Source organism: Pseudovibrio sp. W64 (assembly GCF_001623145.1).
GTDB lineage: Bacteria > Pseudomonadota > Alphaproteobacteria > Rhizobiales > Stappiaceae > Pseudovibrio.
The window spans coordinates 84,508-142,178 of the sequence record NZ_LMCI01000018.1 but is presented as its reverse complement, the minus strand read 5'-3'; the positions used below and the strand labels follow the sequence as shown (position 1 = coordinate 142,178).

Genomic DNA, 57,671 nt, shown 5'->3' with positions numbered 1-57,671 from the left:
ATGTTTGAGCTTTCTGGAAAGATATGCGAGTAGCCAAAATCAACTTCCAGCCAATCCTCGTAGAAGTAACTCACCCCAGCACTCAGCCAGAACCGGTTTGAATCAGGCAGTCGCGGTGTCCGGTTCGCTTCGTCAATTGGAGACCACTCATAAGCCAGCCCAAACCGACCAGTGATGTTCTGAGTGAAATCATACTCCGTACCAAGCGAGATGAAGTAGCCGTCGTTGTATTGGAATGGTAACTCGGAAACCACCTGATCCTGCAGATTGAACACCGGGAAGGTGCTAAACCGTGACCAATGCGTCCATTCAAACGTACCCATCCCGCGCCAGCGCTCATTCAATACCTGCTGGAAGGAAACTGTCACAGTCTCTGGCATAATGATGTTGGAACGAATTGGAGTTGGCGTGCCACCACCGACCACAAGCCGCCCCTTAAGGTTGTGCTCAATGGGCGAGCGATACCCAATACCAAGCTGAGTGCCTTCCCACGGCTTAAAAAGAGCTCCAAGGGTTGCCCCAAATCCGAGATTGTAGTCTTCGCCGCGCAGTTCCGCAGTTGGTGAATTCGCAGCAATTGGCGGAACACCCGTCGCAGACTTCAGCCTCACTTGCAAATATTGAAGCTGCCACCCAACCCCAACAGAGAATTTTTCGGTGACTTCATAAGCCGCCATCGGCGTAACATTGACAGAAAGCACACGGGAAGACCGCGCATAGACCTGCCCCGCCCATTCAATTTGAGGTTTGGTTTCAAAGCCATAAGGTGCATTGGAACTGACGCCAAGAGTAAGGCGGTCATTAATCTTCCAAGTGCCATATCCTGCTGGCACCCAGGCATCCACCCCAATATCACCTGAGGAGTAAGGAACTCCAGTAATTGGACCAAATCCATCAATTGTCGCCGTATCCAGATCAATCGTTGCGCGTGGAAACACAAATGTCTGCGAAGTTTCCACCTGGACACCGTCATGACCAGTCATGGTCGCCGGGTTCCAGTACATACTGGAGAGGCTTTTGGAGACAGTTGCATTTCCCGCAAAGGAGAGCCCCTGATACCACGCAGATTGCTCACGAACAGCAAAAGCACCGGCAAATGCATCAGACGCAATCAGCAAGGAAGAAAGGCTAGCGATCGTAATGGGTAAATATCTGGACATGCACGGTACTTTCTGTTCTCAAGAAAACATTCAAGTAGTGCCATGATCAACCTACGAGTTACTTATTGATTCGGCTCTCTTCCTCATGATTGAAAATATTAAAGAGTAATTGCACTGGCATATTTAAAGGTATGAGACGTCGACTTCATAAAACAACAATGCCCAGCTCACTTACAATCACTTGGTTATTCGCATTTCAGGCAGGTACACTGAAACATTTTCTGTGACAAAACTTCCGCATAACAAAAGGCCCTCCAAATGGAGGGCCCTTCAAACGCGATTTGATCTGCCAGTTAACTTCTTGCAGAGATGTTTTTGCCCAGTGAAAGAGCGCTCCACCCCGCCAGAAGCTCCTGCGCTTCTATGTAACTCTCATAAATCTTACGAGCTGTTTTGTCTTTCTGGGTATAGATATCCAGCACCTCAACACTGGTTTCCTTCAATGCTGCAAGAACCTCTTCCGGGAATTCGCGAATCTCTACCCCATGCTCTTCCTGCAGCACCTTAAGGCTCGCTGCATTCTGCGCATTGGCCTCAGAAAGCGCCAAGTCAGCTTCCACACGGCAAGCCTCTTCAACCACCGCCTGAAGCTCAGCTGGCAAACCTTCCAAAGCAACCGCATTCACAATTGCCTCACCGGTGCCGTTTGGCTTATTAAAGCCCGGACCGTAGTAGTATTTGACCAGTTTATGGAAGCCCAGCGCACTGTCTGTCCATGGACCGAGAAACTCTACACCATCCACCACACGCGTTTGCAGACTGGTGAAAATCTCGGAAGCTGGAATGTTGACCGGAGTAACACCAAGCTTGCGCATGATTTCACCACCAAGACCTACCATGCGCAGTTTGCGCCCTTTCAGGTCATCCAGCGTCTCAACAGGCTCACGATACCAGCCCGCCATGGTAGGGCCAGCATTACCAGCCATAAACGGCTTCACACCAAACGGCGCATAAAGCTCATCCCAAAGTTCCTGTCCACCCATCTGGTCCACCCAGGCAGTGTGCTCCTGAGGCAGCAGACCGAAAGGAACAGTCGTAAAAAACACCGAACCCGGCATCTTGCCAGCCCAGTACAAAGCAACTGAATGGCCCATCTGTGCAGTGCCGCTTGAAACAGCGTCAAACACCTCAAAAGCCGGAACCAGCTCACCTGCAGCAAACAGGCGCACACGCATCCGACCATTACTCATAATGTTGATGCGATCACAAATGCGTTGCGCAGACATGCCTGGGCCCGGCAGGTTCTTGGGCCAGCTGGTCACCATGCGCCATTCGATCACCGGATCAGCATCCTGAGCCAGTGCAGGTGCAGCAAGTGCAGCGCTACCGGCAACCGCCCCAGCAGTTAGCCCCAGCGCCTGACGGCGGGTCAGATTGTTTTCTTTGTTCTTGGTCATTATCTCCGCCTTTTATTCAGACCAGAATTCATGGAAATGGTGCACAGGCCCATGTCCCTCGCCTACGTCAAGCGTATCCGCAGCTTTAATCGCCTGACTAATATATTCTTTCGCTTCGCCAATGGCATCTTGCAGCGCCAACCCCTTGGCCAGTTCCGCCGCAATCGCAGAAGACAGGGTACAGCCAGTCCCATGTGTATTCTGCGTTTTATGTCTTGGCGCCGTATACCACCTCTCCACATCACGGGAGAGGAAGAGATCATCACAGGTATCATCAGATCCGTGTCCGCCTTTCAGCAGAACCCCGTTAGCACCCATGTCCAGCAGCAGTAACGCTTGTCTGTGCATGTCTTCACGGGATTCAGCTACCGGCTGGTCCAGCAAAAAGGCCGCTTCCTGCATGTTCGGCGTAATCAACGCCGCCATGGGAAACAGCTTCTGCTTCAGGACCGAAACGGCGGAGTTTTGCAACAAAACATCACCAGAAGTTGCAACCATCACCGGATCAAGGATGACGCGCTTAACATTATATTCCGCCAGCTTTGTGGCAATAACAGCGATAATCTCTGGCTGTGAAAGCATGCCGATTTTCACGGCATCCACCTTCAGGTCAGAAAAAACAGCATCCATCTGCTCTGCCACAAATGCTGGCGGCACATCATGAATACCTGTCACACCTTTGGTATTTTGGGCCGTCAGTGCAGTGATGACACTAGCCCCATAGACCCCACGAGCCGAAAAGGCCTTCAGGTCTGCTTGAATTCCGGCACCACCACCGGAATCCGACCCTGCAATTGTGACTGCAATCGCACTCATTAGGCCAATACCCCACCTTTATTATTCATTGTTTCGAGCTTGAGACGCTCGTTGAACTGGTCAGCCTTCAAGCCATAAAGGGTATCGATGAAAGCTGGAGTGAAGCTTCCCGGTCCGTTCGCCTGCTCTGCGGCAATCTCGCCGCATACACCATAGACAGCAAGCGCAGCAAGCACGGCAAGTTCCTTATCTGGCTCGGTAGCGGCAAAACCAGCCAGCACACCGCCCAGCGCACAGCCAATGCCAGTCACCTTGTCCATATAAGCATGCCCATTGCCCACGGTATAGGTCGTCTCCCGGCCAAACACAGCGTCTTCAATACCGGTGCGCACAATCAGTGCGTTCTCGGTGACAGCTCCACTCAGCCCAGCGCTCTCAGTCATGTTTGCTTTAAGGATCGAAACATTCTCTTTCAGAATATCTTTCGCAAACTCCATGCGAATGTCTGACCGATCTACTTTAACCGGGTCCAGAACCACGGGCATAGATTTTTTGGCAGCCCCTTCAAGCCCAAGCCGAATACCATGTCGCCTCTTTCCATCCAGCGTACCAAGATTGAGGAGCAACCCGTCAACACTCTCGACAAATGCAGGAATTTCATCATGGGCCGCTGTCATGGAAGGCACAATGTTACAAGCCAACATGATGTTCGCGGTAAGGCTCTGCGCAACAGAGTTCGTCAGGCAATGAACCCGAACACCACGCTCACGCACGCTCTCAAAGACTTCCCAGAGATTTTCACTTGTGTAGGACATTTGTTTTCGCTCCCCTATAGATTACGGCGGGAACGATTACCTTGGTACTCATCCCAATTCCCTCCGCCGGCACAATCCGGATCAGGTTCTAGGAGTTGGCTTTGCGCCTCTCAGCCCGTCAGTCACTTCCGAGCACCCCCATTGGTTAGAATTTTTTGCTAGCAAACAAGAGAGCGAACTGCAAGCGGAAACGAGAGGCAGCGACAAAAGGCAACTGGGGGTAGATTTCGCATAAAAAACGCAAAAGCTTGCAAAAAAACGCAGCTTCAACGCAAAATGCTCACAAAACAACGCAAACTCAAATTTGAGCGCATCCCTGAAAGACAAATCAGCCTTTCGGGACAGAAGGATAGCAGATTTATGATTCCGTTCTTTGTACAGATCAAATGCCAGCTCGGAAAAACCTATCAGGTTGCCAACGCCATCGCAGACGCGGAAGTCGCCTCCGAGATCTACTCCACCTCCGGGGATTTCGACCTGCTGGCCAAGTTCTACATCGATGATAACGAAGACATCGGACACTTCGTTGCAAACAAAGTTCAGGTCTTCGAAGGCATCCAGGACACCAGAACCATCATCACTTTCAAAGCGTTCTGATACCTACGAAAACAGGCGGGACACCAGCCCGCCTGCACAATCTTATTTCAAGCTTTACGATCTTGATAGCTTAACTCTGAGCGTCCTGAATAGCGCTCCAGACAGCAACCGGCGTCGCGGGCATATCTATATGCTCAACACCTGCATTCTTGCGCAGTGCATACTGCACAGCATTCATCACCGCCGGCGCCGCTCCAATAGAACCAGCCTCACCAGCCCCTTTGATGCCCATCGCATTTGTCGTGGAAGGAACATTGCTCGTCGAGAAGTCGAAATTCGGCAAATCATCAGCACGTGCAACATGATAGTCCATGAAGGACGCTGACAGCAGCTGCCCGGTTTCATCATAAACCGTGTTCTCACAAAGCGCCTGCGAGATCGCCTGCCCCGCACCACCATGCACCTGACCAGCCAAAAGCATCGGATTCACCGTCACGCCAAAATCATCCACGATCACATAACTGACCACGTCCGTCTTGCCCGTTTCCGGATCAATCTCCACCTCACACACATGCGTGCCATTGGGATAAGTACATTCATCCTGCATGACTTTTTCCGCTGCATTCAAGGTCTCCGGTTGCGAACCAGCCACATCAACAAGGCTGACTTGCTGGTCGGTACCAACCACGCGCACCTGCCCGTCTTCCAACGTCAGATCCCCAACACCAACCTCAAGCTTTTCACTGGCGATCTCTTTGATCTTCTTAACCAGCGTTTCAGAAGCCGCTTTCACAGATGGCATTCCAATCGGAATGGACCGCGATCCACCGGTACCACCGCCAGTCGCAACACGGTCCGTATCTCCCTGAACCATCTCAACCTGGTCAAGCTGCAAACCAAGATGTTCTGCAATGACTTGGCCATAAGCGGTGGCGTGCCCCTGACCGTTGCTCTGCGTTCCAATCAGCAAAGTAACGCTGCCGTTCGTGTTCAGCTCAAGCTTAGCTTCCTCACCACCGGCAAAGGCACAGGCCTCCACATAGGTCGATAGCCCAACACCGCGATACAAACCTTTTGCCTTGCTCTCCGCTTCACGCTCCGCAAACGTCGAATAATGAATCTCGTCCAGCGCCTTGGTCAGGTGAGTTCCAAAGGAACCCGTATCATACATGCGGCCAAGCGCTGTCGTATAAGGCAGAGCAGCGTCGGGGATAAAGCTCTGACGGCGGAACTCCGCCGGATCCATACCCATCTCATGCGCAGCTTTGTCTGCCAGACGTTCCATCAGATAAAGCGCTTCCGGACGCCCTGCCCCTCGGAACGCATCCACCGGCACTGTATTGGTATAAACGCCTGTCGCTTCCACCCATGTTGCGGGGATATCGTAAAGACCGGGGGTCATGGTGATGCCGATCTGCGGAATACCTGGGCCAAATTCGTGCAGGTAAGCCCCCATATTTGCAAGCACATGCACCTTGAGGCCGATCATCTTGCCGTTTTCATCAAGCGCTAGCTCAGCCGTGGATACATTATCCCGGCCATGCGCATCAGACATGAAGTGCTCAGTACGCTCTTGAAGCCATTTCACGGGATGACCAAGACGTTTTGCGGCAATCAGGCAAAGCGGATATTCAAGATAGGTGAACATCTTGGTTCCAAAACCACCACCCACATCAGGTGTCACAACGCGGATATCTTTAGGGTCGACGTTGAGTATGTTCTTGGCAATCAGATCACGCATCCCATGACCGCCCTGCGTTCCAGTGGTCAGCGTATACCTGCCGCTCTCACCATCAAACTCGCCAATACAAGCTCGCGGCTCAATCGCATTGGACACCAGACGGTTGTTGATCACCTTGATCTTGGTAACATGATGCGCATTCTGGAAGGCCTCTTCCATCGCCTCCTTGTTACCCATGCCAATGTGAAAGGCCTCATTAGACCCATGCTCAGGCCACACAAGCGGAGCGCCGTCTTCTAAAGCTGCTTCAGTTCCGATTGCCGGATCAACATCCTCGTAGTCAACCTCAATCGCCTCCATCGCAGCCCGCGCTTGCTCCACCGTATCGGCAACAACAAACGCAAGAGCATCACCAACAAACCGGGCTGTATCAGAGCAAAGAACTTCACGATGAGGCACCCAGTGCTTCGTCCCATCCAGCTGCCGAAGCACGGCTTTACACGGGATAGAGTTCGTCCCTTCAATATCCGCAGCAGTCAGAATAAGCTGCACACCATCCATAGCCCGTGCTTCATCCACTCCCTCTAAGGTGAACTTGGCAAACGCGAGAGGAGACCGCAAAACAACGGCATGTGCTGCACCAGCCACCTTCAGGTCATCCGTGTAATGGCCCTTGCCAGAAATAAAGGCAGCATCTTCTTTTCGGCGAACGGGAGCACCAATTCCAAACTTCGGTGTAGCAACCTGATTCATGAAAACCTCAAAAATCTGGAGAGCGACCCAACACCGCACCTCCCAATACAGCTTTTTACGTATCAGCAGAGAACGTACAGTGCTTTTCTCAGGCTGCAAGTGTTTTCTGGTTCACCGCAGAGGTGTACTTTCCAGAGTAACTTAAGGTCATTATCGCATTATTTAGAGCAAATTACGGAAGGGTACTTAGAGCTCTAAGTTGTCGGCAGCTTCGTGCTTACTGTCGAAACTCTCAAGCTAAAATTTGTTTTAGAATTTGACCAAACCGCAAACATTAGGTTATTTAAGCCATACACCCATCTGATCTTTGTTACGTTGTCCGCCCCCTGGCGCACACCATTTTGCACCAGACATCGGGTCTGGTCGTTTTGATCGTATCAAGGCAGCTTCGAAAGCAGTTACATGCCTGTTCCTTCAGCAGAGCCTGAAGGCAGCTCATCATCTGCTGCGTTAAAAACAAGGTTTTCCGCAAAATGGCAAAGCCTGTCTAATAACACACGCGGCATCTGCTGGGCCCTTCTGGCAACATTCCTTATGGCCGTCATGAGCACCATCATCAAGCTGCTCGGCGATCGCTTACACGTTACTCAAATCCTTATGCTACGCCAGTTTTTCATGCTGGTGATCTCAGCACCGATCATTATCAAAGGATTTCCGGGTTCGCTCAAAACACAGGCTCCACTGCTTCACCTGGGCCGCATCCTGCTTGCGTCCTCTGCAATGTATTTCGGCTTCACCGCAGTCATTCACCTGCCGCTTGCTGAAAGCACAGTGATTGGTTTTGCACGCACGTTTTTCATCACGATCTTTGCAGTTTTCTTTCTGAAAGAAGTTATCGGCATTCACAGAATTTCGGCAACTATCCTTGGCTTCATCGGTGTGATGGTCATCGTCCAGCCCGGCACCGGCGCGGAAATGAGCATCTACAGCTTCATGGCGATCTTGGCCTCAGCCTGTGCCGCACTCGTAGGCATCATCCTGCGCAAGGTCACTCAGGTTGATCAGCCCATCACGATCTTGACCTTTCAAGCAACATTTGTGGGTCTGATCATGGCCCCCTTCGGCATCTATTATTGGGTATCAATCAACCTAAATGATGCGATCCTCCTGCTCTTGCTGGCAGGTGTCAGCTGGAGCGCTCAGATGAGCAACATTCAGGCCCTCAAGTTTGGTGAGGCCTCTGTGATTGCACCGTTTGATTATATCCGCCTTGTCTACGCGGCAATCATTTCTGTCGTAATCTTCGGCATCTGGCCGCTCTGGACCACATACCTTGGTGGCGCAATTATTGTCGCAGCTTCCCTTTACACCCTGCACCGCGAGACTGTGCTGGGCAAGAAGGTGGCAACTGGAACAGCGCCCACGAAAACGCACTAGAGCAAACGCTAAGCTCAAGCAAAAAGCCCTCGCAAATGCGAGGGCTTTTCTTTTTTCACGAAGTAGCTATCAGCTGGCGTTTTCAGTGCTGCGTGTCTTGGCAGCCTCTTCCTCAACCAGCTCTTTCTTGGAGAGTTTACCAACCATGGTCTTTGGCAGCTCCTCACGGAATTCAATCGCCTTCGGCATCTCAATCTTGGAGATGTGCCCCTTCAGGAAGTCTTTCAACTCTTCTGCAGTCGCGCTCTGACCATCTTTCAGCTTCACAAAGGCCTTCGGTGCCTGACCGCGATACCCGTCTGGAATAGCAATCACGATAACCTCAGCAACGGACGGATGCTGATAAAGCGCCTCCTCGATCACACGCGGATACACGTTGTAGCCAGAACAGATGATGAGGTCCTTGATGCGATCAACGAGGAAGATGAACCCCTCATCGTCCATGTAGCCCACATCACCAGTATGCAAGACACGGCCACCTTCCAAAGTCTTGGCGGTCTCATCAGGACGGTTCCAGTAGCCCTTCATGACCTGCGGGCCGATGATGCAAAGCTCACCTTTTTCGCCTTGTGCAACGATCTTCTCAGGCTCATCCAGATCACGAAACTCAACAGTCGTCCCCGGCATTACAACACCGATAGAACCGTCTTTGCCAGTTCCGTCCATAGGGTTAGCTGAAGCAACCGGAGAGCTCTCTGTCAGACCGTAGCCTTCCACCAGAACGCAGCCTGTCAGGGCTTCAAACTTTTGCTTCACTTCAACAGGCAGCGGCGCTCCACCAGACATACAATAGCGGATTGATGTCAGATCGTAGTTCTTCGTCAGCTCACTGTTGTTGATCGCGGTGTAAAGCGTTGGTACAGCCGCAAACAAAGTTGGCTTCTTCTTCGCAGCCAGATCAAGCAGTTCTTTCAGATCAAACCGCGGCATAAGCAGCATCTCAGCAGCGCCCAGAATGGAAAGGTTCTGCAGAACAGTCATCGCAAACACATGGAAGAATGGCAGCACACAAAGTGTCTTCTCGTAGCCGCGCTTCAAGCCACCGTAATGGCTTTCCAGCATCTCCATGTTTGACGTGATGTTGTAATGCGTCAGCATCGCACCCTTAGGCACACCAGTAGTACCACCGGTATACTGCAGGATCGCCACATCTTCCTTCGGCTCAATCTCAACCGGAGTAATGCCTTTGGACTTTGCAAGAAAATCTTTGAAGCGGATGTGAGCTTTATCAGCTGGAATGTTGGAAACATCCTTCCGCTTGAACAGCTGGAACAACAGCTTCTTAGGCTGAGGCAGAATGTCAGCCATCGGACATACAATGATGTTGTCCAGAGCACCTTCTTGACGAACAGCTTCCACACGATCATAGATCACAGAAAGATCCATGGTCACCATGATGCGTGCGCCAGAATCCCGCGCCTGAAACGCGATTTCGCGCTCAACATAAAGCGGGTTGAAGTTGACGACGACACCGCCAATTTTCATGATCGCAAAATAGAAAATGGTGTAGTACGGCGTATTAGGCAGACAAAGGCCGATCTTGTCGCCCTTCTTCACACCCATCGCCTGCAGGGCACCTGCAGCACGCTCAACGAAATCTCCCAATTCGCCGTAGCTTGTTGATTTGCCCATGAAGTAGATAGCCGGACGGTGCGCATAATTTTTGACCGTATCATCCAGATAGCTATCGATAGTACGAATTGGAAATTCCACTTGTCCCTCACGACCTGTCGCCATGCGCAGATCTCCTCCCCGAATTATTATAGTTCTTCAGACGAAGTTGACAGGAAACCGAAGCTGAGCGCCAAGGTTCATGTGCGCAACATATCAGAAAAACCTTATATCATCATGCTTTGCGTGGAATTTGCGGCAGGTTTACCATTGCGTCAACCCAGACATACGGTTGACCTTCAATGCGACACATTACTCAATTCCACTGATTTTTTCTCGAGAACCCAAGAGATATCAAAGCTCTGCTCTATTGAATGAGCTGAAAACTCGACACGTCAAAAAGCCCAAAATCAGTAATTTTAAGGTGGGGAATAACCGGAAGAGGCAAGAATGCGACCTGCAAAAACGGCTCTGGTAAAACACAATTGAGAGATTTTGCAGCTTTGCGCAGCACTTCCAAACGCTCTTTGACCACCTCAAATCGCTCCAAACTCATCAATCCGGCAAGTGGCAGTTCCATCTCAGCCAGCACTTCTTCACCTTCAGCAACCACAAATCCACCGCGCAACGCAATGCATCGGTTCACAGCAATTGCCATGGCCTCTTCATCAGCGCCAACCACACAGATGTTGTGACTGTCATGTCCAACAGAGGAGGCAATCGCACCCGATGTCATTCCAAACCCGTTTACGAACCCTGTCGCAATATTCCCTGTCTTTCCATGACGCTCCACAACAGCCACCTTGATAGCATCCTGCCCCAAATCGATCTGGGAATAATTATGATCAACGGGCAAATCCCGCTTCAGATGCTCGGTGATAATCAGCCCCGGTTTCACACCAATCACTGATGTTTCGCGCTGCGCAGGCACACGGAAGCTCTCTGCATGCACTGGTTCGGCATGGCAACTGTCCAGCAATCCTTCCGGCTCAATCAACTTGCGGCTGGCAAACAACTCATCCGAAACCACACGCCCAGCACTGATCACCTGATCCACATCACAGCTTTCTAAGTCATTGAGCAGCACAATATCTGCACGCCAACCCGGCGCAATCAATCCGCGATCTCGCAGACCAAACGCAGTGGCTGCTGACCAGCTTGCCGCACGGTAGACATCACGAGGTGCACATCCATGAGCAATCAGGCGCTTGATGAGACAATCAAGATGTCCCTCCTCCGCAATATCAAGTGGATTCCTGTCATCCGTACAAAGCGCAACAAAACTGGCCCGTTCAGGCGTCAGGACAGGCGCTAAAGCATCCAGATCTTTGGAGACAGATCCTTCTCGGATCAGGATCGTCATGCCCTTAGAGATCTTCTCCAATGCTTCTTCTGCGGTGGTCGCTTCATGATCAGTCCGAATGCCCGCAGCAAGGTAGCCATTCAAGGCTTTGCCACGTACCAAAGGCGCATGACCATCAATATGCTCCCCTTCAAACTCAGCAATCTTAGCCAAAGCATCCGGATCACCGGCCAACACACCGGGGAAGTTCATAAACTCCGCCAAACCAATAACGCTTGGATGATCCTTGAATGGCAAAAGGTCATCAATCTCCAACTGAGCACCAGCTGTCTCAAATTTAGTGGCAGGCACACAGGAAGACAGGTTCACCCGTAAATCCAGAATGGTCTCAACAGAGCTGTCGAGGAAGTACTTAATGCCAGCAGCACCGGTCACATTGGCAATCTCATGCGGATCACAAATCGCAGTCGTCACACCATGAGGCAACACACAACGATCGAACTCAAACGGTGTCACCAACGATGATTCCACATGAAGATGTGTATCGATAAAACCCGGCACGGCAATCTTGCCGCTGCAGTCGATCTCGTTCACACCGCTATAGTCATCATAAATTCCAACAATCTTCTCGCCGGAGATCGCAATGTCGGTCTTCGTCAGACTGCCGTCGATCACATTGAACAGCTCAACATTCTTCAACACCAGATCAGCAGGTACATTGCCCTGCCCCTGATCGATGAGTGTTTTTAAACCGGCAACCTTTTGCTGACGAGATCCCATGCCATTTCCTCCCAGAGGAAGCATAGGGCATGCTTCCTCATTTATATTTCCCTTGGGGCAAGCCTAGCAAAAGATCGCAAGCTCCCCAATGCCGCCATTACAAATGCTTGTTGGAATTGTACAAATCATGACAGTCAGAAAACAAAACCCACAGAAACTGTATTTTTTGAATGGCGACTTCCCCTTTCAGCACACCGAACTGCCTAGTTTCTAGGCACATTCGTATTTTTGCTTGCATTTTGATGAAACCCGCATCAAACAGAGGTGCAATTTCATAAATGCAACCTTTGTATGAGTTTTGATGCAGATAAGAGCAGTCTAACTGCCAAGCTTGCGGCTCACGTCCGCGCCTCTCACAACTCTACAATCAAATTTAATTCAGTTGGCCTGCTGGCTTGCTCCTGCAAATTCTCCAACTGATACCGCATGCCAAGCAATTGAAGCCGGATATCCGATACCGGCTCACGACTAAGGGAACTCCATGGCGAACCGTCCAGCTCAATCTGACCCATTTGATCTCGTTGTATTTGGAGGCACCGGCGATCTTGCACACCGCAAGCTGCTCCCAGCTCTCTATCATCGCGAACCAGTCGGTCATCTGGGCGAAGACGCGCGCATCATCGCAGTTTCCCGCCGCGAGCTCAGCGATACAGAGTACCGCGACTGGGCCCGCACTGCCATTTGTGAGCACGTCGCTGAAGTCAATCAGGAAGCTCTCGAACGCTTCCTCGCTCGTATCCAATATGTGTCCGTTGACGTTGCTCAGAACACCGGTTGGGAAGCTCTGGAGCAAAAACTGGCAGGCCGCGAAGACGTTGTCCGCGCTTTCTATCTCTCTGTTTCTCCAGATTTCTTCGGCCCAATCTGCTCCGCGCTCGGCGAACATAACCTCGTGACAGAAACGTCCCGCGTGACCATCGAAAAGCCGATCGGCAAGAACGGCAGATCTGCTCACGATGTCAACGAGACCATCGGTTCCGTCTTCAAAGAACACCAGATCTTCCGTATCGATCACTACCTCGGCAAAGAAACCGTTCAGAACCTTATGGCTCTGCGCTTTGCCAACGTACTGTTTGAACCACTCTGGAACGCGGCTCACATCGACCACGTACAGATCACCGTGGCAGAAACACTCGGCGTTGAAAGCCGCGCTGGTTACTACGACACCGCAGGCGCTCTGCGCGACATGGTCCAGAACCACCTGCTTCAGCTGCTTTGCCTCGTTGCTATGGAACCACCTGAGTCCATGGCACCAGACAGTGTGCGCGACGAGAAACTGAAGGTACTCAAAGCCCTTCGTCCAATGAGCAGCGAAATGGTCGAGCGCAACACAGTTCGCGGTCAGTACCGTGCCGGCGCATCTGCTGGTGGTGCTGTGAAGGGTTATCTGGAAGAGCTAGGTCGCAACGATTCCAACACTGAAACCTTCGTAGCTGCCAAGGTAGACATCGAAAACTGGCGTTGGGCCAACGTTCCGTTCTACCTGCGCACCGGCAAACGCCTTGCCGCTCGTGTTTCCGAAATCACCATCCAATTCAAAGACCTGCCTCACTCCATCTTCCTGCCAGATGCTGGACGGATTGCTGCAAACAAGCTGGTCATCCGCCTGCAGCCAGATGAAGGCGTGAAAATGCAGGTGATGATTAAGGACCCGGGCCCAGGCTCCATGCGGCTGCGTGAAGTTCCGCTGGACATGACCTTTGCTGAAGCCTTCAGCTCCCGTCATCCGGATGCTTATGAGCGCCTCATCATGGATATGATCCGTGGCAACCAGACCCTGTTCATGCGCCGTGACGAAGTCGAAGCGGCATGGACATGGATCGATCCGATCCTTGAACAATGGTCCCAAATTAAAGAAGCTCCAAAGCCTTATACCTCAGGCACGTGGGGCCCATCTGCTTCCATCGCACTTATCGAGCGTGATGGCCGTACATGGCATGATGAAACATATTGATTAAACACCAGGTGCCGGTCCGCTGGCACCTGGTCGCCCTTGCAAGTATTTCTCCCACTTGCGCCCATCCCCGAAAAAATCAAAATTGCCTACGGGCAGAGTTGTCAGAATAAAAATTAGGCTCAGAATTTAAATCGATTAAAACGACCAAAAACAGGGATTTCCTCCTCCCAGTCCCGCATCTGGTCATTCGGTTTGACTGATGAAAAGTCAAAGAACAAAAGGCAGAGCACAAGACATGGTTCACCCTCGCCTCAAAGAGATTACAGATCGCATAATCGAGCGCAGCGCTACGAGCAGACAAGACTATCTTCGTCGCATGAAAGCGCAGCACACAAACGCACCACAACGCACAAACCTCGGCTGCACTAACCTGGCACATGGCTTCGCAGCCTGTCCGGCAGCTGATAAACAGCACCTCGCCACAGACAAGCAGCCAAACCTCGGCATCGTCACCGCCTACAACGATATGCTTTCCGCACACCAGCCATACGAGAGCTACCCGGAAATCATCCGCGAAACAGTCCGCAAAATTCAGGCGACAGCTCAGGTTGCTGGCGGCGTACCAGCCATGTGCGATGGCGTGACACAGGGCCTGCCAGCGATGGACCTGTCACTGTTTTCCCGTGACCTGATCGCCATGTCCGTTGCCGTTGGTCTGTCACATGGCATGTTTGACGCGGCAGTGTTCCTCGGTGTTTGCGATAAGATTGTCCCGGGCCTGCTCATCGGTGCCTTGTCCTTCGGTCATCTACCGGCAATTTTCCTACCTGCTGGCCCAATGACCTCCGGCATTGCCAACGACGAGAAAGCCCGCATTCGCCAGCTGTTTGCAGAAGGCAAAGCAACCCGCGAAGAACTGCTTGCTTCTGAAAGCGCATCCTATCACTCACCTGGCACCTGTACTTTCTACGGCACCGCAAACTCCAATCAGATGCTGATGGAGATCATGGGCCTGCACATGCCGGGCAGCTCCTTCATCAACCCGCTCACACCACTGCGCAAAGCATTGGTTGAAGAAGCAGTCACACAAGTTGTCGAACTCACCGCGCAGCGCAGCACACCTACGCCGCTCTTTGAGATCATCGACGAACGCGCAATCGTAAACGGTGTCGTTGGCCTGCACGCAACAGGCGGCTCCACCAACCACACCATGCACCTCGTCGCAATCGCCGCCGCCGCTGGCATTCAGCTCACATGGCAGGACATCTCAGACCTGTCCGAGCTCGTCCCGTTGCTCGCCCGCGTTTATCCAAACGGCAAAAGCGATGTAAACCACTTTGAAGCAGCAGGCGGAATGGGGTTCCTCATTCGCGAACTGCTGGATGCAGGCATGCTGCACAAAGACGTCAAAACAGTCAACGGTACTGGCTTGGACGGTTACACCGTCAACGTCTTCCTTGATGACAAGGGTGGCGTCCTCCGCAAGCCAGCACCGGCTAAGGCATTGGATGAAACCATCCTTGCGCCAATGTCCGTTCCGTTCAACAAAGACGGCGGTCTCAAAGTCCTCACAGGCAACATCGGCTCTGCCATCATCAAAACCTCTGCTGTCGCACCTGATCGCCATATCATCGAAGCGCCAGCTCAGGTTTTCCATACGCAAGAAGATGTTGAAGCAGCCTTCAAAGCTGGCGAACTCAACAAAGATGTGATTGTCGTGCTCCGTTACGTTGGTCCGCAAGCCTGCGGCATGCCAGAAGCCCATAAACTGACGCCACCTCTTAGCGTTGTGCAGAACCGGGGGTATAAAGTCGCACTTGTAACAGATGGCCGGATGTCTGGCGCCAGTGGCAAGATCCCAGCTGCAATTCATGTTACTCCCGAGGCGATGGATGGTGGACCAATTGCAAAGGTAAGGGACGGTGACTTGCTGCGCCTTGATGCAGTAAGCGGTACGCTGGAACTGCTTGTTCCTGCAGATGAGTTTGCGCAAAGAACTGCCGCATCTGCAGACCTACAAGCTTACCAGAGTGGAACCGGAAGAGAATTATTCGCAAGTTTCAGAGCAAACGTGAGCTCAGCCGATACCGGCGCTCGCCTCTTCAATCTGGAACAGACAAACAAAACCCAACGGAATGCTGACACAATCAGCGCAATGGAGACAGTGTAATGGCTCAAAATATCGAGCGCGTAGAAGCAATCATGACCGCCGCCCCGGTGATCGCAGTTCTCATTGTCGATGACCCCAAAAAAGCAGTTCCAATGGCACAGGCCCTCGTGGACGGTGGCATCCCGGGCATCGAGATCACACTGCGCACTCCAAACGCTCTGGACTGCATCAAAGCAGTCGCTGACAACGTGGAAGGCGCTCTGGTTGGTGCTGGTACCGTTCTCACCCATCAGCAGTACGAAGCCTCCGTCAAAGCAGGGTCAACATTCGTCGTTTCTCCGGGCGCAACAGACAACCTCATCGCAGCTGCTGAAGATTTCCAGCAAACTCCTTTACTTCCGGGCACGTGCACTCCGTCTGAAGTGATGAAAATGCTGGAAGCAGGCTATGAGCGTCTCAAGTTCTTCCCGGCTGTTCCAGCCGGCGGCACTCCGATGTTGAAAGGTCTGTCTTCCCCTCTGGCTGCGGCTAAATTCTGCCCAACTGGTGGTATCAACCTTGGCAACGCACGTGATTTCCTTGCTCTGCCTAACGTCCTTTGCGTTGGTGGGTCCTGGATCGCAGACGCAAAAGCAATTGAATCCGAAGACTGGGCAGGCATTGAAAAGCGGGCTCGCGAAGCAGCTGCATTGACTGTTTAATCGCAAACCATCACGATTGATTGCATTGAATTTCTTACCCGGGGCCTTACATCAAGGACCTGTCATGCTCCTAAAAAGCATGAACATATTTCCGCGTAAGAAGACGCATAAAAACAAAACTTTAGAGCAGTTTGCACGTCCCGAAAAACGAGCAAGCTGCTTTACGGTAAATTGGCAAGGCGCGACACTCGCTGCCAGCCAGAAGCTATTACAAGAATAAATGGAGGCCTCGATGCCGACAGCTAATCCAAAAGATATCTTTAAACGCCTTGATGAACACGCTCAGGCCATTCATTCCACTAAGATTACCGATCTCTTCGCTGCAGATCCTTCTCGTTTTGATAAGTTTTCCCGCTCTTCTGACGACCTGCTCTACGATTTCTCCAAGAACAAGCTGACTGAAGAAACTCTGGAGCTCCTGCTCGAACTCGCACGCGCTGCCAATGTTGAAGCAAAACGCGATGCCATGTTCGCAGGTGAGCACATCAACACCACAGAAGACCGCGCCGTATTGCACACTGCCCTGCGTAACCAGTCCGAGAACCCAGTACTGGTGGACGGCAAAGACGTTATGCCTGACATCAACGAAGTGCTCGTCAACATGGGCGACTTCGCAGAAGGCATCCGTTCTGGCGAAATCACAGGCCATTCCGGCGAGAAAATCACAGACGTGGTCAACATCGGCATTGGTGGCTCTGACCTTGGTCCGGTGATGACAACTCTGGCTCTGGCCCCATATCATGATGGTCCGAACCTGCATTACGTCTCCAACGTAGACGGCGCACACATTGCCGACACTTTGGAAAACCTGAATCCGGCGAAGACCCTCTTCATCATCGCCAGCAAGACCTTCACCACTATTGAGACCATGACCAACGCGGCGACAGCCCGCCGTTGGATTGCCAAACACAACGGCGAAGAAGCCGTCGGAGCACACTTTGCAGCTGTCTCCACCGCACTGGAAAAGGTCGCGGCCTTTGGCATCTCGCAAGAGCGTGTCTTTGGCTTCTGGGACTGGGTCGGCGGACGTTACTCCATCTGGTCCGCGATCGGCCTCCCGCTCATGATCGCTATTGGTCCGGATGCATTCTCCGATTTCCTCGGCGGCGCCCATGCAATGGACAATCACTTCCGCACCACCCCGATTGAAGACAATATCCCGTTCCTGATGGGCCTCGTCGGTGTCTGGCATCGCAACGTGCTGGGTTACGACACCCGCGCAGTTCTGCCATATGATCAGCGCCTTGCCCGCTTCCCTGCCTACCTGCAACAGCTGGATATGGAATCCAACGGCAAAAGCGTCACCAAAGATGGCACAACGGTTGAAACCCAGACCGGCCCAATCGTCTGGGGTGAGCCTGGCACCAATGGCCAGCATGCGTTCTACCAGCTCATCCATCAGGGCACGAGCATCATTCCTTGCGAGTTTTTGGTTGCTGCCAACAGCCACGAAGAAGACCTGCAAACCCATCACAATCTCCTTCTGGCAAACTGCCTTGCCCAGAGTGAAGCCCTGCTCCGTGGCCGTTCTCTGGAAGAGGTTGAAGACAAGTTTCGTAAAGATGGAAAATCTGAAGAAGAGATTGCCAAACTAGCTCCACAAAAGGTCTTCCCGGGTAACCGGCCTTCAACCACCCTCCTCTATGATCGTCTCGATCCATTCACGCTGGGTAGGCTGATCGCGTCTTATGAACATCGCGTCTTTGTTGAAGGAGCGATTTGGAACATCAACTCCTACGACCAGTGGGGTGTTGAACTTGGAAAAGAACTCGCGACACAGCTGTTGCCAATGGTTGAAGGCAGCCAATCCGCAGCAAACAAAGACAGTTCGACCCAAGGCTTGTTAAAATATCTAAAGAAGGCGAGGAGCCTCTAATTTTTAACAAACTTTAACCATGTTCTTTTTGTTAGCTCGACCTCACAAAGTTAGAGCTGCCAGGAGGTATCGGGGTCCGGTCAAATTGGGATTGGCAGCAAAAGGAGACTGGAAAAAATGAAAAAAATTGCTCTTGCTGGTGTAAGTGTTGCATTGCTTGCCCTCGCTGGCTGTAACACATCTTCAAGCACGGACCGTACTCTCATCGGCGGTGGCCTTGGTGCTGCAACTGGTGCAGCCATCGGCGCTGCCACAGGCGGTGGTGTGGGGTCCGCTGTCGCTGGTGCAGCAATCGGCGGTGTAGCTGGTGGCATTGTTGGCAATGTGACAACTCCGAAAAACTGCACTGCCTATGATCAGTACGGTCGCCCTTACCGCGTAAAGTGCCCATAAGCCTCGCAAAAAGATTTGGTTACACCATTCCAAAGGCCCTGCAACCGCGGGGCCTTTTTGCGTTACATACCTACAACTCTCAAAAGGCAAACAGCTTCAACTTAACCACCTTGCCATCTCGTAAGCTGCATTCACTCATCTGCAACAGATCAGGTACTACCGTGGGTTTCAAACAATCAGCCCATGGGTAGGATCGTGAGAAAAGCAATAATCATAACAGCCACCCTGCTCACACTCGGTGCTTGCAGTGAGTATAACCGAACAGACCGCGTCCTCGTTGGCGGTGGTCTTGGTGCAGCCACCGGCGCTGCGATTGGAGCAGCAACAGGGGATGTTGGCGCGGCCTTTGCCGGTGCTGGTATCGGTGCCGTTGCAGGCGGGTTGATTGGTGCAGCCACCACTCCGCGCCGCTGTGTCGGCTACGACACCTATGGCCGCCCATACTACTACCGCTGCTGACAGCAATCCTCTCTACAGATCAGCCATAAAGTCTAGTGCAGTCATGTCCAGCTTGAAGCTGCGCGGGCTTTTGGCACCCGAACTTTGCTGCACCATCTTCTTGTAGATGATCTTATGCGCAGCCGCCAAAGCCATCTTGGCGTATTTCATCGCACCAACGCTATGCCGATTGCCAGAGATCCCTGCTCTACGCAGCAAACCATTGGCATAGATGATCGCATAAAAATCCCTGATCTCAGTGGTGAAGTGCTCAGTGGTCACCGAGATGTTCACTTCATCATGATTCTCAACCCGATGCGGGTTGTTGAGCGGCCAATGCGCCATCTCACCCGGGCTCAGCGTCACCTTTGTAGCGAACTCATCATACCAGGGCTCAAAGCGGATCTCTTCTTCGGTCGTTCCAAGGAAGATACCTTCCAACTGCTCATCAGAAAGAAACGGCGCGGTATTCTCATAAATATAAACGTCCTTATGGCCCTTCACCTGCCATAAGGATTGTCCGGGTACATCTGCATGATAGTACACTTGAGCACCGGGGGAAGAAATCAGCATCCCGGTCTTGTGCTTAAAGGTCTCAAAGCCTGGAACCTTCACCTCAAGCTCATCAAATATCTTCGATGTGACCTGCTTGAAACCTTCATCCCAGTCCTGAAGTGCACGAAGAGAAAGCCAGAACCGCCCTTCTTCTACAGCACGAAGCACATCCTCGCCTTTGGCGCCTTCAATACTGCCTTGTAGCCACTGGGACTTCTTGGTGCCAATCGCACCAGGACGAACAAAATCATAGTGCTCAGAGGGAGTGGTCTCGATCAACCGCGCCAGGTTTTCTGGCAGAAACACAGGTAACTCATGCAGGCGGTTGTTTAGCAGGAGCGTGTGCTTGCCGAACACCTCTTTGTAATGCTCTTTCCATTCAACAATCAAATCATGCTGAAGAACCAATTCCAAATCATGATACATGACGCCGCCCAATCAGAAAAATACTAGTAAATTTTGACCAGTATATCGAAACCGCACCTGCAAACTCATTAACGCCGCAGCAAACCGGTGACAGGGTAAACAGAACCTTTACCAACGCAAAACGGGAGCCAGTGGCCCCCGCTTCTAATCTCTAGAGCGCGTTCCGTTTGATTGGATTCAATCAAACGACAAGAATTCGCTCCGCCAAAGATGTTAGAGCACGGTGCGTGAATGCTAATGAACGCGACGTGCTCTAAGTCCGCTTAGACTTTCAGGCTGCTTCGGTTTCCTGAACCAGAGCAGCTTCCGGAGCTACGTAAGTGTAGCCCAGGTTTTCAGCAACTTCAGCAACAGTCACCTGACCCTTATAAACGTTCAGACCCGGCAGGAAGCCCGGGATGTCGCGAAGAGCAGCTGCGTAGCCTTTGTCAGCCAGCGCCAGAACGTATGGCAAGGTCGCATTGTTCAGCGCGTAGGTAGAGGTGCGAGCCACAGCACCCGGCATGTTTGCCACGCAGTAGTGAACCACTTCATCCACGATGTAGGTTGGATCCTGGTGAGTTGTTGCACGGGAGGTTTCAAAACAACCACCCTGGTCGATAGCAACGTCAACCACAACAGAACCCGGCTTCATCGCCTTGATGTGCTCTTTGGTCACCAGTTTCGGCGCAGCTGCACCAGCCACCAGAACAGCACCAACAACCAGATCAGCAGCCAGAACTTCTTTCTCAAGCGCAGCACGGTTGGAGAACACTGTCTTCAAACGGGAACCGAAGCGAGCAGAAAGGGCGTCGAGAACATCAACGTTTCTGTCCAGAACGGTAACATCAGAGCCAAGGCCGATTGCCATTTCAATTGCGTGGGCGCCAACAACACCGCCGCCAATCACAACGGTTTTCGCAGGAGCAACACCCGGTACACCGCCGAGTAGAACGCCAGCGCCGCCATTGGCTTTCTGCAGTGCAGTTGCACCTGCCTGAATGGAAAGACGACCAGCAACCTGAGACATAGGCGCCAGCAGAGGAAGGCGGCCTTTCTCATCCGTTACGGTTTCATAAGCGATGCAAACCGCGCCGGAGGCGACAAGGTCAGCAGTCTGCTCTGGATCCGGAGCCAGGTGTAGGTAGGTGAACAGCAGGTGATCAGGACGGAGCATCTTGCGCTCAACAGCCTGAGGTTCTTTCACCTTCACAATCATTTCTGCTTTCGAGAAGACGTCTGCAGCAGTCGGCAGGATGGATGCGCCAGCTGCAATATAGTCAGCATCGCTCGCGCCAATGCCAACACCGGCATTGGTTTCAACAACCACGTCGTGGCCATGAGCAACAACTTCACGCACGCTGTCTGGCGTCAGACCAACGCGATATTCGTGATTTTTTATTTCCTTAGGAACACCAACAAGCATCACAATCTCCCAATCAGCTTCGGCTTTGTGTTTCTACATAGCTTATGGAAATCTCAACTGCAGATGCTTGCAATGTGCGCATGACACGGTACATTTTAGCAAACATCTACGAATAAACATCGTTCAGACACAATAATCTGCGAAAACGGCAAAGCTATGAAACTCGACAAGCTTGATAAAAAGATCCTCCGTGCGCTGCAGGACAATGGCCGTATCTCCAATTCTGATCTTGCAGATCATGTGGGTCTGTCCGCCTCTGCCTGCTTGCGTCGTGTCCGGACTCTGGAGGGTGAAGGCGTCATCGAGAAATACGTCGCACTGCTCAATCCGAAAAAGCTGGGCAAGCGTATGAGTGTCTTTGTCGAGATCTCACTCGGTTCTCAGTCAGAGGAAGCCCTTTCAACATTCGAGAAAGCCGTTGATCGCTCCACCGAGATTATGGAGTGCCACCTCATGGGCGGCGATGCGGATTACATCCTGCGTGTGATGGCCGATGATCCGGTTGATTTTGAGCGCATCCACCGTGACCACCTCACCCGCCTTCCCGGCGTTGTGCGCATGCGTTCCTCCTTCGCGATCCGCTCCACCAAACAAGGCAGCGCCCTGCCAATTTCCGAGAGCTAATTCACCTCGGAAACCTTGCGGTTTTCTCACAGGCATACTCGACGCTTCTGCCAAACCTCTCTATAACAACGCTCAATTGTATATTGCTGCAGCTCTCCCGGGCTGCATGAGTATGGAGCACGACTTTGACCCCAATTATCACTTGCTTGCTGGACGGTCGCTACGAGCTGGCCGAAGGTCTCCTCTGGGATGAGCTGACAAAACACCTGTTCTTCTGTGACATCCTCGGAAAACAGATCCATGCAATGCATTGGGATAGCAAAGAAGTCACCACATGGGACTTCCCGAAAGTCGTTGGCTCCTTCGGCCTTTGTAAAGACGGTCGCCTCATCGTGGCGATGAAAGACGAAATCATCCTGTTCGATACAGGAACCAAAATGTACGAGGTCATCGCAAAGATTGAGCCGGATAATCCACGCACCCGTCTGAACGACGGTAAGGTCGGACCTGACGGCGCATTCTGGGTGGGTACCATGGATGACATCAGTCCAAGAACCCCTATCGCCAGCCTCTATCGCGTCACGCCAGACGGCAACGTCACGCAGATCGCCACGGAAATCAGAACCTCCAACGGCTTGGCATGGTCTCCGGACAACAAGACCATGTACCACTCTGACACCGGCTCCGGTGAAGTCTTCGCCTATGATTTCGACCGCGACTTCGGTGCTGTCACCAACCAGCGCAAGTTCCTGCAGCTGGACAACACAGTGGGCAGACCTGACGGCGCAACAACAGACACCGATGGCAACTACTGGTCCGCAGGCGTCTCAGCGGGCAACGTCAACTGCTTTGATCCGGATGGACAGCTGCTGCAGTCCATCGCCATGCCAGTCCCACGCCCGACCATCCCGTGCTTTGCAGGTCCAAACCTGGGCACACTGGTCGTGGCAAGCCTGCGCCCGCATGGAGATGAGGAGCTTCTCAAGGAGTTCCCAAAATCAGGCGGTCTATTCGCAATGGATGTGGAGCACAAAGGTCTGCCAGCCTGCCGCTTTGGCTAAGCTCTGCCCTGCGTCTTGAAAAACAAACAGATTTAGCACCGCTGGCTCATGTCCGGCGGTGTTGTCGTTTGGGCCCCGGAGTGCGGGGTGAGCAAGGCGAGCAGGCAGTGCCTGCGCATTATGAGTAAATTAGTTTCTTCGGCATTGGCTGCTCGCCTCGCCCGGGCGTTTTTGTATGAAACAAGGTCTCCACCGAAAGGCATTGGGAGCAGGCACCATCAGCAACAAACACACCAGCCAGAGGCAAATGTGAGTATCAGTGATAGCTAAACGCCTGCCAGTGTAGACGCCCATCGGGTGACCAGCTTCCGCTTGGTCCCTGCACTAAAGACTTTCAAGGGGTGTTTCAACGGACCCGCCGGAGGATGCGTTATGTCTCCCGGTAGCCCCGCCCAGCTCACGCTGCACTGACGGTCGCTCCGCCAGCTGCCCGTTTACGTGAACATGAGATCAACAATAAGCTAGCCTGAGCAAACGGGGATAAGATTTTCCGGATGCAGACAAAAGTAAGGGGCAGTCAAACCGCCCCTCAATCAACTCTGCTTCAGCTTTCACCAGCCTCAGAAGGCTTGTCGTCAATCTGGTAGGGCGCGAGAACCTTCTTGGTTTTCTCCGGCAGGTTCTTCCCCCAGCCAGCATCAAGCTTGTGGTCAACAGACACGCGGTCATCAAACACAAAGCACTCGCCTTTCCAGAGGCTCTCGTCCTCTGGCACATTTTCCAGATAATTCAGAATACCGCCCTCAAGGTGGTAAACCTCATCATAGCCCTGCTCCAGCATCAAGCCGGTAGCCCGCTCACAACGGATACCGCCGGTGCAGAACATGGCAACCTTCTTCTTGGCGCGCAGAGAATTGTCATTGCGTTTGACCCACTCAGGAAACTCATTAAAAGTCTCCGTGTCTGGGTCCAACGCACCTTCAAACGTGCCCAGAGCAAACTCATAGTCATTGCGCGTATCAATCACGACCGTATCCGGGTCAGAGATCAGCGCATTCCAGTCCTCTGGCTTCACATAGGTGCCGACAAGATCATTCGGATCAATATGGTTCACGCCCATATTCACGATCGCTTGCTTCAAACGCACCTTCATGCGCTTGAATGGAACTTGCTTCGCCCAGCTTTCCTTGACGATGATGTCATGAAAACGCGAGTCTTTGCGCAAGTAGGCAATCACGTCCCGCATCTGCGGTTCTTCACCAGCAATAGTTCCGTTAATGCCCTCACGAGCAATAAGAAGACTGCCGCGAATACCACGGCTTTTGCAGTAGTCAAGCAGAGGTTCGCGCATGTCTTCAAAGTCCGCAAACTCAACAAACTTGTAGAGCGCACAGACCAAAATGGGGGTTAGCGTATGTGTCATTCTTTGCCTTTGTGGGCTTATTCGTAGCAGTACCTATACCCATTTCCATCGGGTCTGTCAGCAAAAGAGACCATACCAAAACTGCAAACCTCCCCTGCCGAAGCAGGGAAGGTTGAAATGTAACTCGCACGAGAGGTCGTCACAGGTTCATTTACCGGCCCGGACGGAAGGTTTCCATAATGGTAAGAAGCGTCTGAAGCTGATCCGGCGTACCAGACTGAGCAACCTTTTCCGTAGCACCAGCAGCTGCCATGGTATCCATGGAGTAGATCTGCATAACGCCCTGGTTGGTTGCAGCCTGAGCCAGAATGTTCTGCTGCTGAGAAGCAGCCACGTTATTCTCAAAGAGAATACCGGTTGAGTGCGCCATAGTCTGGAAAAGCGAACCCATAGCCATGGCGGGTGCTTCACCAACAACCTTCACATTGGTTTGTGTGACGGCATCAGTAATCATTGGATTTACCGTATCCGGCATAGTCGTCATCCTTAAAAATGCAGCATATCTTTCGAAGAGACGAAACCGCCTTTCGAATACCGATACGCGGGAGACAGAAACAAAAGCAGCTCAGCAGAATATGAACTGCCATGAATAAGAGAAGTCGTGTCCGGTGATTTCACAGAGAACCACCAGGGGCATGCCCACCTGAAAACCAACCGGACACCATTAACTGCAAGTTGAACCAACGCCGCCGGAGGGCGACGCCTAAACCCGTTAGGTTGGGTTGAAAACGCGCATGATTGTCAGCAGCGTGTTCAACTGGTCTGGTGTGCCGCTCTGAGCAACTTTTTCGGTAGCACCAGCACCAGCCATCGTATCCATGGAGTAAATCTGCATGACTCCCTGGTTAGCCGCTGCCTGAGAAAGAATGTTCTGCTGCTGAGCGGCAGAGACATAATTCTCAAAGAGAATTCCGGTGGAATGAGCCATTGTCTGAAAGACACTGCCCATTGCCATCGCAGGGGCTTCACCCACGACCTTTACGTTGGACTGGGTAACCGCGTCAGTGATCATAGGGCTAACAGTTGTTGGCATTCTAATAGTCCTCTTTCATACAGTTCTGGTCAAAATCCGGTTCTGCATTTCCTTGAACTGGCTCCAAAGGAGTACGCGCTACTACAACTTAAAGGATGCATCAGAACCATTCTCATCGCTCTGGCCTTTGCACCAGAAAGCGAAGCTCGAAAGTTCCGGTTATGGGTTGAAACTACGCAAGGTAGTCAGCAGCGTGCTGAGTTGGTCAGCTGTCCCAGCCTGAGCAACTTTTTCTGTGGCCGATGCCCCGGCCGTTGTATTCGCGGAATAGATTTGCATGACGCCCATGTTGGTCGTCGCCTGTGCAAGAATGGTAGATTGAGACGCGGATGCGACTGAGTTCTGCAACAAAATGCCCGTTGAATGTGCAAGGGATGCATAGAGGTTTCCCATCGCAATTGCAGGCGCTTGCCCAAGCACCGTTACATTGGATTGCGTGACAGCATCCGTCACCATGCCACCCTCTGGTATTACGGGGCCAATCCCCGGTAGATCCGCCATAAATCACTCCCACCTGATCAACCGAACTCATGAGCAGTTCGGTAAAAACGCAGCCCTGCTTCACCTCTGATCAAGCGCAAGCACTGCACTGACCAGAGGCAAACTCTCAATTATTTAGAAAACTCAATGGCCGTTGCAGATCGACCAAACACCACGACTTAACGCGAAAAGTACCGACACAATGTTCCGAGCAAACTCTCGTTCACCTGCTCGGCTTCCTTCGGATCCATATGTGAAATGCTGTTTGCAGCAGCCATGGAACCAACAGAATAAGTATGCAAAATTCCCTGATTCAAAGCGGTCTGCGCAATGATGTTCTGGCGCTGTGCATTCGAGACGGAATTCTCAAAAAGCACCCCTGTCGATTGCGCCGCTGTCAGGAAGGTCAGCGCCAGCGCGAACGCAGGAGCCACCCCAAGAATTGCAATCACGTCAGCATCAACAGTTCCATCATCGGAGGGTTTTGCTGCGCCACATTGTTCCTCAATAGTCTTTGGCATTTTTTCTCCAATATGCTTGTTATTATTGCCATTTACAGACTATTGACGCCGCTCCTCTCTATTTGTGAACTCTTTCCTAAGAGCCAATGCCCTTCGTAAGAATTGGTTCACACATCACTCATCTATCGCGAGTTCTCTGTTGCAGATAACTAATCAAAAGCTCGGAGAGCTTCTCATTGAGCGGTGCAATCTGCCTTGAAAGCTCCGACTTGATTTCCTTCTTCAGAAAATCCCGCATGGCTTCAGCAGCCTGTACCGCCATCGCTTCCTGATTGGGAACCCCGCCCTGACCGGGCAGGCCAGAGCCCGGAAACTGCGCCATGCCGGGACCAGCTTGCGGCCCACCTTGCCCAGGCACCATTTGCGGCTGCGGCTGTGCAGGCGGTGGTGCTGGTGGTGATTGCGGTTCCTCCTCCTCATCCCCAGTACCAATCACGCTCTTAATCGTCGTAATCTCTTCATCAATGGAGGTGCACAGCTTGGCTGCCGCCTGCTCCACTTCAGACACAATCGTCTGCGCAGAGGATGTTGCATCGTCACAAGCCCGATTGATCTGCGCCTGCTGCTGGCGGATTTCAGCAACCACCTCATTGTAGTTTGGAATGCCCTGCCTCAGCTGCGCAAATTCACTGGCCGCTTGATCCACATTCTGCTTCACCTTGGTCAGCTGCACGACAGCATCATCCAGCGCAGAGTTGAATTCCGGGCCCGGCGTCACCGTGACCTTTTGAGGACCAGCATCTGCGGCCCCTGACGTTCCGTTCGCGGCTGTACTCATCGCCTCACTCCTCAAGTCCAGTCTTACCAGTTGTGATCTGAATTTCGCTCGGAACTACGGTCCTCTCCCCGCGCATCAAACTCAATGTCACCAGTGGAGGTAAACCGCGCAAGAAGCTCCTCTTCCACCCCATCCTGGATCAACCGGTCCTCGTCTTCACGGTCCTCATACCGGTCGGCCTCTTCCTGCAATCGCTCATCGCGAAACCCGAGAACCACATCCGCTGCAGTAATGCCATCTTCACACACCAGCATCCCTTCCGCCTTCACCAGCGCATCCCGCGCCAGACTCAGATGACACAGAAGCCCTGGCAGCGTCTCAACACCAGACCGCGACAGCGTAAGCGTCTCTTCCTGCTCGATAACCCCTTCCCAGCGGCGCAACTGATTGAGGATCACCTCCTCCAATTCCTCTCGAATGTATGTAACGTCCCGTTCCATATCTCACCTTTAGAGCTGACCGGGGATCTGCCTATCGCGTCAGAGCCCGAAGAAAAGTCGCAAGCAAAATGTAGTCCTATTGAAACAACAGCGTAATTTCCTGAAACAGATCCATCAGCTGACCCGCTTCCGGCAGATCACTCACTCACATCCTGAAACGCCGAGATGGCATTGGTCACCATGACGTTCAGCTCCGTCAGCGCAGGTGTCGCTGCCAGCGCCGGATCCTGTGCGATCTTCGCGGCCACAATCGCCTGTGCAGCCATAGAGATTTGCATGACACCGTTCATGTAAGTTTCTGCATTTTGCGACGCATGCCCGCTGGACTGCTTGGTCATCACATCATCAGGAATGGAGATCATCGACTCCAATCCTTGGTAATTTTGAAAGTTGGTAAACTGCACGGCCTGAGTAATCTGTTCGTTTAAAGCAGAAGTTGAAGGCGCAGAGGTTGGCAATGGTGGATAGGATGGCCCGGAGGACTGCTCCTTCCCGGTATCCGTGGATGTGCCCTGCGACTGCCCACCCGCTCCGTCAGAACCGGTAGTATCCTCAAAGTCTGCACCGCCAGCAGATCCCTTTTCACTATCCATCACCATGGTTTGTTGCGCTCCGGATTGACTGTTGCTCTCACTTGCTGTGTTGACGGTTTCCGTTGCCGCCTGTGAGGACATTTTGACCGCTGGAGAAGATCGCTGAGCACCCTGTGTTCTGGATGCCTCAGCACCGGACTGAGTTGAGGAACGCAAACTATTATCGCTCAAAGGTCCGTGGAGCAGAGAGATCAGGCGCCGCCGACGCGTAATCGCATTCTCATACTCTTGAGAAGCTGAACTCTCACCTCTCTCCCTCACCATCAAATTCCCTCAAATTAGCCACCTGAAGGTTTAGACTCCGCTCCAGACGTCGGGCCTATTTCCATAATCAGCTGAACGCCCTTGGACACCACAGCCGTCGATATCTGGTTCATGGATTGCTGCGCATGGGTCGCATTTTGAACCGACAGTCCCGTCGCATTGCTTACCACCTGATACAGATTGGCAATTGCCTGAGAAGGCGCTTCACCCACCACCTTCACATTTGTCTGGGTAACGGCATCCGTCACCTGAGCATTTACAGTATCTTCCGCCATGCTTTCGCCCTCGCAGTCTAAATTCGTTAACTATTCGGAGAGACGCACTCCCAACCCTCCTGTGAACATTCAATCTGCTCAATTGAGCCGCTTACGCTTCTTGGAGCGGGCATCTCTCAGCTTCTCACGCAAAAACTGCACCCGCTTGCGGGCCAAAGCCTGAGAAATATTCAGCTCCTCCGAAATCTCGCTGTAACTGCGATCCTCGGCAAACTTCATGGAAAAAATCTGCTGATAGATAAGAGGAAGCCGCTCCAGCGTCTTGCTGATCAACATCAGCTCTTCCTTCTGTGCCAGCAGCACTTCCTGCGGTGCGCTTTCAATCTCTGTATTGGTCAGATGTTCGTCGTAAACATCCTTATCGCCATCACGAAACTGATATTCATAACGCTTCTTCCGGTACTGACTGATGAACTCGTTTTTGAGCGCGTACATAAAAAAGGCAATTGGCTCCCTCATATTCAAGGGACGCTGTTCAAAGTGCGATGCAACCTTAATGATCGTTGCTGACATCAACTCTTCAGCCGCATCCATGTCACCACCCGTAAGATGAAATGCTCTTCCGAATATCTTTTTTCTATGTTCGTTCCAGTATTCCCAAACAGGCGTCAAATCCTGACGCCCATCAAGATGTTCTAGTCGTGTATTCTTGTAATACATCCGCCACACCTCAATGTATAACAGACTAAATCCCTGAACACCACAAAGAGACATCACGAAACATACACCAGAACTGGCATGGAGAACAGATATCAACTTTATTTCTAGAGAATTCGTCCGCTTCGATAGAGATGAAGCTACGGATATTCTTGTTTACGGAAAACCAACGCAATTTTATGGGTTGTATCAATTCACGCTTACAACCCACGATAACAGAACGTGAACCAGATTAGAAATTTTAAGAGGTTCCAGTCACTTAACGACCTTCGGGTAATCAACCTTGCAGAATTACAACACAACCAGAAACACGACGACGACCTGTTAACAACCTATAAGGTGTATGCTTGAGATTGATACAACCCGAAAAATGCATAAGCCCAATCTCATAGAGCAACATCCACCCTGCTCTTAATAGACAGCCCACCCGACGTTTTGTGACATCAGCGATTCTAGAAATTAAAGCAGGGAACGTTTTCCGACGCGCTCAATCACAAACCGCGCACGCTCTTCAACACACATTTGCGGCACTTCAACCAGCTCATATCCATAGGCACGATAGCCCGAAACATTCGCGGCATAATCCTGGCATGCAAAGTCAAAGCCATGCGTTCGCTCCGCATCATGTTCAAAAATCTCTCTCCACGGCGCACACACAAACACAGGCGACGCAAACCGCCTCAGTTGCGCAGCACGAACCATGCTCTCAGGAACAGAAGCCCCAATAATTGCACTATACGCAATCGCTTCCAGAAAACTGCGATCATGGAACACAGTCTCACCTGACCGCATCCCTCCCTGATCAAACGCCGCAATAGAACGCTCAAACAACAAATCCCGAAAAGCAACACGGTCTTGATCAGGAAGGGCAGAACCACCAATCCTACGCTGCTCCCGCACCAATTGACGCCCAACCTCCTCCCGGCACGCATACCCAAGAGACTTGAGATAAGCCAGCAAAGTAGATTTCCCAGCACCAGACGCACCAGTAATGACAAAATCCATCACAAAACCTTTCAAAGAAAGAGCGGAACAAACGATAGATTGGGAAGAGAGTTCGAAAACCAGAATGCAAGGAATGCAAAAAGGGGTGCGATCACTTTGAAGCAAAGCACACACAAACACCACCAAGGCATAAAAGCCTTTGTGAAACAGTCACCGATTTTCTGAAAGAAAATGGTGAGCCCGCACGGGTTCGAACCGTGGACCTACTGATTAAAAGTCAGTTGCTCTACCAGCTGAGCTACGGGCTCACTAAACACGAGACGTTTGTTGGTGGGTGCATAGGGATTCGAACCCTAGACCGGCTGATTAAGAGTCAGCTGCTCTACCAACTGAGCTATACACCCAAAACGTTTCCCGCCGAAGCGATGGCGGGTGTATATAAAGCCTTTAGCAAGAGCGCAAGGCCCTAGGTGCAACTTTTCAAAAATGTCTTGTGTAAAGTAAACTTATCCCAGACTAACCTATGCAAATCTACGAATTTTCGCAGCACAAACACAATTCAGAAGTGCGAAACGCGAAAAAACACCGCAAATTTCACAAGACTGACCTCTTATCAATTAGTCCAACGCAAATTTTTCATCAAACAACCAACTACGGGCCACCCCAGCTCTCCTTATCAGTCAGAGGCGTGCACTGCAGCTAAAGTGGCCCCGCCAGCATCGCACTGCAAAATCCTGTATTTCTGCGGGTTCGCTCAAGTGCAACAGTTGCGCCTGGAAAAGCCAATACAAACAGAGCGAGTAGGACTTTCCGCCACGCAACTTCTGCAAAGCACGCTGACTATTGCAGATAACTCAAGGAAACGAGAGGTCTTTGCGGCGCAACATTAAGAAGAAGCCACTTGACGCTTTTACGTATCTAAGCCTAATCTCACCCCGAATTTCAGAGTTTACCTGAGCGATTCAATGGTGAAGCGCGGTAATCTCTTACACGGTTGGAATTATGTTAAGGGAGAGTGGAGCCCTGAGGCTCCCAATACCAGAATGCAAACTTCAATTCTTCTTATCGTGGTGGGACGCGCGTCGCCGGAGTGAGCTAGCTCACTCGGAACGGTTAGACGCGCACAAGGAGCCAAACGGCTCCTTTTTTTATGGCTAATTCGCAGCGATGTTTAAAAGAGCACCCCTGCAAAACAAACAGTCGGATTGATTGCACACCCTTCAATCAGGCAAAACGAGCAGATACAGGCAACAAGGACTTGATGATGCAACGGGAGATGACAGGCGCTGAAATGGTTCTCCAGGCGCTGAAGGACAACGGGGTGGAACATGTATTTGGATACCCTGGTGGTGCAGTTCTACCCATTTATGATGAGCTGATCCAGCAGGATGCGATCCAGCACATCCTTGTCCGTCACGAGCAAGGCGCAGGCCATGCTGCTGAAGGCTATGCACGCTCTACCGGAAAAGCCGGCATTGCTCTGGTGACCTCTGGTCCGGGCGCAACCAACATGGTGACTGCCCTGACAGACGCCATGCTCGATTCCATCCCTATGGTCTGCATCACTGGTCAGGTCCCAACCAACCTTGTTGGGTCAGATGCGTTCCAGGAATGTGACACCGTTGGCATCACCCGCCCGTGCACCAAGCACAACTGGCTGGTGAAGGACGTTGATGATCTGCCTCGCATTCTCCATGAAGCATTTTATGTTGCACAATCTGGTCGTCCAGGCCCTGTTGTTGTCGATATTCCAAAGGATGTGCAGTTTGCCACCGGCACCTATGAAGGCCCGCAGGCAAACCCGAGCAACCACAAAAGCTATCGCCCGCAGCTGAAAGGCGACATGACTGCCATTCGCGCAGCTGTTGAGCTGATGTCAAAAGCCAAACGCCCTGTGTTCTATACAGGCGGCGGCGTCATCAACTCCGGCGCAGCTGCAAGCCAGCTGCTGCGTGAACTGGTGGATCAGACAGGCTTCCCGATTACATCCACCCTGATGGGTCTGGGCGCTTATCCTGCATCCGGTGAGCAATGGCTCGGCATGCTGGGCATGCACGGCACCTATGAAGCCAACATGGCTATGCACGATTGTGATCTGATGATCTGTATCGGTGCACGCTTTGATGACCGCATCACGGGCCGTCTCGACGCTTTCTCACCGAACTCCACCAAGATTCACGTGGACATCGATCCATCTTCCATCAACAAGATCGTTCATGTTGACCTGCCGATCGTTGGCGATGTGGCTCACGTTCTGGAAGACATGGTTCGCATCTGGCGCGCCTCCAGCTTCCGCTCTCAGCCAGAGCTGAAGGAATGGCAGACACAGATCGCCAAGTGGCGCGCACGCGATTGCTTGTCTTACCGCCACAGTGACGATGTCATCATGCCTCAGTACGCGTTGCAGCGTCTGAACGCAGCCATCAAAGGCCGCAAGGATGTTTACATCTCCACCGAGGTTGGACAGCACCAGATGTGGGCGGCGCAGTACCTTGGCTTTGAATCTCCAAACCACTGGCTGACTTCAGGTGGTTTCGGCACAATGGGGTATGGCCTGCCAGCAGCTATTGGCGCACAGGTTGCTCATCCAGACGGGCTGTGCATCAACGTTGCAGGCGATGCTTCCATCCTGATGAACATTCAGGAAATGTCGACAGCCGTTCAGCATGGTCTGGCTCCTAAAACGTTCATTTTGAACAACTCCTACATGGGTATGGTTCGCCAGTGGCAGCAGCTGCTGCACGGCAACCGCCTCTCCCACTCCTACACGGACAGCCTGCCTGACTTCGTAAAACTGGCAGAAGCCTATGGCGGTAAAGGCATTCGTGTCACCAAACCAGGTGAACTGGATGACGCCATTCAGGAAATGATTGAAACACCTGGCCCGGTTCTGTTTGATTGCTGCGTCGCTCAGCTGACCAACTGCTTCCCAATGATCCCATCAGGCAAAGCCCACAACGAAATGTTGTTGCCAGATGAAGCAACTGATGAAGCCGTTGCAAACGCCATCGACACCGCTGGCAAGTCATTGGTATAGGTAAGCTGGGAGAACCATTATGAACGCACAGAAAACAGACGCTCTATCGGCTTATTTCCTAGCCGAAACCAGCGATGTCCTCGAAACACATACCCTATCTATCATTGTAGACAATGAACCGGGTGTTCTTGCCCGCGTGATTGGTCTGTACTCTGGCCGTGGCTACAACATTGACAGTCTCAGTGTTTCTGAAACGGAGCACGAGAAGCACGTTTCCCGTATCACGATTGTGACCACAGGTACTCCTCAGATCATCGAGCAGATCCGTCACCAGCTGGATCGTCTCGTACCGGTGCATATCGTCCGGGATCTGACCGTTGCAGCACGCAACTCCAATCAGGAAAAGCCGCTTGAGCGAGAGCTGGCGCTGATCAAGGTGCGTGGTGAAGGAGAAAAACGTCTGGAGGCCTTGCGTCTGTCAGAAGCTTTCAGGGCAACTGTCATTGATGCAACCATTGATCACTTCGTTTTCGAGATCACAGGCCGCACCAATAAAATCGATCAGTTCATCGAAATCCTGACACCACTGGGTCTTGTTGAGGTTTCACGTACGGGCGTTGCCGCACTTTCACGTGGGTCCCAAGGTCTTAAAGACTTGCAGGATGAAATTTAACAGTTAGAGGACAATTTTGTCCTATTGATATTGAGCGGCGTCTTTTGCAAGTCTGTGAAGACGCCGTTTTATTTTGATAATCTAGAGCGTATCCCCGACAGGTGGGAACCGGTTCTCGGATAAGGGTACGTGAAGAATAAAAAAGTCAGAGCATGGCGTATAAAGGCGACATGCCCTGACTCAAAAAAGAGTATGCTCCATGAAGACGCCTAGCCGCTTATCCGTCAACGTAAACGCTGTAGCAGTTCTGCGAAATCGCCGCGACGTTCCGTGGCCAAGCGTGACGCATTTGGCAGCCCTCGCCCTCAATGCAGGTGCCAAAGGCATCACCGTGCACCCACGCCCGGATGAACGCCATATTCGCCGCACAGATGTTGAAGACATTTCCAAAATGCTACGTGAGGAGCTGCATGGCAAAGAGCTGTGCCTCGAAGGCTATCCGGATGAGCGTTTCATGGAGTTGGTGGAGCAAACCCGCCCGACGCAGGTTCTGTTTGTACCGGACGACCCGTCCCAGCAGACCTCCGACCATGGCTGGGACTTCTCAGAGAACATGGATCTCCTGAAAGAAGCCATCAGCACTGCGAAGTCCTGGGGCGTGCGCACATCACTTTTCGTGGATCCGGAACCAAGCCAGCCAGCTCTTGCAGCTGAAGCAGGCGCTGAGCGTATCGAGATTTACACCGGCCCTTATGGAGCCTGTCATTCTGACAAGGAAGCCGAGAAGGTCGAGCTGGAAAAAGTCGTTGCCACCGCAGAAGCGGCAAGAGCAGCAGGCCTTCTGGTCAATGCAGGTCACGATCTCACCGTTGAGAACCTGCCTGCTCTAATTGAGCGCGTGCCATACATCTCAGAGGTCTCTATTGGCCACGGCTTCACCGCTGACGCTCTGGAACACGGTTTCACTCAAAGCGTTCGCCGCTTCCGCCACGCCCTTGGTGAGCCGACAGAACTCTAAGAATTATCCCGTTTCAAAGAAAAGCCTGCTGTGATCCGTTACAGCAGGCTTTTTTGTATGTAGCTGCTGAATTCAAACCCCTTCAAAATACCGCAGAAACTCAAAGCTGGTGATGTCCTTCTCAATCCATGCCTTGAACGCCTTCAGCTCATTCTCCCGGCTACGTGCATACTGATCCGCCAGCGACGCCCCCAAGGCCTCCTTCACAAATTCACTCTCCCGGAAAAGCTCCAGTGACGCTTCTAATGATCGCGGCAACTTCTCCAAGCTTTCATCCTTCCCCGGATCACCAATCAGCATTGCCGGTGGCTCCTCCCCCTTATGAAGACCTTGCAGCCCAGCGGCAGCAATCAAAGGCACGATGATATACGGATGAGTGTCAGCCCCCGGACACCGATGCTCCAAACGAACCGCCTGCGGGTCAGGACTGGAAATCACGCGCACCGCACTCACGCGGTGCTCATCTCCCCAACACACTTCTTCAGGACAACCAGTAAATCGGGAAAGCCGGCGGTAAGAATTGATCGTTGGCCGAAACGCCAGATGAGACGCCTGCATCTGCGCCAAAAGTCCGGCTACAAAGAACCTCCCCCGCTCACTCAGCACCGCCTCCCGATCATAAAACACATTGTGCCCCATCTCGTCATAGAGGCTGATGTGCACGTGGGTTCCGCACGCAGAATCCTGCCCCATCGGCTGATAACGCGCCATGAAAGTCGCTATCAGATCATGCTCCCGGCACAGCTCTTTCAGGTGATGACGTGCTCGTACTGCATTGTCAGCTGCCTGCAGTGGTGAAGTCGGCGACAAGGCAATCTCATACATCCCCCAACCAATCTCACTCTCCATTGAGGAAACCCCAATGCCAAGCGAGTCCATACGCGCACGAAACGCTTCCATCAGGTCCATGTAGTCCGGATCACGGTTGACTGAGTCATATTGCAAGGAATGACCAAACGGCTTGAGCTTGTGGTGGTGCCCTGCTTCAACCAATGTCCGGTCAAAATGAAAGATCCCTAGCTCAAACTCCATCCCAACCTTCATGGTGAGTTTCAGCTCGGCAAGCTTTTCTTCCAGCATCTCCAGCGGACGCCGCAAATCCAATGAAAAACGCGCACCATTCCGCTCATAACAATTCAGCAGAACCTCTGAAACCTCGGGGCGCCACCCCAGCTGAAACAGTGTGTTGCTATCTGCCAGACTGTGCAAATTGCCAAAGCCGGTGTGATACCAGACGTGCGGAGACTCGTAGATCTGCTCACCAGCAGGCTGCCCGTCTCCGTGAGGAATAAGATAGAGCGAGGAGTTGGTGGAACACCCCTTCTCCAACCCATCAAGAGGCTGAAGTCGGCACCGCAAAAGCCCGTTCATATCTGGCACCTGCGTGATAACCGAATGTACGCCCCGCTGCCTCAACTGTGCGATTTGCTTGGCCAGCCCTTCCTTTGAGGCGGCTTGCTGTTCCCAAAATGTCGTCATGCCTGATCCACTCCAAGATGTACAAAGCACCTTAAAGTCAACGCTGATTGCAAAACATGGAAGAATTTGGCGACCTTTAAACTAAATCTCGCATCCGCACAAGTTGCAAGTAAATCCTCAAGATTACCTCAGCAGTGTAATTGGTACACAGGCGCCTCGACACGAATTATCGACAAAAACCACATCAAGCCTATGAAATGATGAAAATAAGTGCCCCCATACCCACCGTGCAGATCAGCAACACTCGTAGAGATAACTAATAGTTTATTGCCAGAAAATTGTAAGGATACGGATTTCTGCTAGGTTGGACGTTCCCTAAGGACACCCCATCAAGAATAATAGAAACATGCGCTCTTTATACCTCCTGGCTATCCCCATGGCTCTTGCCGCACATCCACTCAGTGCACAAGAAGCCAACCACCAAACAGAAGCTCCACGAGAGCTTAACGCAGGCGGTTTTGTCGGCGTCAACGTTGGTCGCTCTTTCTTTGAGGCTGATCAGATCGACACGAAAGATCAGGAACCAAACACCCTTGGCTTCTATGGATCTTACGCTCTGCCACTCTTCCAGCAGTTCAGCCTGCAGGTAGATGGAGATCTCGAATACTACCAGTTCGACACCAAGGACGGTGACAACACCCTCCGCGACGGTCTGGGAGCAGTCCACTTCGCTTACAAAGACCCACAGCAAGGCCTGTTCGGTGTCTTTGGCGGCGGTGGTGTAACCGTTGACGGCGGAGACGACACCTCCACCAAAACCTTCCAGTTCATCGGCGTTGAAGGCCAGTATTACCTTCAGGACATCACCCTGTTCAGTCAGGCTGGCTTCCTTGATGGTGATGACGACCAGAACGAGACCATCGACAACGGCCTGTTTGCCCGTGGTGGCGCAAGCTACTACTTCACACCAAACACCAAGTTGACCGGCTCTCTGTCTTACGTCAGTGGTGATCGCTACAATCACCCGAACCCGCGCGAAGCACGCAACGGTGAAGTGAACATCTTCAGCTGGGGTGCGGAGTTTAAACAAAGCTTCACCGCTCTGCCAGTTGGTCTCAGCGCTTCCTACAATGGTCATGACTTCCAGATCAAAGGTGATGAATCCGACGAACCGGTCATTCATGAGTTCCGTTTTGGCGCATTCTTCCAGTTCGGCACCACAACATTGCAGGAAAACGACCGCACAGCAGCAGGCTCTGATCTGCCACAGCTGAAACGTTGGATTTCCCTCTCAACCAACGAAGTCGACTAAGCCTCTGAGATAAGGCTGAGCTATGTAGTAATACGCTATTACCCGCTCAGCCTCTTCCCTTGCTACGTTTCCCTCGCAGTCACATCTGGGAGGGAAACATGTCTGCCAAAAAAGTGCTTATGATCACCGGTGACTTCACCGAGGATTACGAAACCATGGTGCCGTTTCAGACCTTAGGCGCCGTTGGTCATGATGTTCACGCCGTTTGCCCGGATAAAAAGGCAGGCGATACAGTCGCAACATCCATCCATGACTTTGAAGGTGACCAGACCTACACCGAAAAACGCGGTCACAACTTCACGCTCAACGCCAGTTTTGACGCCATCAACCCGGCAGATTATGACGCACTCGTCATTCCCGGAGGCCGTGCACCTGAATATCTGCGCCTGAACCCAACCGTTCTGGACATGGTGCGTCACTTCTTCAAAGAGAACAAACCGGTCGCAGCCATCTGCCACGGTGCTCAGCTTCTCTCTGCTGCTGGCGTGCTAGAGGGCAGAACCTGCTCCGCTTATCCGGCCTGCGCACCAGAGGTCACCATGTCCGGCGGCAAGTTCGCTGACATCGACGTGGCTGACGCAGTCACTGATGGCAACCTTGTAACAGCGCCAGCATGGCCTGCTCATCCAGCATGGCTCAAGCAGTTCCTTGCTCTGCTGAACCAGCCTGCTTATGCTTAAGAAGCAGCACTAGACAATTGCGGAGGGGACCATGTGCGAGCTTTTCATCAAAGCAGATACTGACCTGTGGGAGAGTACAACACGCTCCCTTCGCATTGACCGTATGGTCACCAGCGTGCGGTTGGAAACTTACTTCTGGACCATCCTTGAAGAGATCGCTAAGCGTGACGACATGTCCGTTGGCCAGCTTCTGACACGTCTGCACAATGAATCCATCGAAGCAGGACATGACCTGGGCAACTTCACCAGCTTCCTGCGTGTATGTTGCCTCCGCTATCTCTCGTTACAGGTGACAGAGGATATCCCAAAGGACAAATCCGTCCCGATCAGCACTCTCAATGCCCCTCAGTTGCTGAAGAACGAACGCGCCTATCGGGCACAAACACGCGCCATAGAAAACGCAAGTTAGGCTCCCCTCACCTTCTTCAGCGAGAGAAGCCAATCAACTGCTACGCAAAGACAAAGTCTTCAGCGCTCAGGCTATGAGTGAACAACCACCCCGTATCCACCTCCAGCACATCATTGCCGTAGGATATGGTGATCCATCCTCCCAAAACTGTCTCATCGATATCCAGCTCTGAAAATGAGCTCACACCAGCTGCAGATAGATCAATGGTGTCCTCGCCAACGTCGAAGTCATCAATCACATCCTTCACACCATCATCCGCAAAACAGAACGTGTCGGCACCATCTCCCCCAACGAGGAAGTCACGGCCCGCACCATCCCGCAGAACATCGTTACCATCTCCACCTTCCAGAATGTCATCACCGGAACCGCCAAGCAGCTGGTCATTGCCATCTTCCCCGCGCAGATGATCATCACCAGCAAACCCTTCCAGGGCATCATCACCATCATTCCCGCGTAGCAGGTCATTGGAGGTTGATCCGAGGATGTAGGCATCCTGTCCATGGTGACCGGTTGGGTCCAGCAAAATTGGAAGATCCTCAACCCACGTATCATCACGTTTCTGATCAGAAAGCCCGGAGATAATCACCACACTGTCCCGGTTCATCTCGCTATAGAACGCGGAGGCGTTGATGGCATTGAATGCCGTGCTGTAGTTGAAAGGCAGATGCGCCGACCAGCTCGGCAGGTTGAGCAATCCGCCCCCATCCCAAAACAACGGTGTATCATACCAATCATTGAAAATGACGATATTGCTGGTGTCGTAGCCGTAGTCCGTATCGTTACCCGTCAAATCCAGACCATCAGACGAGATCGTCGAGGGCACCGGATCGTTTTCCAGATCAAAGCTGAAAAGCTCAGCCCCGCTGTCTAGAACAGCCGCACCATCCTCCGGCGTATAATGGCTGGCAAATGCCATGTAGTTGGCATCCACAAAGAAGCCATCCAGCCAGTCATTGCTGCGCTCTGCCATGTTGGCAACAGCACCGCCACCCAGCGAATGGCCTGTCACAACCAGATCGCTGCCATCCAGTCCATGCCCAACCATGAAATCCTTCAGCGCAGCAAGCAGCCCGCCGAACGCTTCTTCAACGTAATGCGGTTCATCCTTGAAGAACTCAAGATAGTCGATCACATCCCCAATCGTGTCGGTAACAATGTTGTCCAATGTCCCCGTCGTTCCACGAAACGCCAGCGCAACCTGCGTGATGTTGCCTTGATCATCATACTTGGCCAGCACGTCTGCCTGAGCATCTTTGAACTTGAACGTCTCTCCCTGAAACGTCCCGTTGTGATCAACGATTGCACCATCATACCCAAGATCAGCAGCAGAAAGGACCGTCCATCCCTTCTCCTCAATCCTGTCACGTGCCGCTTGTTCACTCTCCCCGCTCAACAATCCGGCCTGGTCTTCAGTTCCCCAAAGAGTTCCGACCAGTGTTCCCAGCGAGAACCCGTTGGCTTGATACGCACTCCCAAGCGCATCATCCAGCCCGTGATAACTATAAAGCATCAAGTCCAAAGCATCAGACATGAGCTGTCGCGCGTCATTCCCTTTATACTCAAATAAAGACATCATCCCTCCCAAATGCAAAGCAACTACATCCTGAAGGAAAACGCCGGTCTCACAATAACCAATAGTAGGACTATGAATTCCATATTTCATATATTTGAAATGCAGATGGATGTTCATCCAGCAAACAACAGGTAACCTAACCAACGCCAATGAAACTATTGCGTTATATCTGGATGATCTTGTTGGAAGGACAAATTCATTCAGCTCATCTAAATCACGCTTCCCCTACAAATCCCTCTTGTATATTAGTTTATTAGAATATATTAATATACTAAATTAGAGAGAGATCGGAGGGCAATCAATTGGATCTTCTCAGGCAAAACGTTTGGTCCCCCTACCTGGCGGGCATAATTATTGGGCTCCTGCAAATCCCGGCATTTCTCCTGGTTGATACTGCGCTGGGGGCTTCATCCTCTTTCGTCACCGGCACCGGCTTCATCTTCTCGCTGTTTGATTCCAGCATCACGGAGATCAAGTACTTCGCCAAGTACATGTCCAAGGACAAATACTTCTGGCAAAGCGCATTGGTGATCGGCATCGCTCTGGGCGCTCTGATTTCCTACAAAGCAAGTGGCCGTAAAGCCAGCTTCTCCTCTGCCAGCTGGAAGACCATCGGTGCAAGTTCAGCCCCGGTTGTTCGTCTCCTGCAAGGCTTCATCGGTGGCTTCGTTCTGCTGGTTGGCGCCCGCATCGCAGGCGGCTGCACATCAGGCCACGGCATCTCCGGCCTTGCACAGCTCAGCGTTGGCTCCAGCGTCGCTGTTGCGGCCATGTTCGCAGGTGGCATCGTCACCGCCAACCTTCTTTACAAACGCGCATCCTAAGGAGAGGTCATATGGAAATTTTCTGGCTTGTTATCCTCGGCCTCACCATGGGCATCATCTTCGGTGTCGCACTGGAAAAGTCTCGTGTCATGGAACCTGGCGTGCTCATCGGCCAGTTCCTCTTCAAAGACTACACCATGCTTAAAATGTTCCTCGCAGCAACAGCAACTGGTCTGGTCGTCCTCTCAGGCCTGACTGCACTCGGCCTTGCAGAGCTGCACCCGAAAAGCTTTGTTGTTGGCAACATCATCGTCGGCGGCACCATCCTCGGCGCAGGCATCGCCATCGCAGGCGCGTGCCCGGGCACAGTCTTCGCCCAGATTGGCCGCGGCTACAAAGACGCATGGCTCACCATCATCGGCGGCATCATGGGTGCAGCGTTTTACGGCTACAACAAATCCCTCATTGACGGCGTGCTGGACATGGGCAGCCTTGGCAAGATCACCTACGCGGATCTGTTCCCATCCCTGCCCTTCTGGATGCTCGGTCTCATCACCGCAGCTGCCCTCATCATCGTCATGATTGCGCTAGAAATGTATCGCCCATGGAAAGTGGATCGTGGCATGGATCAAAACAACGATGCATCTGCCAGCTCAAATACGGCACATGCATAATTTAAGAGCCCCCAACTGAACTGACTTTAGTTCAGATCAGTAATGCCCCGGAGGAGCACAGACCTTCGGGGCATTTTTTTGTGTGAATGAGAAAGGATCAAATCAAACTCACCTTAAGACACCTAATTTTATTGCGCCCACGCTGTATTTTCCCTCACTTTCCTGTTGCATCCATTTCGATTCTACGGCATAACCGAACCGTACCGTACGGTACAGAAAATCAAACAAGCCAAACCGCTGGAATTAGAACCGCATATGTCCACTGAGCCAGAACAACCAGACTTTACAGACCGCCAGCGTGCGGTACTGGACAAAGCGCTGGAGCTGCTGGTGGAAGGCGGCGAAAAGGCGCTGACAACAGCCGCCATCGCTCGCGCTGCGGGGTGCTCAAAAGAGAGCCTCTACAAGTGGTTTGGAGATCGCGATGGATTGCTGGCTGCAATCGTGACCCGTCAGGCCTCCAAGGTTATTCCGGGAGCTGATCCCGCAGCCAACATGAGCGAAGACGGCCTGCGCGCCGCATTGGAAGAATTTGCCAGAAACCTGCTGGAGACCATCTCCGGCGACGTTTCTCTGGCCCTGAACAGACTTGCCATCGGGCAAGCCAGCAAATCTGAAACCGGTCTTGGCGCCATCCTCGAAAAGAGTGGCCGCGCCCGCATTGGCAGACAGACCACAGCATTGCTGGAAAAAGGATGCACACTTGGCTACCTGCACTGCGAAGACCCGCAGGAAGCCTACAGCACACTTTACGGGCTGGTCGTCCGCGATCAGCACATCCGCATGCTTCTGGGCGGCACCGCACAGGCATCGGCAAAAGACTTGGAACTGGCTGCCCAAACAGCAGTCAAACAGTTCATACAGCTCTACGGAGCACAGAATTAAAGCGCCTCTCTGGAAAGTGGAAACAGATTTTCAGGGAAACGCAAACCAAAAACTAGACCATACGTGCTTTGGGAAAGGCACGGGCGAAACAAAGGGTAGTACCATGCGCGTATATTACGACCGCGATTGCGATTTGAACCTGCTCAAGGGCAAGAACATCACCATCATTGGCTACGGTTCTCAGGGCCGTGCACATGCAATGAACCTCAAAGACAGCGGCGTTGCAGGCATCACCATCGCTCTGCGCGAAGGTTCCACAACACGCCTGAAAGCTGAAGCAGACGGCTTCACTTGTAAAACTGTTGCTGAAGCTGCAAAAGACGCAGACCTGATGATGATGGCAACTCCTGATGAGCTGCAGGCAGACATCTGGAAAGAAGATATCGCAGGCAACATCCGTGACGGCGCAGCAATCGCTTTCGCACACGGCCTGAACGTTCACTTCGGCCTGATCGAGCCTAAGTCCACCATCGACGTTCTCATGGTTGCACCAAAAGGCCCAGGCCACACCGTACGCGGCGAATACCAGAAAGGCGGCGGTGTACCGTGCCTGATCGCTGTTCACCAGGACGCAACAGGCAACGCAAAAGACCTCGGTCTGGCATACGCATCCGGCGTTGGTGGCGGTCGTTCCGGCATCATCGAAACCTCCTTCCGTGAAGAGTGTGAAACCGATCTGTTCGGTGAGCAGGCAGTTCTCTGCGGTGGTCTGGTTGAGCTGATCCGCGCTGGCTTTGAAACTCTGACCGAAGCTGGTTACGCACCAGAAATGGCATACTTCGAGTGTCTGCATGAAGTGAAGCTCATCGTAGACCTGATCTACGAAGGTGGCATCGCGAACATGAACTACTCCATCTCCAACACTGCTGAGTGGGGTGAGTATCAGACTGGCCCACGCATCGTGACTTCTGAGACCAAAGCAGAAATGAAGCGCGTACTGGAAGAAATCCAGAACGGTACCTTCACTTCTGAGTGGATCCAGGAATACAAGGCTGGTGGCGCCAAGTTCAAAGCAACACGCCGCCTGAACGACGAGCACCCAATTGAAGAAGTTGGTGCAAAGCTCCGCGAAATGATGCCTTGGATCTCCGCTGGCCAGCTGGTCGACAAAGCGAAGAACTAATCTGATCCTCATCGCAGGATACGCATAAAACAAAATCAGAGCGGCAGTTGAACTGAACCTCAACTGCCGCTCTGATTGTTTTTATAAAGATCAATGCACTGAAGACCTGATCACCCAGTTTTATCTCTGCCGGTTCGGCTCAACCTCAAGCTGAATTTTTCCGGCATCAACGGCCTCAGGCTGCAAGCTGAGTATGTTCTGAAAGAAGCTCTTTTCTTTAATCTCTATGGTTTTCTTGTCTCGTCTGCTTGCAACACTGCTGGCAGGCAAAGCTTCATCAGAGGGAGCAACCGAAAACTCTTTTGCTAGCCCCTCTGGCAGCTCAATTGAGTATTCGCCGCTATCAAGATTATAAGCTCTGAAAAAACCCTGATCATCCGTGAACACAGTAATGGCCTTATCGCTATCCTTGTTTTTCAGCAGCAATGGAGCATTCGCAATAGGTTCATTTTGATCATCAACCGCCTGACCACACACCGAGGCCGCAGGCGCACCTGTCACGGCATCACTCCCCTCGCATCCCCCCATTGAGAACGCTGGCACATTGACCAAAACCAAGGCGAAAAACATCACAAAACGAGCGAAATGCCGGATCATCATCTACGCTCCTCCTTAGCGGTTTTTGCTCAAAACAACGGTCGGTTTAAACTTCTCGCCTGCATTAAAAAATCGGGGAGCAACATCCGGGTCGCCCAGCGGGACCAGATATCCATTGTAAGACTTCCAGTTGCTGGGAACGGTCAACTTGATCTCAAGCTCTTCCTCGCTCCCCCAACTCTCCACGGAATCCCATTCATCGCTAACAACGGCCAGCGCAACCATGTTGACGGAATGCGGTTGTTCAATTCTGACCGTAGCAACAAGCTCAGTCAGGTTGGGAGCATTGCCAAATTGCTGCAGGCAAAAGACAATCAATCCTCCACCAATGAACGTCACAGCAATCGGTGCCGCGTTTGTTTTCAGCTTGCCAAAAAATGGAAGTTCAAGCTCAACAACACGCCCCTCATTGTCAACAAATCGCTTTTCTTTAATCAGCGCATAGACTGACAAGATGGCGATAAGGCCACCGAATAAAATACCCGTAAGAGCAAGAATAAAGGCAAAGAGCATGCAGACCTCCCACCAACCACTCCAAAAATATCCCAGCCAATTCAAAAAAACCAACCGTCAATATTCGAGAAGCAAAGCAGCGATGCTCAAACAGAATAAATCCAGCTCACCTTTATCCGATCAACAATAATCAATAATCTTCCAAAGGCTTAGAGATACATGACATCCAGAAAAACCCGGGCCTTCACTGTGTTTTTCTGTGCTTAAAATTGCTCACTTTACACGACACCCTCATCAGGTAATTTACGTAGTATTAGAGCGATTGGCCCGAAACCATCTTTTGCAAGGTTAGGGCGTGGAGTTTTTCTTGAATCCTATTAGCAGTCCATTACAAAGACTTGATAAGTTCCCAATTTTATTTTTCGCAGTGATGTTTTTCGGCGCATTTTCGATTGCCTTCGTAATCCCATTATTGAGCACCTACATCATTGAGGAATTGCAGGAACCAGCGTTTAATCTTGCGCTCGTCATCGGTGGTTTTTCAGTCGTGTCTCTTGCCACCAACCGCATTTTTGGTGGTCTCATTGATGGTGGCAACCGCGTCAAACCATTGCTTCTCATCAACATTTGCGCCTTCACTGTTCATGCTCTCATCCAGTTGACTGCCCCCTCCTACCTGTCTCTCATCATTTTCGGCATTCCGTTGATCGGCATCAGCGCTGGCGCTCTGTCCACCATGTATTCCACGGGCCGGTTGATTGCAGAGCAGACCGGACGCGATCCGGGCACCTTCAACCTTCACATGCGCATTTGCCTGTCGCTTGGGTGGGTCTTCGGTCCGCCTGCGGCCTTCCTGCTTTATGGGACCTATGGGTTTCAGGAAATCCATCTTGCAGCAGCCATTTCAGCCTTTATCTGGCTCACCCTTTGCCTGCTGTTCATCCCCGCAACGCTGAAAACCCACATCAAGCAACATGCTCAGGAAAGCAGCACTGCAGATACAGTTCCCATGATGTTGCTGATCGCATGTGTTCCCGTGTTCGCCTTGTCTGCTGCAAACAGCGTATTCTTCTCAGCAGGTCCCGTTTACTTCATTAAGGAGATGGGCCTCTCGGTCTCCGTCCCCGGCTGGGCTTTTGCAACCAAAAGCCTCTTTGAAGTCATCATCATCTATTTTGCAATCAAGCCGACACAGCGGATTGGCGAACGGAATATGATGTTGCTCTCCGGTCTGGGTGCCATGCTCTTCTTTGCAACAATCACAAGCGCCAATTCCGTTGAGCAAGTGCTCATGCTCTGCATCATTGAGGGCATGTACTATGGCATTTGTGCCAGTGTGGGCATCACGTTCATTCAGAACTATGCCCGCCACAAGCCCGGCATCGCGACCTCTTACTTCGTCAATGCCATCTTCGTTGGCGGTCTGGCAGGCAATGTCCTCACTGGGCTTGTCGCATCCTACACCACTTTCCAAAACACAATCCTGAGCAGCGTCGTCCTTGCAGCTCTGGCCACCTTGATCCTGTTGGTCATCAAGCCCCCCCAACACCAGCAGCTCGCACAAACATCCTGAGCATTTGCGCTGGCTGGATCAGCGCGCATAAAAGCGCGATAACATCTCCTGCTTGCATTTCATTCAAGGAGATGTATCAATACGTACATTCCCGCGAGACTCCATAAGTCTTTCCCCACCACCTTTGGATTCCCCATGCGCTCTATTCCTGCGGCTCTGGCAATGCTGGATCGTTTCCCAATACTGATTCACGTCTACATGCTCATTGGCTCTCTGGCGATTGCCTGCCTCATCCCGCTCTACAGCTCTTATGTTGTCACAGAGCTTGGCGAGCCAGCATGGAAACTCGCGGTCTACATCGTCGGCTCAACCGCCATCACTTTGTTTTCAAACCGCTATTTCGGTGCGCGCATTGATGCTGGCGCACGGCTGAAGCCTATCTTGATATTCTGCTCCACGCTTTACATGCTCAACATGGGCCTTCAATCAACAGTGCCAGCCTACTGGATGCTTCTGATGGGTGTCCCGCTCATGGGTGTCTCAGGTGGCGTGCTCTCCACCATGTTCTCTTTTGGCCGCCTGTTCGCAGAGCAAACCAATCGGGAACCTGCTAAGTTCAACTCCCACCTGCGCATTGCCATGTCGTTAGGCTGGATGGTCGGCACGCCGCTGGCCTTCACGCTCTACGGTATGTTCGGCGTCAGCTCCATTTTCCCGACAGCCGGCGTCATCAGCATCTGCTGGCTGGCGATGGGCATTTGGATCGTTCCCAAAAGCTTCACCACCCATCATCCAATAAAGACCAGTGAGAATGGCAGGATTGAACCAGTTCCGTTCGCCCTCATCCTCGCCTGCCTGCCTATATTCGCACTCACCTCGGCCAACGTCATTTTTGTATCCGCAGGTCCCGTCTTCTTCATTGAGGAGATGGGCTTCCCAACAGCAACCCCGGGCCTCGCCTTCTCAGTCAAATGCTTCGTCGAAGTCTTAGTCATCTTTGTTGTCGTTAAGCCTGCTCAAAAGCTGGGCCAGAAGAACGCTATGCTGTTCTCAGCTCTGCTTGGAACACTCTTCTTCCTACTGATTGTACGGGTAACAGAGCCCTCACAAATCTACCTGCTCTGCGCACTGGAAGGTCTGTACTACGGCATCAACGTCGGGCTTGGCCTCACATTCATACAGGCATACGCACCGCATCGACCAGGGATCGCCACCGCATCCTACACAAACGCCATTTTTGCTGGCGCATTGGTTGGCAACATGATGACCGGCACAGTGGCAAGCATCACCACATTCGGAAACACCATCCAGTTTTCCGCTTTACTCACTCTGCTCTCCGCCGCAATTTTGCTGGTCGTCCGGGCTCCAAAGCCTGAAACCAGCCTCCAAACCTCCTAAACGACAGACCTAAGCAGCTCAAAATGACCCAAACTCTGGAAATCGAAATCTCAACCGACAAAGACAAACTTCAGCGCGACAAGATCTATCAGTTCCTCTCAGAAGACGCCTATTGGAGCAAAGGCTTACCGCGGGATGTCTTTGACAGATCCATAGAAAACTCACTTTGCTTCGGGCTGTATCTGCCAAACGGAGAGCAAATTGCGTTCGCCCGCGTCATCACAGACAAAGCCACCCTTGCTTATCTGGGCGATGTCTTTGTAACGCCCGCTCATCGGGGCAAAGGCCTCTCCAAACAGCTCATGAAAGCAATCGACGCCCACCCCGAACTGCAAGGCCTCCGCCGCGTCCTGCTGGCAACAGCAGATGCACACGACCTCTACAAACAATTCGGCTTCACCCCACTTGGAGCCCCGGACCGCATGATGGAACGGCACAACAAGACGGCCTATCAGAAAGCTTAGGAGGGCAGACCACAACACACTCCTCCTACAATTTGTTCATATGATATGCGCAAGGCGCTAACCAACAAACCCAGCGCCTTGCATGTTTAAGAGATCACTTAACCGCCAAGAAATAAACTGCGCAAGAAAGCACCTTCCCTCAATCAAGCGAGGTGTGTTCACACTGAAGCAGAGGCGAACCGATGATCACGTTCAGCACCGATATCTCGAAAATTGAAAAGGAACGTGTCTACCAGTTCCTTTCTGAGGTGTCCGGGCGCTTGGAAGGACTACCACCACAAGCACTCGATACCGTTCTGAACAACTCCATCTGTTTTGGCGCTTACTTACCCAGTGGAGAACAGGTCGCCTTTGCTCGCGTGATCACAGATAAACTCACGTTTGCCTATCTATGTGACTTATTCGTTTTTGAAGAACATCGCGGCAAAGGACTATCCAAACACCTGCTGGAGGAAGTTCTTTCACATCCAGACGTCAAAGAGGTTCAAAGTATCGGCCTTGCAACCCCCGATGCTCACGACCTGTACAGCCAATACGGCTTTGTCCGAGTGGATCCTTCAGAACGTCTCATGGTGCGCTTCAACAAACACATATCCTCAACGCATTAACCCGTGGTTGCAGCGCTTCATTAGGCCTTCAGCAACCAAAAACCTCATTTCAAACAGCGGTTGAGCTGAGGCCTTAACCGCACGCCTATAAGGAGAAGGGCAACTCTACTCTGGAGGTCGGGAATGACGCTCAATAAAACCAAGAAATCCCTTGCCCGCCAAATCTTGTGCGCAACTGCCACCGTAAGCATCGCATGGTCTCTCTCGCTCACCGCGACCACCGCAGAGACCATCACCAAATCGGCGACACGCTTCACCGGAGATCTTTATGAAAACATCCTGAAGCAGTTGCATTTCTCCGATGAGCAAGATTTCAAGGATGCGCAGGCAGGTTATCTCGCTCCACTGCCAGACGGCGGCGTGGTCAAAAACGCCAAGGGTGATATCGTCTACGATCTCTCCAAGTTTGACTTCATCATGCAAGGCTCCATTGCCCCTGAAACGGTCAACCCAAGCCTCTGGCGTCAGTCCCAGCTCATTTTGCTGAGCGGCTTCTTCCAGGTGTCAGAACGTATCTTCCAGGTGCGCGCGGCAGACCTCTCCAACATCACCTTCATTGAAGGCGATGAAGGCATCATCATCGTAGATCCGCTGATCTCCGAGGAAACCGCCCGCTACGCTCTGGAGCTCTATTATGCCCAGCGCGGCAAGAAGCCGGTCAAAGCCATCATCTACACCCACAGCCATGTAGACCACTTCGGAGGTGTCCGCGGCGTGGTGGATGAAGCCGATGTCGCCAGCGGCAAAGTCAAAATCTATGCCCCCGAAGGCTTCATGGAACACGCCGTCTCAGAAAACGTAATGGCCGGCAACGCCATGAGCAGACGCGCCTCCTACATGTACGGCAACCTGCTACCGCACTCTCCGGAAGGGCAGGTCGGCGCGGGCCTCGGTCCAACCACATCAAGCGGCACGGTCACGCTCATTCCGCCAACCGATATCATCAAGGACAACGGCGAAACCCATAAGATCGATGGCCTCACCTTCGATTTCTGGATGGCTCAGGATTCAGAGGCTCCCTCAGAGTTCTTCTTCTACATTCAGGAGTTCAAAGCTCTCTGCACCGCAGAAGATGCCACCCACACAATGCACAACACATACTCATTGCGTGGCGCGAAACTCAGAGATCCACTGGGTTGGTCCAAATACATCAACGAGGCCATCTACAAGTACGGTAAGGACGTTGAAGTCCTCTTCGCCCCACACCACTGGCATCTGTCTGGCAATGACACCATCGTGAAACACCTGCGCAACCAGCGCGATCTGTACCGCTACATCAACGATCAACCGCTGCGACTGGCCAACCATGGCTTCCGCATGACTGAGATTGCGGAGATGTTGGAAGTGCCAGAAACATTGCAAAACGACTGGAGCACCCGCGGATACTACGGCTCGTTCAACCACAACGTAAAATCCACTTACGTGCGGTATCTGGGCTGGTTCAACGGCAACCCCGCCACACTGCATGAGTATCCAGAACGCCTGTCTGGCCCCAAATACGTCGAGTTCATGGGCGGTTCGGTGATCTTGCTCCAAAAAGCGCAGGAGTCCTTTGACAAGGGTGATTACCGCTGGGTAGCAGAAGTGCTCAACCATTTGGTCTTCGCAGAGCCAGACAATGAAGATGCCGCACAATTGCAGGCAGACGCGTTAGAACAGCTCGGCTACCAGGCAGAATCCGGTCCATGGCGCAACTTCTACCTCTCCGGCGCTAAAGAACTTCGGTCCGGCATTCAGGAACTGCCTGCCGTTGATACGGCCAGCCCGGATATCATCCGCTCTATGGATGTGGATCTGCTCTTTGATTACGCGGCCATGCGTTTGAACAACACAAAGGCGGGCGATCAGCAAATCAAGCTGAACTGGATTTTCCCGGATACAGACCAGAAATATGCAATGGAACTGCAGAACGCAGCGCTCAGTCATATTGAAGGATACCAGCTGGAGAATGCAGACGTCACGGTGACACTGGACAGAAGCACACTCGACAACATCATGCTGGGCATGGAAACCTTTGATGAGGCCATCAAATCCGGCATGATCACAGTGGATGGAGAAGCCTCCAAACTGACCGATCTGCTGGCAATGCTGGACAGCTTTGATTTCTGGTTCAACATCGTGCGCCCCGTGCCGATGGACAAGGCCAACCAGAGTACACCAAGCAAATAACAGGCATGCATGAATGCCTGAAAGAGCCGGCTCAACATCGGCTCTTTTGTATCTAGAGCGTGTTCCCGAAAAGTGGTTCCGGTTTTCGGATAAGAATACGCGCAAAATTAAAGAGTTAGAGCTTGGTGCGTGAATGCATATGAGCGCAACATGCTCTAATTATTGCTCTGAGTTCTCAAGCGCCATTCAAGCTGGCGCAATGCCCTCTCGGCTTCACGATATCCTTGATCAGCAGCCATCTTGTAAAAGTCACGAGCCTTCACGAGATTGCGGCCCAGACACCGCCCGCTTTCATGACAGTATCCAAGCAGATAAAACGCTTCCGGCACGCCTTTGGACGCGGCAAGCAGAAACATCCGTGCCGCCTCACCTGGGTTCGGCTCTTCATTGAAGCCCTGCAAATAGACTTTGCCTAGCAACACGTCTCCCACAGGCTCTCCTCTTTCAGAGGCCTGCTGGAACAGCTTCTTCGCCAGGTCCACATCCTGCTGCACACCGCGCCCATTCAGGTAGAGCAGCCCGGCATTGGTCAAAGCAAACGGAAAGCGCGCTGAGGACGCCGTATAAAACTCCAGCGCCAACTCATAGGACTGTGGGACACCGCGCCCGTTCTCATAAAGCACGCCCAGATCATTCAAAGCCTGTGCATTGCCCTGCTTGGCCGCCGCTTTGTAAAGCCGGATCGCCTTTTCCAGGTTTGGTTCCGTTCCTTGCCCAAGCAGATAAAACCGCCCCAGTGCAAACTGCGATCGCGCCAACCCGCGCCGCGCGGCCCGCTCATAATGAAAGAAAGCCAGTTCAAGATCTCGCTTGACCCCGACCCCGTCTTCATAAAGCGTGCCAAGATAATGGTTGCCCAGCAAATGTCCCTCACCAGCCGCAACACGGTAATGCCGGATTGCAGCAGCAAGGTCCGCCTCGCCGCCATCCCCATTCTCCAGCAGCTCACCAAGAGGCACATGCGCATCTATAGAGCCCAGAGAAATAGCTTTGCGATAAAGCACACGAGAACGCGAGGTATCCCGCTCAACGCCAACACCATCACGATACAGGCCAGCAAGGTTTTCGATGCCCTGCATCAACCCGGCCATGGCAGCACCTTTCACCCAATAAAAGGCCAGTTTTGGATTCCGCGCCACACCGATGCCATGCAAATAGAGAAGGCCAAGATTGTTCTGCGCCCAGGCATCCCCCCAGTCTGCAGCAATTTGGTAAAGCTCACGTGCTTTCTCCGCATCAGGCGCACCATGCTTGCCCTGCCGGTAGATTTCACCCAGATTGTTGTAAGCAGCCGCTAACCCCATCTCACCAGCTTTTTCATAAAGCTCCATGGCAACGGGTAGATCCCGCGGCACACCGTGCCCCATCTCATGCGCCACGGCCAGCCCAAAGACGGCCTCAGCATTACCAGCAAGCGCTTCTGCATTCAGGGAGGTTATCACCGCACTCTTGGATATCTCCGCCCGTGTGGAACGATGGATCTTCCCTGCCCGGTTATGAAGAAGCGTCAGCCCGCCAACCCCTTTGGTCAGCAGGAGTTCCTTTTCACTCCCACTTGCTTGCCAACTCACGGCATGAGCGGGCAGGCCATTGGCAACCGCAAGCAAGCAAAGGAGTGGCAAAAAAATGCGCATGAGTACCTTCTCAACTGTGATTGTCACGGGTCAGAAAGAGCGCCATGCGAGAGGGCAAACACGTCATGCTTGCCCGGAAAGCTCTTGTCAGCCTACGAACCTCATGCAAATAGTTAATCGTTAATCTTTTCGGGTTGGATATCCTTCAAATCACATTGGTCACTTGAAACCATTTCCTCTTTTGGGCCACTATTGGCTGGTTGTTTCAACTAGACCGAAAAGAAGACTGGCAAATCTTTGGCCTCAACTTCCTCGGGCTTAAGCACAAACGGTGCTGGTTGAATTTGGAGAATTAAGAAGAATGCATTGCCAGATGCGGCTCGCCGCAAAAAGCCAAGCCATTGCCCTTACAGATATTATGCACGCTGCCAAAGGTCACTGGGGATACGATCCGCAGGACATGCAGGAGTTTCGGGACCATTGGAAAATCACCCCGGAAATGATCGAGGCAGATCCAATCCTTGTCATCACCGATCACCAACGACCACTTGGTTTTGCACGCATCACCAGGGAAAATGCAGAAACCGCACTGCTGGATTGTCTGTTTGTGTTGCCCGAAGCACACGGCAAAGGCCACGGAGCCTGGTTGTTGGAAGGGGCTGAAGAAGCAGCCAAACGCATGCAATGCACGCGCATGCGCCTTGAATCAGATGCAAACACAGCTCCCTTTTATCAGCACCACGGCTATCACAGCACAAGCAACAGACCGAGTGCTTTCAAAGGGGCTGGCCCGATCGAGCACATGCAAAAAGATCTCACCCCGCAAATCCATGAGATCGCAGATGTCAGTTTGAACCTTAACACCTCCGATTGCTGGGATTTCGCCACCAATAACAGTGAGGCTATCAAGGAAAACTGGCGGACATTGATTTCCGATAACCCGGATCTTTGGGATGGTAAGGTTCTTTCATTGTACCAATACTCCTTGGACCAGAAGCAATTTTCCGGTGATCTGGTAGAAATCAACTACTCCGAATTCCTCGCATGGCGCGACTGGGGCTTTCCTGACAGAAGCACCAAAAACCTGTTTGGCTGCGCAGTCCTCCGTTCCAGCCAGGGCCATCTCGTATTTGGTAAAATGGCGGGAAACACCGCAACAGCAGGTCAGGTTTACCCACCCGGCGGCAATCTTGATCTCAACGATATCACACCCGCCGGGAAGGTGGATATCTTCGGCTCCATCGCCCGCGAGCTGGAAGAAGAAACAGGCCTCACATTGGATCAGGGAGAGTTGGGGGACGTCTTCGCAATCGAAGATGGGCCACGCCTCGCAATCGCGCGTATTTTAACACTGCAACTCACCTCAGACGAAATCCTTTCAAAAATTGCACATTTCAACGCAAACCAGAAAAAACCTGAGTTGGAAGAAGCAGTTATCGTAAAATCCCGTGAGGATCTTAAGGACTACAGCGTCCCCCCATATGCCTTGGCGCTCACCGCACACCTGTTAAATTAACGAGCTATCTTCATTTGCAGACTTGTATTTAGCGCCAAAACAATCTTGAGTGGCGCTCAAGCAAATCTTTTTCGTAAGTTGAGCCCGTGATGCAAGACCACGAGCTCAACACCAAACTGAGATAATTGGACTTTTAAAATGGCCAGACCTTATGCCCTGCTAGACGTTTTCACTGATAAAGCGCTGGCAGGTAATCCGCTTGCAGTTGTGCTGGATGCAAAGGGATTGTCAGACGCTCAGATGCAGCAGATTGCCTGCGAGTTTAATCTCTCCGAGACCGTCTTCGTTCTGCCACCAGACAATATCGCTCATAACGCCTCCATCCGCATCTTCACCCCGTCCATGGAACTGCCATTTGCAGGCCACCCAACCGTGGGCACCGCCGTTTTGATGGCCGAAAATCGCTTCGGCGCGCCGGATAACGATATGGACGCGCTGGTGCTGTTGGAAGAGAAAGTCGGGTTGGTGCGCTGTGCTGTCGCCCTGCAAAAAGACAAGGCCACCTCCGCTGAGTTTGATGTACCAAGACTGCCAAAGCCAGCTCAAAAGCTTGGCGAAAAAGATGTGATTGCTGCAGCTCTGTCTCTGGAACCAAATGAAATCACATTCGAAAATCACAAGCCCAAAGCTTGGGAAGCCGGCCTGCCATTTGCGTTTGTTCCAGTTGCAGATATGGACGCCATCAACCGCATCCAGCCAGTTCATAAATACTGGGAGGAAGCGTTCGGCACCATCGCCCACAACAATGCCTTTGCATACTGCCGCCAGACCATCCATGTAGACAGCGCTTTCCACGCTCGCATGGTCTATCTGGAAAACGGCCTGCCACGCGAAGATGCAGCAACAGGGTCAGCAGTCGCCGCCTTTGCAGGGTCCATTGCAGAGTTCGACCAGCCATTGGACGGCACACACAAATATCTCATTGAGCAAGGCTTCAAGATGGGACGCCCCTCCTCCATCTCACTGGAAATGGAGATGCGGTCTGGCGCCATTCACGCTCACCGCATTGGTGGACAGGCAGTTATCCTCGCCCGCGGCGAACTGCTCCTCTGAGCGATAACACCGGAGGAGAGCACTCCGCCTCCTCCACTTCTCCCGCATATTGGGACCGCTCTGTGAGCCAATTGAGATTATCTCAGCGTGAGCTGCATATACTTTTGAGTAATCAGAGCCCTGTTTTGAGTAAAATTCTTGCATTTAATCCGCATATCCGCTAGGAAAATTACAGATTAGGCAAAAACGAGACTTACTCGGTAACGCTACAAGAAGATTTGGCTTGTAACTTCAAACAAGTATCCGACACGTAAGTAGTTGGAAAACTTTGATTCCAAGCCATAGCGACGAAAAGGCAGCTGACAGATAATGATCGCGAACCGCGACAATCTGAATGAAAACAGCACCATGCGCCAGCATGGCGGCCTCTTCCTACGCGCGCTCCTTCTACTTAGATGCCCCTAGGCGTCGGCGGCCCCGTATCTGGGCGGGCACTTAGGGGATCACTCTTAAATATCTGAGAATGAAGAAAAATCCCCAGGCGCTATTCAAGACACACAAGGTGTCGGGGCAAAGTTGAAGGCATCACCAATGACCGCATCCGCTAAAGACCAAGTAGTTATTTTCGACACCACTCTGCGCGACGGAGAACAATCTCCCGGCGCGTCCATGACCTTGGAAGAAAAGCTGCAAGTCGCTGAATTACTTGACACAATGGGCGTCAACATCATTGAAGCAGGCTTTCCAATTGCCTCTCAGGGTGACTTTGAAGCGGTCAGCGAAATCGCCAAACGCTCAAAAAACTCCGTAATCGCAGGCCTGGCCCGCGCAATCCTGGCGGATATTGACCGCGCTGGTGAAGCAATTAAGCAGGCAAATCAAGGCCGTATCCATACATTCGTCTCCACCTCTCCAATCCATCTGCAATTCCAGATGAACAAAACAGAAGAGCAGGTTCTGGAGATCATCACCAAAACGGTGAAACAGGCACGTAACCTGATCGATGACATCGAGTGGTCCGCAATGGACGCCACCCGAACATCCATCGAGTACCTGAGCCGCTGCGTTGAAGCCGCCATCAACGCTGGTGCAACAACCATCAACCTGCCGGATACCGTTGGCTATGCAACACCCGCTGAATATCAAGCCATGTTCGAGCAGGTCATCGCAAATGTGCCGAACTCTGATAAGGCAATATTCTCAGCGCATTGTCACAACGACTTGGGCTTAGCTGCAGCAAACTCTCTGGCTGGTGTCGCAGGCGGTGCACGTCAGATCGAGTGTACCATCAACGGTCTGGGCGAGCGCGCAGGCAACGCCGCGCTGGAAGAAATCGTCATGGCCTTGCGCACTCGTGGTGATGTGCTGCCATATGAATGCACCATCGATCCAGCCTATTTGACCCGCGCATCTAAGCTGGTCTCTGCAGTGTCCTCCTTCCCCGTCCAGTACAACAAAGCAATCGTCGGCAAAAACGCATTTGCCCACGAAAGCGGCATTCACCAGGACGGTATGTTAAAGCACGCAGAAACCTACGAAATCATGCGTCCGGAAGATGTTGGAGTTCGTGCAACCTCTTTGGTCATGGGCAAACACTCTGGCCGTCATGCCTTCAAAGACAAGCTGTCTGAGCTGGGTTATGAGTTGGGCGACAACGCTTTGCAGGAAGCCTTCCGCCGCTTTAAGGACTTGGCAGATCGCAAGAAAAACGTTTACGACGAAGACATTGAAGCGCTGGTGGAAGACCAGATCACAATTGAAAGCGAGAACGTCAAGGTTATCGCTCTGACAGTGATTGCTGGTACTGGTGGACCTCAAAAAGCCATCTTGACCATGGACGTCAACGGCAAGCACGAAACCCGTGAAGCCACAGGCGACGGCCCGGTTGATGCCACCTTCAACGCGATCAAGGCAATTTGGCCGCATGACGCAAACATGTCCCTTTATCAGGTACATGCAGTGACAGAAGGCACCGATGCGCAGGCTGAAGTTTC

The 57,671-nt window shown here is 52.2% G+C and carries 53 protein-coding genes, 2 tRNA genes and 1 riboswitch (2 of these 56 only partly in view); of the genes, 28 read left to right on the top strand and 27 right to left on the bottom strand.

Annotated elements, in window-relative coordinates:
* From PsW64_RS09450 to PsW64_RS09435, 4 genes are all read right to left on the bottom strand, one after another.
* Window positions 1-1,160, bottom strand: the 5' portion of a protein-coding gene (locus tag PsW64_RS09450) for an OmpP1/FadL family transporter (protein ID WP_063303438.1). It extends 106 nt beyond the left edge of the window; the window shows 1,160 of its 1,266 coding nt (coding positions 1-1,160); its start codon is at window positions 1,158-1,160; its stop codon lies beyond the left edge, outside the window.
* 293 nt (window positions 1,161-1,453) lie between these two features.
* Entirely contained in the window at window positions 1,454-2,557 is a 1,104-nt protein-coding gene (locus PsW64_RS09445) for a TRAP transporter substrate-binding protein (protein ID WP_063289640.1), read from the bottom strand.
* A 12-nt stretch (window positions 2,558-2,569) separates the two neighbouring features.
* Window positions 2,570-3,373, bottom strand: a complete 804-nt coding sequence (gene thiD, locus PsW64_RS09440) for a bifunctional hydroxymethylpyrimidine kinase/phosphomethylpyrimidine kinase (RefSeq protein WP_057462664.1) — start codon at window positions 3,371-3,373, stop codon at window positions 2,570-2,572.
* Window positions 3,373-4,128 carry a hydroxyethylthiazole kinase gene (locus PsW64_RS09435; protein WP_063303437.1) on the bottom strand — a complete coding sequence of 252 codons (756 nt, stop codon included), beginning with the start codon at window positions 4,126-4,128 and terminating at the stop codon, window positions 3,373-3,375. Before PsW64_RS09435 ends, thiD begins: the two co-directional genes overlap by 1 nt.
* Before the next feature lie 41 nt (window positions 4,129-4,169).
* Window positions 4,170-4,278: riboswitch (TPP riboswitch) on the bottom strand.
* A 210-nt stretch (window positions 4,279-4,488) separates the two neighbouring features.
* On the opposite strand from PsW64_RS09435, the gene PsW64_RS09430 reads away from it, so the two are divergent.
* Window positions 4,489-4,725, top strand: a complete 237-nt coding sequence (locus PsW64_RS09430; RefSeq protein ID WP_057462693.1) for an Lrp/AsnC ligand binding domain-containing protein — start codon at window positions 4,489-4,491, stop codon at window positions 4,723-4,725.
* Between the two features lie 70 nt (window positions 4,726-4,795).
* Here PsW64_RS09430 and PsW64_RS09425 read toward each other — a convergent pair whose 3' ends face one another.
* The gene (locus PsW64_RS09425; RefSeq protein WP_063303575.1) at window positions 4,796-7,099 is read right to left on the bottom strand and encodes a xanthine dehydrogenase family protein molybdopterin-binding subunit; all 2,304 of its coding nucleotides are present in this window, start codon (window positions 7,097-7,099) and stop codon (window positions 4,796-4,798) included.
* Between the two features lie 402 nt (window positions 7,100-7,501).
* Between PsW64_RS09425 and PsW64_RS09420 the strand changes: the two genes are divergently transcribed.
* The gene (locus PsW64_RS09420; RefSeq protein WP_057462666.1) at window positions 7,502-8,476 is read left to right on the top strand and encodes a DMT family transporter; all 975 of its coding nucleotides are present in this window, start codon (window positions 7,502-7,504) and stop codon (window positions 8,474-8,476) included.
* Window positions 8,477-8,545: 69 nt separating this feature from the next.
* On the opposite strand, the gene PsW64_RS09415 is transcribed toward PsW64_RS09420, so the two are convergent.
* Both PsW64_RS09415 and ade read right to left on the bottom strand, forming a co-directional pair.
* Complete coding sequence (locus PsW64_RS09415; RefSeq protein ID WP_063300935.1) at window positions 8,546-10,213, bottom strand: long-chain-fatty-acid--CoA ligase; 1,668 nt, start codon at window positions 10,211-10,213, stop codon at window positions 8,546-8,548.
* 241 nt (window positions 10,214-10,454) lie between these two features.
* Window positions 10,455-12,170: an adenine deaminase gene (gene ade, locus PsW64_RS09410; RefSeq protein ID WP_063303574.1), complete on the bottom strand. Its 1,716-nt coding sequence runs from the start codon at window positions 12,168-12,170 to the stop codon at window positions 10,455-10,457.
* 481 nt (window positions 12,171-12,651) lie between these two features.
* On the opposite strand from ade, the gene zwf reads away from it, so the two are divergent.
* The 6 genes from zwf (at window position 12,652) to PsW64_RS09380 (ending at window position 19,606) form a co-directional block, all read left to right on the top strand.
* On the top strand, window positions 12,652-14,124 hold the full coding sequence (gene zwf / locus PsW64_RS09405; protein ID WP_063303436.1) for a glucose-6-phosphate dehydrogenase: 1,473 nt from the start codon (window positions 12,652-12,654) through the stop codon (window positions 14,122-14,124).
* A 238-nt stretch (window positions 14,125-14,362) separates the two neighbouring features.
* Window positions 14,363-16,237 carry a phosphogluconate dehydratase gene (edd, locus tag PsW64_RS09400; protein ID WP_063303435.1) on the top strand — a complete coding sequence of 625 codons (1,875 nt, stop codon included), beginning with the start codon at window positions 14,363-14,365 and terminating at the stop codon, window positions 16,235-16,237.
* Entirely contained in the window at window positions 16,237-16,878 is a 642-nt protein-coding gene (gene eda / locus PsW64_RS09395) for a bifunctional 4-hydroxy-2-oxoglutarate aldolase/2-dehydro-3-deoxy-phosphogluconate aldolase (RefSeq protein WP_063289646.1), read from the top strand. Before edd ends, eda begins: the two co-directional genes overlap by 1 nt.
* A 232-nt stretch (window positions 16,879-17,110) precedes the next feature.
* On the top strand, window positions 17,111-18,754 hold the full coding sequence (gene pgi, locus PsW64_RS09390; RefSeq protein ID WP_063303573.1) for a glucose-6-phosphate isomerase: 1,644 nt from the start codon (window positions 17,111-17,113) through the stop codon (window positions 18,752-18,754).
* A 117-nt stretch (window positions 18,755-18,871) separates the two neighbouring features.
* On the top strand, window positions 18,872-19,147 hold the full coding sequence (locus PsW64_RS09385) for a glycine zipper domain-containing protein (protein ID WP_057460914.1): 276 nt from the start codon (window positions 18,872-18,874) through the stop codon (window positions 19,145-19,147).
* A gap of 195 nt (window positions 19,148-19,342) precedes the next feature.
* Window positions 19,343-19,606, top strand: coding sequence for a glycine zipper domain-containing protein (locus PsW64_RS09380; RefSeq protein WP_057460919.1), 264 nt, complete (start codon window positions 19,343-19,345; stop codon window positions 19,604-19,606).
* Window positions 19,607-19,618: 12 nt separating this feature from the next.
* Here the strand turns inward: PsW64_RS09380 and PsW64_RS09375 are convergent, their stop codons facing one another.
* Window positions 19,619-20,566 carry a hypothetical protein gene (locus PsW64_RS09375; protein ID WP_063303434.1) on the bottom strand — a complete coding sequence of 316 codons (948 nt, stop codon included), beginning with the start codon at window positions 20,564-20,566 and terminating at the stop codon, window positions 19,619-19,621.
* A 271-nt stretch (window positions 20,567-20,837) separates the two neighbouring features.
* On the bottom strand, window positions 20,838-21,971 hold the full coding sequence (gene ald / locus PsW64_RS09370) for an alanine dehydrogenase (RefSeq protein ID WP_063303433.1): 1,134 nt from the start codon (window positions 21,969-21,971) through the stop codon (window positions 20,838-20,840).
* A gap of 156 nt (window positions 21,972-22,127) precedes the next feature.
* Here ald and PsW64_RS09365 point away from each other — a divergent pair, with 156 nt between their 5' ends.
* Together PsW64_RS09365 and PsW64_RS09360 are read left to right on the top strand one after the other, a co-directional pair.
* Window positions 22,128-22,595, top strand: coding sequence for an Lrp/AsnC family transcriptional regulator (locus PsW64_RS09365; RefSeq protein WP_057460911.1), 468 nt, complete (start codon window positions 22,128-22,130; stop codon window positions 22,593-22,595).
* A gap of 125 nt (window positions 22,596-22,720) precedes the next feature.
* Window positions 22,721-23,596: an SMP-30/gluconolactonase/LRE family protein gene (locus PsW64_RS09360; RefSeq protein ID WP_063289649.1), complete on the top strand. Its 876-nt coding sequence runs from the start codon at window positions 22,721-22,723 to the stop codon at window positions 23,594-23,596.
* A 544-nt stretch (window positions 23,597-24,140) separates the two neighbouring features.
* Here the strand turns inward: PsW64_RS09360 and trhO are convergent.
* The 13 genes from trhO to PsW64_RS09295 all read right to left on the bottom strand — a co-directional run bounded on the left by trhO (window position 24,141) and on the right by PsW64_RS09295 (window position 31,349).
* Window positions 24,141-24,959 carry an oxygen-dependent tRNA uridine(34) hydroxylase TrhO gene (gene trhO / locus PsW64_RS09355; protein WP_063303432.1) on the bottom strand — a complete coding sequence of 273 codons (819 nt, stop codon included), beginning with the start codon at window positions 24,957-24,959 and terminating at the stop codon, window positions 24,141-24,143.
* A 151-nt stretch (window positions 24,960-25,110) separates the two neighbouring features.
* Window positions 25,111-25,434 carry a RebB family R body protein gene (locus PsW64_RS09350; protein ID WP_057460908.1) on the bottom strand — a complete coding sequence of 108 codons (324 nt, stop codon included), beginning with the start codon at window positions 25,432-25,434 and terminating at the stop codon, window positions 25,111-25,113.
* A 237-nt stretch (window positions 25,435-25,671) separates the two neighbouring features.
* Window positions 25,672-25,992, bottom strand: coding sequence for a RebB family R body protein (locus PsW64_RS09345; protein ID WP_057460907.1), 321 nt, complete (start codon window positions 25,990-25,992; stop codon window positions 25,672-25,674).
* Between the two features lie 159 nt (window positions 25,993-26,151).
* Complete coding sequence (locus PsW64_RS09340) at window positions 26,152-26,448, bottom strand: RebB family R body protein (protein ID WP_057460918.1); 297 nt, start codon at window positions 26,446-26,448, stop codon at window positions 26,152-26,154.
* Window positions 26,449-26,651: 203 nt separating this feature from the next.
* The gene (locus PsW64_RS09335; protein WP_063303431.1) at window positions 26,652-26,993 is read right to left on the bottom strand and encodes a RebB family R body protein; all 342 of its coding nucleotides are present in this window, start codon (window positions 26,991-26,993) and stop codon (window positions 26,652-26,654) included.
* Between the two features lie 118 nt (window positions 26,994-27,111).
* Window positions 27,112-27,771, bottom strand: a complete 660-nt coding sequence (locus tag PsW64_RS09330; protein WP_063289652.1) for a hypothetical protein — start codon at window positions 27,769-27,771, stop codon at window positions 27,112-27,114.
* A 23-nt stretch (window positions 27,772-27,794) separates the two neighbouring features.
* Window positions 27,795-28,211 carry a hypothetical protein gene (locus PsW64_RS09325; protein ID WP_057460905.1) on the bottom strand — a complete coding sequence of 139 codons (417 nt, stop codon included), beginning with the start codon at window positions 28,209-28,211 and terminating at the stop codon, window positions 27,795-27,797.
* A 137-nt stretch (window positions 28,212-28,348) separates the two neighbouring features.
* Window positions 28,349-29,068, bottom strand: a complete 720-nt coding sequence (locus PsW64_RS09320) for a hypothetical protein (protein ID WP_063298113.1) — start codon at window positions 29,066-29,068, stop codon at window positions 28,349-28,351.
* A 14-nt stretch (window positions 29,069-29,082) separates the two neighbouring features.
* On the bottom strand, window positions 29,083-29,343 hold the full coding sequence (locus tag PsW64_RS09315; RefSeq protein WP_054663306.1) for a RebB family R body protein: 261 nt from the start codon (window positions 29,341-29,343) through the stop codon (window positions 29,083-29,085).
* Window positions 29,344-29,421: 78 nt separating this feature from the next.
* Complete coding sequence (locus PsW64_RS09310) at window positions 29,422-30,003, bottom strand: RNA polymerase sigma factor (protein WP_063303430.1); 582 nt, start codon at window positions 30,001-30,003, stop codon at window positions 29,422-29,424.
* Between the two features lie 456 nt (window positions 30,004-30,459).
* Complete coding sequence (locus PsW64_RS09305; RefSeq protein ID WP_063303429.1) at window positions 30,460-31,005, bottom strand: AAA family ATPase; 546 nt, start codon at window positions 31,003-31,005, stop codon at window positions 30,460-30,462.
* A 172-nt stretch (window positions 31,006-31,177) separates the two neighbouring features.
* A tRNA-Lys gene (locus PsW64_RS09300) sits at window positions 31,178-31,253 on the bottom strand.
* Window positions 31,254-31,273: 20 nt separating this feature from the next.
* A tRNA-Lys gene (locus PsW64_RS09295) sits at window positions 31,274-31,349 on the bottom strand.
* A gap of 860 nt (window positions 31,350-32,209) precedes the next feature.
* Here PsW64_RS09295 and PsW64_RS09290 point away from each other — a divergent pair.
* From PsW64_RS09290 to PsW64_RS09280, 3 genes are all read left to right on the top strand, one after another.
* Entirely contained in the window at window positions 32,210-33,982 is a 1,773-nt protein-coding gene (locus tag PsW64_RS09290; protein ID WP_063290139.1) for an acetolactate synthase 3 large subunit, read from the top strand.
* A gap of 19 nt (window positions 33,983-34,001) precedes the next feature.
* A complete protein-coding gene (gene ilvN / locus PsW64_RS09285) occupies window positions 34,002-34,595 on the top strand; it encodes an acetolactate synthase small subunit (RefSeq protein ID WP_057465780.1) in 594 nt (197 codons plus the stop codon).
* Window positions 34,596-34,794: 199 nt separating this feature from the next.
* On the top strand, window positions 34,795-35,553 hold the full coding sequence (locus tag PsW64_RS09280) for a pyridoxine 5'-phosphate synthase (RefSeq protein WP_063303428.1): 759 nt from the start codon (window positions 34,795-34,797) through the stop codon (window positions 35,551-35,553).
* Window positions 35,554-35,625: 72 nt separating this feature from the next.
* On the opposite strand, the gene PsW64_RS09275 is transcribed toward PsW64_RS09280, so the two are convergent.
* Window positions 35,626-37,032 carry a glutamine synthetase family protein gene (locus PsW64_RS09275; RefSeq protein WP_063303427.1) on the bottom strand — a complete coding sequence of 469 codons (1,407 nt, stop codon included), beginning with the start codon at window positions 37,030-37,032 and terminating at the stop codon, window positions 35,626-35,628.
* 376 nt (window positions 37,033-37,408) lie between these two features.
* Between PsW64_RS09275 and PsW64_RS09270 the strand changes: the two genes are divergently transcribed.
* From PsW64_RS09270 to PsW64_RS09260, 3 genes are all read left to right on the top strand, one after another.
* Complete coding sequence (locus PsW64_RS09270; protein WP_208980686.1) at window positions 37,409-38,284, top strand: hypothetical protein; 876 nt, start codon at window positions 37,409-37,411, stop codon at window positions 38,282-38,284.
* A gap of 98 nt (window positions 38,285-38,382) precedes the next feature.
* Window positions 38,383-38,964 carry a DJ-1/PfpI family protein gene (locus PsW64_RS09265; RefSeq protein WP_063303426.1) on the top strand — a complete coding sequence of 194 codons (582 nt, stop codon included), beginning with the start codon at window positions 38,383-38,385 and terminating at the stop codon, window positions 38,962-38,964.
* A gap of 31 nt (window positions 38,965-38,995) precedes the next feature.
* Window positions 38,996-39,373 carry a ribbon-helix-helix domain-containing protein gene (locus PsW64_RS09260; protein WP_063289897.1) on the top strand — a complete coding sequence of 126 codons (378 nt, stop codon included), beginning with the start codon at window positions 38,996-38,998 and terminating at the stop codon, window positions 39,371-39,373.
* Between the two features lie 40 nt (window positions 39,374-39,413).
* On the opposite strand, the gene PsW64_RS09255 is transcribed toward PsW64_RS09260, so the two are convergent.
* On the bottom strand, window positions 39,414-40,946 hold the full coding sequence (locus PsW64_RS09255; RefSeq protein WP_208980685.1) for a hypothetical protein: 1,533 nt from the start codon (window positions 40,944-40,946) through the stop codon (window positions 39,414-39,416).
* 302 nt (window positions 40,947-41,248) lie between these two features.
* Here PsW64_RS09255 and PsW64_RS09250 point away from each other — a divergent pair, with 302 nt between their 5' ends.
* The 4 genes from PsW64_RS09250 (at window position 41,249) to ilvC (ending at window position 44,392) form a co-directional block, all read left to right on the top strand.
* Window positions 41,249-41,770 carry a YeeE/YedE thiosulfate transporter family protein gene (locus PsW64_RS09250; protein WP_063303424.1) on the top strand — a complete coding sequence of 174 codons (522 nt, stop codon included), beginning with the start codon at window positions 41,249-41,251 and terminating at the stop codon, window positions 41,768-41,770.
* A gap of 11 nt (window positions 41,771-41,781) precedes the next feature.
* Window positions 41,782-42,384: a YeeE/YedE thiosulfate transporter family protein gene (locus tag PsW64_RS09245; RefSeq protein ID WP_063303423.1), complete on the top strand. Its 603-nt coding sequence runs from the start codon at window positions 41,782-41,784 to the stop codon at window positions 42,382-42,384.
* Window positions 42,385-42,639: 255 nt separating this feature from the next.
* Window positions 42,640-43,269: a TetR/AcrR family transcriptional regulator gene (locus PsW64_RS09240; protein WP_057465771.1), complete on the top strand. Its 630-nt coding sequence runs from the start codon at window positions 42,640-42,642 to the stop codon at window positions 43,267-43,269.
* Window positions 43,270-43,372: 103 nt separating this feature from the next.
* A complete protein-coding gene (ilvC, locus tag PsW64_RS09235) occupies window positions 43,373-44,392 on the top strand; it encodes a ketol-acid reductoisomerase (protein ID WP_057465770.1) in 1,020 nt (339 codons plus the stop codon).
* Between the two features lie 120 nt (window positions 44,393-44,512).
* Here ilvC and PsW64_RS09230 read toward each other — a convergent pair whose 3' ends face one another.
* Window positions 44,513-44,992 (bottom strand): carboxypeptidase-like regulatory domain-containing protein, encoded by a 480-nt coding sequence (locus PsW64_RS09230; protein WP_063303422.1) that lies wholly within the window; start codon window positions 44,990-44,992, stop codon window positions 44,513-44,515.
* A gap of 12 nt (window positions 44,993-45,004) precedes the next feature.
* Window positions 45,005-45,502: a hypothetical protein gene (locus PsW64_RS09225; protein ID WP_063293866.1), complete on the bottom strand. Its 498-nt coding sequence runs from the start codon at window positions 45,500-45,502 to the stop codon at window positions 45,005-45,007.
* Between the two features lie 307 nt (window positions 45,503-45,809).
* On the opposite strand from PsW64_RS09225, the gene PsW64_RS09220 reads away from it, so the two are divergent.
* From PsW64_RS09220 to PsW64_RS09200, 5 genes are all read left to right on the top strand, one after another.
* Window positions 45,810-47,015, top strand: coding sequence for an MFS transporter (locus tag PsW64_RS09220; RefSeq protein WP_208980684.1), 1,206 nt, complete (start codon window positions 45,810-45,812; stop codon window positions 47,013-47,015).
* Window positions 47,016-47,150: 135 nt separating this feature from the next.
* Window positions 47,151-48,353: an MFS transporter gene (locus PsW64_RS09215; protein ID WP_063303420.1), complete on the top strand. Its 1,203-nt coding sequence runs from the start codon at window positions 47,151-47,153 to the stop codon at window positions 48,351-48,353.
* A 23-nt stretch (window positions 48,354-48,376) separates the two neighbouring features.
* Complete coding sequence (locus tag PsW64_RS09210; RefSeq protein WP_063303419.1) at window positions 48,377-48,817, top strand: GNAT family N-acetyltransferase; 441 nt, start codon at window positions 48,377-48,379, stop codon at window positions 48,815-48,817.
* Between the two features lie 182 nt (window positions 48,818-48,999).
* Entirely contained in the window at window positions 49,000-49,425 is a 426-nt protein-coding gene (locus PsW64_RS09205; protein ID WP_063303418.1) for a GNAT family N-acetyltransferase, read from the top strand.
* Between the two features lie 123 nt (window positions 49,426-49,548).
* Window positions 49,549-51,594 (top strand): alkyl/aryl-sulfatase, encoded by a 2,046-nt coding sequence (locus PsW64_RS09200; RefSeq protein ID WP_063303417.1) that lies wholly within the window; start codon window positions 49,549-49,551, stop codon window positions 51,592-51,594.
* A 155-nt stretch (window positions 51,595-51,749) separates the two neighbouring features.
* On the opposite strand, the gene PsW64_RS09195 is transcribed toward PsW64_RS09200, so the two are convergent.
* Window positions 51,750-53,228 carry a tetratricopeptide repeat protein gene (locus PsW64_RS09195; protein WP_063303416.1) on the bottom strand — a complete coding sequence of 493 codons (1,479 nt, stop codon included), beginning with the start codon at window positions 53,226-53,228 and terminating at the stop codon, window positions 51,750-51,752.
* A gap of 301 nt (window positions 53,229-53,529) precedes the next feature.
* On the opposite strand from PsW64_RS09195, the gene PsW64_RS09190 reads away from it, so the two are divergent.
* The 3 genes from PsW64_RS09190 to PsW64_RS09180 form a co-directional block, all read left to right on the top strand.
* Window positions 53,530-54,684, top strand: coding sequence for a GNAT family N-acetyltransferase (locus PsW64_RS09190; protein WP_208980683.1), 1,155 nt, complete (start codon window positions 53,530-53,532; stop codon window positions 54,682-54,684).
* Between the two features lie 138 nt (window positions 54,685-54,822).
* Entirely contained in the window at window positions 54,823-55,737 is a 915-nt protein-coding gene (locus tag PsW64_RS09185; protein ID WP_063303415.1) for a PhzF family phenazine biosynthesis protein, read from the top strand.
* A 531-nt stretch (window positions 55,738-56,268) separates the two neighbouring features.
* A protein-coding gene (locus PsW64_RS09180) for a 2-isopropylmalate synthase (protein ID WP_063303414.1) crosses the window boundary here: on the top strand, window positions 56,269-57,671 show its 5' portion. It continues 154 nt past the right edge of the window; 1,403 of the gene's 1,557 nt are visible here — the first part of the coding sequence; its start codon is at window positions 56,269-56,271; its stop codon lies beyond the right edge, outside the window.

Bases quoted from the DNA above. Each gene is read 5' to 3' on its own strand.
- PsW64_RS09200 (WP_063303417.1), top strand. From the start codon at position 49,549: ATGACGCTCAATAAAACCAAGAAATCCCTTGCCCGCCAAATCTTGTGC.
- trhO (WP_063303432.1), bottom strand. From the start codon at position 24,959: ATGACACATACGCTAACCCCCATTTTGGTCTGTGCGCTCTACAAGTTT.
- ald (WP_063303433.1), bottom strand. From the start codon at position 21,971: ATGCTTGTTGGTGTTCCTAAGGAAATAAAAAATCACGAATATCGCGTT.
- zwf (WP_063303436.1), top strand. From the start codon at position 12,652: ATGGCGAACCGTCCAGCTCAATCTGACCCATTTGATCTCGTTGTATTT.
- ilvC (WP_057465770.1), top strand. From the start codon at position 43,373: ATGCGCGTATATTACGACCGCGATTGCGATTTGAACCTGCTCAAGGGC.
- PsW64_RS09350 (WP_057460908.1), bottom strand. From the start codon at position 25,434: ATGCCGGATACGGTAAATCCAATGATTACTGATGCCGTCACACAAACC.
- PsW64_RS09260 (WP_063289897.1), top strand. From the start codon at position 38,996: ATGTGCGAGCTTTTCATCAAAGCAGATACTGACCTGTGGGAGAGTACA.
- PsW64_RS09210 (WP_063303419.1), top strand. From the start codon at position 48,377: ATGACCCAAACTCTGGAAATCGAAATCTCAACCGACAAAGACAAACTT.
- PsW64_RS09340 (WP_057460918.1), bottom strand. From the start codon at position 26,448: ATGGTGACGGATGCTGTCACGCAATCCAATGTAACGGTGCTTGGGCAA.
- PsW64_RS09240 (WP_057465771.1), top strand. From the start codon at position 42,640: ATGTCCACTGAGCCAGAACAACCAGACTTTACAGACCGCCAGCGTGCG.
- PsW64_RS09385 (WP_057460914.1), top strand. From the start codon at position 18,872: ATGAAAAAAATTGCTCTTGCTGGTGTAAGTGTTGCATTGCTTGCCCTC.
- PsW64_RS09335 (WP_063303431.1), bottom strand. From the start codon at position 26,993: ATGCCAAAGACTATTGAGGAACAATGTGGCGCAGCAAAACCCTCCGAT.
- edd (WP_063303435.1), top strand. From the start codon at position 14,363: ATGGTTCACCCTCGCCTCAAAGAGATTACAGATCGCATAATCGAGCGC.
- PsW64_RS09215 (WP_063303420.1), top strand. From the start codon at position 47,151: ATGCGCTCTATTCCTGCGGCTCTGGCAATGCTGGATCGTTTCCCAATA.
- PsW64_RS09245 (WP_063303423.1), top strand. From the start codon at position 41,782: ATGGAAATTTTCTGGCTTGTTATCCTCGGCCTCACCATGGGCATCATC.
- PsW64_RS09290 (WP_063290139.1), top strand. From the start codon at position 32,210: ATGCAACGGGAGATGACAGGCGCTGAAATGGTTCTCCAGGCGCTGAAG.
- PsW64_RS09425 (WP_063303575.1), bottom strand. From the start codon at position 7,099: ATGAATCAGGTTGCTACACCGAAGTTTGGAATTGGTGCTCCCGTTCGC.
- PsW64_RS09435 (WP_063303437.1), bottom strand. From the start codon at position 4,128: ATGTCCTACACAAGTGAAAATCTCTGGGAAGTCTTTGAGAGCGTGCGT.
- PsW64_RS09225 (WP_063293866.1), bottom strand. From the start codon at position 45,502: ATGCTCTTTGCCTTTATTCTTGCTCTTACGGGTATTTTATTCGGTGGC.
- PsW64_RS09230 (WP_063303422.1), bottom strand. From the start codon at position 44,992: ATGATGATCCGGCATTTCGCTCGTTTTGTGATGTTTTTCGCCTTGGTT.
- PsW64_RS09280 (WP_063303428.1), top strand. From the start codon at position 34,795: ATGAAGACGCCTAGCCGCTTATCCGTCAACGTAAACGCTGTAGCAGTT.
- PsW64_RS09310 (WP_063303430.1), bottom strand. From the start codon at position 30,003: ATGTATTACAAGAATACACGACTAGAACATCTTGATGGGCGTCAGGAT.
- PsW64_RS09415 (WP_063300935.1), bottom strand. From the start codon at position 10,213: ATGGCGACAGGTCGTGAGGGACAAGTGGAATTTCCAATTCGTACTATC.
- PsW64_RS09205 (WP_063303418.1), top strand. From the start codon at position 49,000: ATGATCACGTTCAGCACCGATATCTCGAAAATTGAAAAGGAACGTGTC.
- PsW64_RS09325 (WP_057460905.1), bottom strand. From the start codon at position 28,211: ATGGAACGGGACGTTACATACATTCGAGAGGAATTGGAGGAGGTGATC.
- PsW64_RS09190 (WP_208980683.1), top strand. From the start codon at position 53,530: ATGCATTGCCAGATGCGGCTCGCCGCAAAAAGCCAAGCCATTGCCCTT.
- PsW64_RS09255 (WP_208980685.1), bottom strand. From the start codon at position 40,946: ATGTCTTTATTTGAGTATAAAGGGAATGACGCGCGACAGCTCATGTCT.
- PsW64_RS09345 (WP_057460907.1), bottom strand. From the start codon at position 25,992: ATGCCAACAACTGTTAGCCCTATGATCACTGACGCGGTTACCCAGTCC.
- PsW64_RS09365 (WP_057460911.1), top strand. From the start codon at position 22,128: ATGAAACTCGACAAGCTTGATAAAAAGATCCTCCGTGCGCTGCAGGAC.
- ilvN (WP_057465780.1), top strand. From the start codon at position 34,002: ATGAACGCACAGAAAACAGACGCTCTATCGGCTTATTTCCTAGCCGAA.
- PsW64_RS09305 (WP_063303429.1), bottom strand. From the start codon at position 31,005: ATGGATTTTGTCATTACTGGTGCGTCTGGTGCTGGGAAATCTACTTTG.
- PsW64_RS09265 (WP_063303426.1), top strand. From the start codon at position 38,383: ATGTCTGCCAAAAAAGTGCTTATGATCACCGGTGACTTCACCGAGGAT.
- eda (WP_063289646.1), top strand. From the start codon at position 16,237: ATGGCTCAAAATATCGAGCGCGTAGAAGCAATCATGACCGCCGCCCCG.
- PsW64_RS09445 (WP_063289640.1), bottom strand. From the start codon at position 2,557: ATGACCAAGAACAAAGAAAACAATCTGACCCGCCGTCAGGCGCTGGGG.
- PsW64_RS09375 (WP_063303434.1), bottom strand. From the start codon at position 20,566: ATGTATCATGATTTGGAATTGGTTCTTCAGCATGATTTGATTGTTGAA.
- pgi (WP_063303573.1), top strand. From the start codon at position 17,111: ATGCCGACAGCTAATCCAAAAGATATCTTTAAACGCCTTGATGAACAC.
- PsW64_RS09195 (WP_063303416.1), bottom strand. From the start codon at position 53,228: ATGCGCATTTTTTTGCCACTCCTTTGCTTGCTTGCGGTTGCCAATGGC.
- PsW64_RS09315 (WP_054663306.1), bottom strand. From the start codon at position 29,343: ATGGCGGAAGATACTGTAAATGCTCAGGTGACGGATGCCGTTACCCAG.
- PsW64_RS09275 (WP_063303427.1), bottom strand. From the start codon at position 37,032: ATGACGACATTTTGGGAACAGCAAGCCGCCTCAAAGGAAGGGCTGGCC.
- ade (WP_063303574.1), bottom strand. From the start codon at position 12,170: ATGGGATCTCGTCAGCAAAAGGTTGCCGGTTTAAAAACACTCATCGAT.
- PsW64_RS09320 (WP_063298113.1), bottom strand. From the start codon at position 29,068: ATGGTGAGGGAGAGAGGTGAGAGTTCAGCTTCTCAAGAGTATGAGAAT.
- PsW64_RS09420 (WP_057462666.1), top strand. From the start codon at position 7,502: ATGCCTGTTCCTTCAGCAGAGCCTGAAGGCAGCTCATCATCTGCTGCG.
- PsW64_RS09330 (WP_063289652.1), bottom strand. From the start codon at position 27,771: ATGAGTACAGCCGCGAACGGAACGTCAGGGGCCGCAGATGCTGGTCCT.
- PsW64_RS09185 (WP_063303415.1), top strand. From the start codon at position 54,823: ATGGCCAGACCTTATGCCCTGCTAGACGTTTTCACTGATAAAGCGCTG.
- PsW64_RS09270 (WP_208980686.1), top strand. From the start codon at position 37,409: ATGGCTCTTGCCGCACATCCACTCAGTGCACAAGAAGCCAACCACCAA.
- PsW64_RS09430 (WP_057462693.1), top strand. From the start codon at position 4,489: ATGATTCCGTTCTTTGTACAGATCAAATGCCAGCTCGGAAAAACCTAT.
- thiD (WP_057462664.1), bottom strand. From the start codon at position 3,373: ATGAGTGCGATTGCAGTCACAATTGCAGGGTCGGATTCCGGTGGTGGT.